The following is a 55869-nucleotide window of genomic DNA, read 5'->3' on the forward strand; positions in this document are numbered from 1 at the left end:
TGCTCTCACATCAGCCTGATATCAGCGCTGCACAATCCGCAGGTTGTTCTGTTCTTTAGGCAGGACACGCTTGGCAATCACGTAGTTCTTGTCCCAGAACGGCTTCTTCAGCGTATCGATGCTCACGGACTTGCCACGACGCGGTGCGTGGATGAAACGGTCGTTGCCCAGGTAGATGGCAACGTGGTTAACCTGGCGGCTCTTCAGTTTGAAGAACAGCAGGTCACCCGGTTTCAAATCCTTGCGCTCAACCTTCAGCCCGTGGCCGGCGGCCATGGCGTTGGAAGTGCGCGGCAAATCCACGGCTTTTACGTCGTTAAACGCATATTTCACCAAACCACTGCAGTCGAACCCTTTACTTGGGCTGCTGCCGCCCCAACGATAAGGAGTACCGAGCACGTTGACGGCACGGCTGAGGACGTTGCTGCTTTGCTTGGTGTTGACGGCCATCAGCCCTGGCGCTGCATTACCGTGGGCCTTGCTCAGTTGAGTCGGGCGCTTCACGGTCAGCTTTACCGATTTGGCGGAGCTGGTGGTGGCGTGAACTTTAGGGGTGAAACCGTTAACGTTGGGAAGTCGTTGCTCACGATTGGTGGCGTGGGCGGCCAGTGGCATTAATAGGCAAATGGTTAGCCATGTCTTGAAAAATGGTCGCATTAGGCGTGGCTCTTTTTGGTTTGCGCGCAACTTTATAACAGCTTTTTGTGTCGTGCTAAGGCCGTTTGTCGACTGAACCCTGGGGTCAAATTCAGGAAAACCGTGACGAATTGCCGCGATTGTCCTACACAAGTCAGGCGGTATAAGGCTTTGAGGGAAGCGAAGATACCATTTGCCGCATGTCGGGCGCCCGTAAAAAAGTCACAAAGAAACCAGAAATATTTATCTATCGAGGCTAAAGAGGTACTCCATGAACACCTATCGACAGGATGTTTCGCAACAAGACACCCACAGCAAGGTGATCGGCTACCTGCTTTGGATTTTCGGTTTTACCGGTGCTCACCGCTTTTATTACGGCAAGCCGGTGACCGGGACGATCTGGTTTTTCACCTTCGGTTTGTTCGGGATTGGCTGGTTGATCGACTTGTTCCTGATTCCGGCAATGGACCGCGAAGCGGACCTGCGATTTACCGCCGGGCCGATCGAGTACAACGTGGCCTGGATTCTGTTGGCGTTCCTGGGTGTGTTCGGTTTGCACCGCATGTATCAGGGCAAATGGATCAGCGGGATCATTTACCTGCTGACCGGGGGCTTGTTCCTGATCGGGGTGCTGTATGACTTCTGGACGCTGAATACGCAGATTTCGATCCGCAATGCCGAGCGCAACGGCGGCCGTTAAGATTTGTGAAGATCCAAATGTGGGAGCGGGCTTGCTCGCGAATGCGATGTGTCAGTCGACATCTCTATTGACTGACCCACCGCTTTCGCGAGCAAGCCCGCTCCCACATTTACTGTGCCCACTCTGGATTGGATTCAAGCCTGGTAGCTGATCCGCCCATCCACCAAGGTGTACCGCACCGTCGCCGGCAGGCTGTGGCCGATGAATGGGCAGTTTTCACCCTTGGACAGCCAGTGTTCCCCGGCAATCGTGGAGCTGGCCGGATCAAACAGCACCAGGTCCGCCGCCGAGCCCACCGCCAGCTTGCCCGCCGGCAGGCGCAGCGCCTCGGCAGGGCCCGCACTGAGACGCGCCAGCAGGGTCGGCAGGTCCAGCAAACCATCTTCCACCAACGTCATTGCCAGCGGCAGCAACAGCTCGACGCTGCTGATGCCTGGCTCCGTCGCGCCGAACGGCGCCAGCTTGGCATCCCGCTCGTGGGGCTGGTGATGGCTGGAGATCGCCGAAACCACCCCGGACTTCACCGCCGCCCGCAAACCGTCACGGTCAGCGCGCGTACGCAGTGGCGGCTGCACGTGATACAGGCTGGAGAAGTCGATCAGCGCCTCATCCGTCAGAATCAGCTGATACAGCGCCACATCCGCCGTCACCGGCAATCCGCGGGCTTGTGCCTGAGCGATCAGGGCCACGCCGCGAGCGCTGGTCAGCTGGCTGAAGTGCGCGCGTACGCCGCTTTGTTCCACCAGCAGCAGGTCGCGGGCCAGGGCCACGGTCTCGGCGGTTTCCGGGATGCCCGGCAGGCCGAGGAAGCTCGCGGTGGCGCCTTCGTGGGCCAGGCCGCCTTCGGCCAGGTCACGGTCCTGGGAGTGGAAAATCACGGTCAGGTCGAAAGTCGCCGCATATTCCAGCGCACGGCACAGGGTGCGGGTGCTGCGAAAGCTCTCCAGGCCGTTGCCGAAGGCCACGCAGCCAGCATCGCGCAGGGCGATCAGCTCGGCCAGTTGTTCGCCGTCCAGGCCTTTGCTCAGGGCACCGATGGGGAACACTTTGCAGTTGCCGGCTTCGCGGGCGCGGTCGAGGATCAGTTCGGTCACCGCCGAGGTGTCCAGCACCGGTTTGGTGTGGGGCGGGCAGCACAGGCTGGTCACGCCACCGGCAGCGGCAGCGCGGGTTTCGCTGGTGATGTTGCCCTTGCGGCTGTAGCCCGGCTCACGCAGGGCGACGTTCAGGTCAACCAGGCCGGGCGCGGCGATCAGGCCTTTGGCGTCGATAGTTTCGCTGGCGCTGAAGCCTGCGGGTGCGGCGCCGATGGCAATGATCTTGCCGGCTTCCAGGTGCAGATCGGTGACTTGATCCAGGCCGCTGGCCGGATCGATGACTCGGGCGCCGAGAATGCTGAGCTTCACTGGGCGTTCTCCTGCTCGAATTGACGTTGCGCGGTTTGCCCGCTCATGGCCATGGACAACACCGCCATGCGGATGGCGATGCCGTACGTGACCTGGTTGAGAATCACCGACTGCGCGCCATCGGCCACCGCCGACTCAATCTCCACGCCACGGTTGATTGGCCCCGGGTGCATCACGATGGCGTCCGGCTTGGCGCCGGCCAGGCGTGCGGTGGTCAGGCCGAACAGGCGATAGAACTCGCCTTCGCTCGGCAGCAGGCCGCCCGCCATACGCTCGCGCTGCAGGCGCAGCATGATCACCACGTCCACATCCTTCAGGCCTTCGGCCATGTCGGTGTAGACCTTGACGCCGTACTGCTCGATGCCGATCGGCAGCAGGGTCTTGGGGGCGATCACGCGGATGTCCGGGCAACCCAGGGTTTTCAGGGCCAGCATGTTCGAGCGCGCAACCCGCGAGTGCAGGATGTCGCCGACAATGGCCACCGAGAGGTTTTCAAAGCTGCCCTTGTGCCGCCGGATGGTCAGCATGTCGAGCATGCCCTGGGTCGGGTGGGCGTGACGGCCGTCGCCGCCGTTGATGATCGCCACATTCGGGCACACGTGCTCGGCGATGAAGTGCGCAGCACCGGAATCGCCGTGGCGCACCACGAACATGTCGGCGGCCATGGCTTCCAGGTTGCGCAGGGTGTCGAGCAGGGTTTCGCCCTTGCTCGCCGACGAGGTGGACACGTTCAGCGTGATCACGTCAGCCGACAGGCGTTGGGCCGCCAGTTCAAAGGTGGTGCGGGTGCGGGTCGAGTTCTCGAAGAACACGTTGCAGATGGTCTTGCCGCGCAGCAACGGGACTTTCTTCACCGCCCGGCCGCCGACTTCGAGAAACGAGTCGGCCGTGTCGAGGATTTCGGTGAGCAGTTCGCGGGGCAAGCCGTCGAGGGACAGGAAGTGTTGCAGCTGGCCCTGAGCATTGAGCTGCAGCGGGCGCTTGGCATCTAGAGGCGTCATCGCGGGGACTCTTTACAAGGCGGTTTAAAGGGCAAGGTCTTGCAGTTCGAGTTCGAGCGGCGTGGGACCGGACAATTTTACCCGCTGGTGGGCTTCCAGGGACAGGGTGGCGCCGACCACGTCCGGGCTGATCGGCAATTCGCCGGCGTCCAGGTCCAGCAAACAGACCAGGGTCACGCTGGCCGGGCGGCCGTAGTCGAACAGTTCGTTCATCGCGGCGCGGATGGTGCGACCGCTCATCAGCACGTCATCGATCAGCACCAGGTGCTGGCCTTCGATCTCGAAGGGCAGGGCCGAGGGGCGCACTTGCGGGTGCAGGCCGTTCTGGCTGAAGTCGTCACGGTAGAAAGACACGTCCAGGGTGCCCAGGGGCGAGTCGCTGCCCAGTTCTTCCAGCAGCGCCTGGGCCACCCACACGCCACCGGTGCGGATGCCGATAAAGCGCGGCTCGCTGATGGCACGGTGTTCCAGGTGCGCCTTGAGGCGGATCGCCATCTGGCTGATCAGGTCGGCGGGATTGGGCAGGCTCATGGGTGCTCCTTCTAGGCCTCGCGCAGGCAAGGTCCGGGCTCAAACGTAAGAAGACGCGGCAAGCCGCGTCAGTCAGGATTCAAATAAAGCGGTGTTTTCATCCAGCCAGCCCTGCAACAGCAGGGCCGCGGCGATGGCATCCACCGGGTTGTCGCGGTAACTGCCTTTCTGCCCGCCACGGTCACGGCGCTCGCCCTTGGCTTCGAACGTGGTCAGGCGTTCGTCGTGGGTATAGAAGGGCAGGTTGTAGCGGCCGTTCAGGCGGCGGGCGAACTTTTCGGCCCGCAGGCACATCTCGCTCGGGGTGCCGTCCATGTTCAGCGGCAGGCCGACCACCACGGCGTCGGGCTTCCACTCCTTGATCAGGGCTTCGACCTGGTTCCAGTCCGGCACGCCGTTCTGGGCCTTCAGGGTGCACAGCTCGCGGGCCTGGCCGGTAATCACCTGGCCGACGGCGACGCCGATCTGTTTGGTGCCGTAGTCGAAACCGAGGATCAGACGCAAGGCCATCAGGCGTGCCCCGCCTGGCTGGTCAGCAGGCTGAGGTTGATCCGCAGCTTGGCGGCGGCCGCTTCCAGGCGCAGTTCGCTGGGGGTGTTGAACAGGATGTCGGCATCGAACGGGCAGGTCAGCCAGGCATTGCTCGCCAGCTCCGCCTCCAGTTGCCCGGCTTCCCAGCCGGCGTAGCCGAGGGTGATCACACTTTGATCAGGCCCCACGCCGTCGGCAATCGCGAACAGGACGTCCTGGGACGTGGACAGGGACAACCCTTCAAGGTCCACGGTCGCCTGGAATTTCGGCCCGGTGGGGTGCAGCACAAAACCCCGGTCCGTCTGCACCGGCCCGCCGATGTAGATCGGTACGTGCTGGCAGCTGGCGGGTGGGTCGATGTCCGGGCGCAGTTGCTCGAGGATATCGGCCAGGTTGAGGTCTTGCGGGCGGTTGACCACCAACCCCATCGCACCATTGGCGGTGTGCTCGACGATGTAGGTCAAGGTTTGCGCAAAGTTCGGGTCGGCCATATGGGGCATGGCGATCAGGAATTGGTGCTTGAGGTAGGTCGGGCTGACATTTTTCATGTCCGCTAGTGTGGCGTTGGAGGGGCGAACTGACAAGCTGAGGATGCGCAGGAATTGGTTTGGCGTGTTGATTCTCTGTAGGAGCGAGCTTGCTTGCGAAAAACCTGAGAGCGCCGGGTTAAGCCAGAAAGCCCGCGTTATCGTTAACGATCTTCGCGAGCAAGCTCGCTCCTACAGAAAGCAGGGTTGGTTAGTTGCTCGACAGCCGATCACCCTTGGCAAAGCGCCAGGTGCGAATGATTTCCAGGCGGTCGATGTCGTTCAGGTCCCCGGTAAACGGCGCAAAAGGCGCCGCCAGCCGCACGATGCGTTGCGCTGCCTGGTCCAGCAGCGGTTGGCCGGAGGACTCCAGCACCTGCACCTCGTACAAGGTGCCGTCGCGGTTGATCGACACCAGCAGTCGCAAATTGCCGTAGATCTGCTGGCGACGGGCTTCGTCCGGGTAGTTCAGGTTGCCGATGCGCTCGACCTTCTTGCGCCACTCATCCTTATACCAGGCGCCTTTGTCGCGCATGGTGGAGGCGGCGTTGAGGCGGTAGATCCGCGGGCGCTTGGCGTACAGCTGTTGTTCGTGGGCCAGTTCGGCTTCCAGGCTGGAGATCTCACTGGAGAGTTGCGAGCTGTCAAAAGTCGGGGCCGGCGGGGCCGGCGTGGGTTCGGTCTTGGCCTTTTCGCGCTGGGTCGGGGCTTTTTGCGGCTTGGGCGCCACGGTGGTGACCGCCGCCTTGGGTGCGGCCTGTTTCACCTCCGGCTTGGGCGCCGGCGGTGGCGTGACCTTATTGACCTTGTTGTCCTGGAATGGCGCGACTTCAGTGGTCTTGGGCACGGCCTTCTTGTCGAGGGTGCCGCTGCCTTGCTGATTGTCCTGGGCGAGAAAGTCGGCCTTTTCGGGTTTCTTTTCGCTTTTGAACGTGGCGAGGGTGATTTCCAGGGTCTTGGTGATCTGCTTGGGTTCGGCAAAGGTGAAGCCCAGGCCGAGGATCAACGCCAGGTGAATCAACGCCGCCAGAAACAGGGTAAATCCGAGCCGATCAGCCGGGCGCACGCCGCTGTGGGAGAGTTCGGGGGGTAGATCGGACGGGAGCGTCATGACAAGAAAACCAACATCGCGCGTTTCACAGGTGGCGCATGATAACGCAATGTTGGTTTGTGTCCGGCTGTTCTATGTCACTTGGCTTGTAGCTTGGCGGCAATCGCAGCCATCAGCATTTCGCCGATGTTCGTGCCAAATGCGTTGTCGATCTCGCGAATACAGGTCGGGCTGGTGACGTTGATTTCGGTGAGGTTCTCGCCGATTACGTCCAGTCCTACGAACAGCAGGCCTTTTTCGCGCAGGGTCGGGCCGACTTGGGCTGCAATCCAGCGATCCTTGTCCGTCAGCGGGCGGGCTTCACCCCGGCCACCGGCGGCCAGGTTGCCGCGGGTCTCGCCGGCGGCCGGAATGCGCGCCAGGCAGTAAGGCACCGGCTCGCCGTCGATCATCAGGATGCGCTTGTCGCCGTCCTTGATCGCCGGAATGTAGGCCTGGCCCATGATCTGCTGGGTGCCCAGCGCAGTCAGGGTCTCCAGGATCACCGACAGGTTCGGGTCGCCGGCGCGGTGGCGGAAGATCGAGGTACCGCCCATGCCGTCCAGCGGCTTGAGGATCACATCGCCGTGCTTGGCGGCGAATTCGCGCAGCACATCGGCGCGGCGGCTGACCACGGTCGGCGGCGTGCACTGCGGGAACAGCGTGGCGAACAGCTTTTCATTGCAGTCGCGCAGGCTCTGGGGCTTGTTGACGATCAGCACGCCCGCGCGCTCGGCCTGCTCCAGCAGGTAGGTGGAGTAGACGAACTCCATGTCGAACGGCGGATCCTTGCGCATCAGGATCACGTCGAGGTCGCTCAGGGGGCTGTCGATTTCGTCTTGCAGCTCGAACCACTTCTCGGGGTTGGCAAACACCTGCAGGGGACGCATCCGCGCCCGCGCTTCACCGTCGCCCTGGTAAAGGTCCGGCTGCTCCATATAGAACAGGCTCCAGCCGCGGGCCTGGGCGGCCAGCAGCATGGCCAGCGAGCTGTCCTTTTTATAGGAAATGCTGGCGATAGGGTCCATGACAATGCCGACGCGAACGCTCATGGGGGATTTCCTCTAGCAAATAAGGGCGCATAAAAGTGGCGTCAGAGTGGCGCTGCGGCTGTTGTGGGTCAAGGAAAAACCACCACGCGGGTCGGCCGATAGATTGCGTTCTGAGACTGTGCTAAAAAGGCTGCCATGGCACATCAGCCCTTGAATTCCGAGGCTTTTGGCGCTCGTCCTGTGCAACATCAGGCAGTACACACCGAAAACCTATTCGCTGTGGCGATGGTAGAGCAGATATGGAACAGCATTCCAACGCCTTGAAAGTGATGGTGATCGACGATTCGAAAACGATTCGCCGCACGGCCGAAACACTGTTGAAGAACGTAGGGTGCGACGTCATCACGGCCATCGACGGTTTCGATGCCCTGGCCAAGATTGTTGACCATCATCCACACATTATCTTTGTCGACATCATGATGCCGCGCCTGGATGGCTATCAGACCTGCGCGCTGGTGAAGAACAACCCGGCGTTCAAGTCGATCCCGGTAATCATGCTGTCCTCCAAGGATGGTCTGTTCGACAAGGCCAAGGGGCGCATCGTCGGCTCTGATCAGTTTTTGACCAAGCCTTTCAGCAAGGAAGAACTGCTGAGCGCGATCAAGGCCTATGTACCGGGCTTCGCCGCAGTAGAACAAGCACACTGACGGGGGCCCCACGAGGGCTTGCGTCTACTAGATAAGTGGGGAAAACCATGGCACGTGTTCTGATCGTCGACGATTCGCCGACTGAAATGTACAAACTGACCGAAATGCTCGAAAAGCACGGTCACACCGTCCTCAAGGCCCAGAACGGCGGCGATGGCGTTGCGCTGGCCCGTCAGGAAAAGCCGGATGCGGTGCTGATGGATATCGTGATGCCGGGCCTCAATGGCTTCCAGGCCACCCGTCAGTTGACCAAAGATGCCGAGACCAGCCACATCCCGGTGATCATCATCACCACCAAGGATCAGGAAACCGACAAGATCTGGGGCGAGCGCCAGGGCGCCAAGGATTACCTGACCAAGCCGGTAGACGAAGAAACCCTGATCGCCACCCTGAACAAGGTGCTGGCCGGCTGACGGCACGTTCCCATGACCGAGTCGCAAACCGCCTTCGAGCTGCTGCTGGACATCGACCGCCGCTGCCGCTTGCTGGCTGCCGACCTGCCGTCCCAGGAAACCCGGCTGCTCAGCTGGAGTGGGATCGGGTTTCGCCTGGGCGAACACTGGTACGTGGCGCCCATGGGCGAGGTGGCGGAAGTGCTGCACGAACCGCGCTGTACCTTGATGCCCGGGGTCAAGCCGTGGATCAAGGGCGTGGCCAACCTGCGGGGGCGCTTGCTGCCGGTGATGGACCTGGGCGGTTTCCTTGGCCTTGAGCTGTCGGTGGCGCGCAAACAACGGCGGGTGCTGGTGGTGGAGTATCAGGACGTGTTTGTCGGCCTGTTGGTGGACGAGGTGGTGGGCATGCAGCATTTCGCACAAGACGCGTTGTCGACGAGCACCGCAGGCGGCGCGCCGTTTATCCAGGGCCAGTTCGACGGCGACCAGCTGTGGCAGGTCTTCAGCCCCTTCGCCCTGGCCCAGGCTCCAGGTTTCATGGATGTCGCCGCATGAGTACCGTCACCCCGGTCAAACCCCAGGAAGCCTCCCGCAGCCGCTCGCAGATCATCGTGCTGTTTATCGCGCTGATCGTGTTCATCATGCTGCTGTTCGCCAACTTCGCGTACCTCAACACCCAGTCCACCTACGACAAACAGTACATCGGCCACGCCGGCGAGCTGCGGGTGCTGTCCCAGCGCATCGCCAAGAACGCCACCGAGGCTGCCGCCGGCAAGGCGGCGGCGTTCAAGCTGCTGGGGGATGCGCGCAACGATTTTGCCCAGCGCTGGGGTTACCTGAAAAAAGGCGACCCGGCCACCGGCCTGCCCGCTGCACCCACCGCCGTGCGTGCCGAAATGCGCGCCGTGCAGACCGACTGGGAAGCGCTGCTGAAAAACGCCGATGCGATTCTGGCCAGCGAGCAAACGGTGCTGTCGCTGCATCAAGTGGCCGCGACCCTGGCGGAAACCGTTCCGCAGTTGCAGATGGAGTCGGAAAAGGTTGTCGATATTCTGCTGCAACGCGGCGCACCGGCCAGCCAGGTAGCGTTGGCCCAGCGCCAGTCATTGCTGGCCGAACGCATCCTGGGGGCGGTGAACACCGTGCTGGCGGGGGACGAGACTGCCGTGCAGGCCGCCGATGCCTTCGGCCGCGATGCCAACCGTTTCGGCGTGGTGCTCAGCGGCATGCTCAACGGCAATCCCGGGCTGCGCATCACCCAGGTTGAAGACCACGACGCCCGCGCCCGGTTGGCGGAGATTTCCGAGCTGTTCGAATTCGTCTCCGGTTCCGTGGACGAAATCCTCGAAACCTCGCCGCAGCTGTTCCAGGTGCGCGCCTCGGCGAGCAATATCTTCAACCTGTCGCAAACCCTGCTGGACGAAGCCTCGCACCTGGCCACCGGCTTTGAAAACCTCGCGGACGGGCGCACTTTCGACACCATCGGCGGCTACGTGCTGGGCTTGCTGGCGCTGGCCTCGATCATCCTGATCGGCCTGGTGATGGTCCGCGAGACCAACCGCCAGTTGCGGGAAACCGCCGAGAAGAACGAGCGCAACCAGAACGCGATCATGCGCCTGCTGGATGAGATTGAAGACTTGGCCGACGGCGACCTGACCGTCACCGCCTCGGTCACCGAAGACTTCACCGGCACCATTGCCGACTCCATCAACTATTCCGTGGACCAACTGCGCGACCTGGTGGCCACCATCAACCTCACTGCCGGCCAGGTGGCTGGTGCGGTGCAGGACACCCAGGCCACCGCCATGCACCTGGCCCAAGCGTCGGAGCATCAGGCACAGCAGATTGCCGAAGCGTCCACGGCGATCAACCAGATGGCCCAGTCCATCGACCAGGTGTCGGCCAACGCCGCCGAATCTTCGGCAGTGGCCGAGCGTTCGGTAGAGATTGCCAACAAGGGCAACGAGGTGGTGCACAACACCATCCACGGCATGGACAACATTCGCGAACAGATCCAGGACACCGCCAAGCGCATCAAGCGCCTGGGGGAATCGTCCCAGGAAATTGGCGACATCGTCAGCCTGATCGATGACATCGCCGAGCAGACCAACATCCTCGCGCTCAACGCCGCGATCCAGGCGAGCATGGCCGGTGATGCCGGGCGTGGTTTTGCGGTGGTGGCCGATGAGGTACAGCGCCTTGCCGAGCGTTCTTCGGCGGCGACGCGGCAGATCGAAACCCTGGTGCGAGCGATCCAGACGGATACCAACGAAGCCGTGATTTCCATGGAGCAGACCACCACTGAAGTGGTGCGCGGTGCGCGGCTGGCCCAGGACGCCGGGGTAGCGCTGGAAGAGATCGAAGGCGTGTCGAAAACCCTGGCGGCGCTGATCCAGAGTATCTCCAACGCGGCGCAGCAGCAGACGTCGTCGGCGGGGCAGATTTCCCTGACGATGAACGTGATCCAGCAGATCACCACTCAGACTTCGTCGGGCTCTACGGCCACTGCCGAGAGCATCGGCAACCTGGCAAAAATGGCCAGTCAGTTGCGGCGGTCGGTGTCGGGGTTCACCTTGCCGGCGGCGAAGCGGGTGGATGAGTGAAATGCGCCCTCGAAAACACCGAAAAGCAAATGTGGGAGCGGGCTTGCTCGCGAATGCGGTGTGTCAGTCGCCGACGCTTTGTCTGACCCACCGCATTCGCGAGCAAGCCCGCTCCCACAGTTGATCTCCTTTGTTTTGAGATCGGTGTACGCATGACCCAGCACTACCAGCAACTCATGAATTCAGACGGGAGCGGTTATGGTTGATCGGCACGACTACGTGGCCCTCGAATGGGTCAAGGGCGAAATTGCCGAAACCCTGAAACAGGCCCGCTCGGCGCTGGACGCCTATGTTGAAGAAAGCAGCAGCGAGGCCATCGGCCAGTGCCTGGAATGCATCCATCAGGTGCATGGCAGCCTGTTGATGGTCGAGTTCTACGGCGCGGCCCTGTTCGCTGAAGAAATGGAACAACTGGCCCTCGCCCTGCAAGGCGCGCGCGTCAGCCAGCGCGACGAAGGCATTCGCCTGCTGCAACAGGGCCTTGGCCAACTGCCGCTGTACCTCGACCGCGTACACAGCGCCCGACGCGACCTGCCCCTGGTGGTGCTGCCGCTGCTCAACGACCTGCGCAGCGTGCGCGGCGAAAGCCTGCTCTCGGAAACCAGCCTGTTCAGCCCGCAACTGCTGGTGATCCCGCCGCTGCCCGAAGACGCCCTGGCCCAGCGCACGCCAGAGGATTTCCCCGAACTGCTGCGCCAGTGGCGGCAGATGCTGCAACAGGCGCTGGTCGGTTTGCTGCGCGAAGACCACGGCCCCAGCAACCTGGAAGACATGGCGCGGGTCTTCGCCCGCCTCGAAGCCCTGTGCCATGGTGCGCCGCTGCTACCGTTGTGGCAGGTGACCTCGGCGCTGGTGGAAGGCATGCTCATTGGCGTGGTTGCCAACAGCCCGGCGTTGCGCAGTTTGCTCAAGGCCTGCGACAAGCAACTCAAGCGCCTGCTGATCCAGGGCATCAACGGCATCAACACCCCGGCCCCGGATGAGCTGCTCAAGAGCCTGTTGTTCTACGTCGCCAAAGTCACCCGACCGACTCCACGGATGCAAAGTTTGAAAGAACGATATGGCCTCGATGAAGCTTTGCCCGACAGCGCCGTGGTGGACGCCGAACGCGCCCGCCTGGCCGGCCCGGACCGCGACGCGATGGGCTCGGTGCTCGGCGCATTGTGCGAGGAGCTGGTGCGGGTCAAGGAACGACTGGACCTGTTCGTACGCAGCGACCGTCAGCACGCCTCGGACCTTGAGGCGTTGCTGGCGCCGCTGCGGCAGATCGCCGATACCCTCGCCGTATTGGGCTTCGGCCAGCCGCGCAAAGTGATCATCGACCAACTGGCGGTGGTACTCGGCCTGGCCCAGGGGCAGCGCGAACCCAACGATGCGGTATTGATGGACGTTGCCGGTGCGTTGCTCTACGTCGAGGCCACGCTGGCCGGGATGGTCGGCACTGTCGAGCCGGAGCGCCGCGAAGAAAGCCGCCTGCCTACCACCGACCTGACGCAGATCCACCACCTCGTCATCCGCGAATCCTGCCAGTGCCTGACACAGGCCAAAGAGCTGGTGATCGACTGCATCGAGGCCCATTGGGACCGCCAGCGCCTGGAGTCGCTGCCCGAGTTGCTGACCCAGGTGCGCGGCGCGCTGGCGATGATTCCGCTGCCCCGTGCGGCGAGCCTGATGCGTGGCTGCAATGACTACGTCAACGAGCAACTGATGGTCGGCGATGCCGCGCCTTCCGAGGCGCAGCTTGAGCATTTTGCCGATGTGCTCACCAGCCTCGAGTACTACCTGGAACGCATGCTTCAGGACCACGACGCCCCGGGCGAACGGGTGCTGGAAGTCGCCGCTGAAGGCCTGGCCGCGCTGGGCTATTTGCCGGCCGAAAAACCCTGGCGCCAGGCACTGCTTGAGCAGGGTGACACGCCCACGGAGCAAACCCCGTTCCTCGCCGATGCGTTGGCCAGCCCCACCTCGCGCCTCAACCCGCCGGCACTCCAGCGTCCCGGCAGCCTGCTGCCGCCGCCCGCCGGTGAAGAGGCCATCGATGATGAACTGCGGGAAGTCTTCCTCGAAGAAATCGCCGAAGTTCTCGATGTGCTGCATCGCTATGTGCCTGCCGGCACCGCCAGCCTGGAAGACAAGGCCACCCTGAGCGAAATGCGCCGCGCCTTCCACACCTTGAAAGGCAGTGGCCGCATGGTGCGCGCCCTGGTGTTGGCGGAGCTGGCCTGGGCCGTGGAAAACCTGCTCAACCGCGTGCTGGAACGCAGCGTCGCGCCGGGCCCGGATGTGCAAGCAGTGCTGGATGACGTGTTGGAATTGCTGCCGGAGCTGATCACCGATTTTGCCGACGATGCCCAGCGCCAGCGCGATGACGTAGACGAACTGGCGGCGCGGGCGCACGCCTTGGCCAGCCGTGTCGAACCGTCGGCCACAGACCCGGCCGCCCTGGACCCGCAGTTGCTGGAAATCTTCCGCAACGAAGCCCAGAGCCACCTCGACAGCCTCAACCACTTCCTGCAACAGGCCACCGAGCACCTGCCGCTGCAAGTCAGTGATGAACTGCAACGCGCACTGCACACCCTCAAAGGCAGCGCCTATATGGCCGGTGTGTTGCCCATCGCCGAACTGGCGCGCCCGCTGGATCACCTGACCCGCGAATACAAGGCCCACCGCCTGCCGCTAGACCTGGATGAAATCGAATTGCTGCTGGAGGCCGAGGCGTTGTTCCAGCGCGGCGTGCGCCAGCTGGACAGTGACCCTCACGCGGCCATCAATGGTGCAGCAGGGCTGATCGAGCGCACGCAAAACCTGCTGAACAGCCAGCTTGAAGCCTTGCTGAATGCGCCCAACACCGGCCTGCGGATCAAGCGCGACCCGCAGTTGATCGCCAACTTCCTGGCCCAGGGCATGGACATCCTGCTGGACGCCGAAAGCCTGCTGCGCCGCTGGCAACAGCACCCCGGCGAACGCCAGGAACTGAGCGCGCTGCTGGACGAACTGACCACCCTCGGCGAAGGCGCGCACCTCGCCGACCTGCACTCGATGGATGAATTGTGCGAAGCCTTGCTCGACCTCTACGGCGCAGTGGAAGAAAGCAGCCTGGCGGTCAGCGAGCGCTTCTTCCACGAGGCCGAACAGGCCCACGAAGCCCTGATCAACATGCTCGACCAACTGGCCGCCGGCCAGGAAATCAGCGCGGCGCCGGCCCGGGTACGCGCCCTGCGCGAGCTGCTGGATGAAGGCCTCGACCCGTCCGCCACCGGTTTGATCAAGACCGATGGCAGCCGCGCGCTGAGCATCTCCGAGCTGGGCGCCGCTACGGCGAAGCTCGATCAGGGTTTTGCGGTGGATGACGAGATCGTCGAGATCTTCCTTGAGGAAGCGGTGGACATCCTCGACAGCGCCGGCCAGTCCTTGAAGCGTTGGCTGCTGGACCCGGATAACGCAGCGCCGCTGTCATCGTTGCAGCGGGATTTGCACACCCTCAAGGGTGGCGCGCGCATGGCTGAAATCGGCGCGGTGGGCGACCTGGCCCTTGAGCTGGAAAACCTTTACGAAGGTTTGGTGGACCGGCGCTACAGCTATTCCAGCGAGCTGGCCAATGTGTTGATGGCCAGTCATGAGCGGCTGGCGCTGTTGCTTGAGCAACTGCAACACCAGCAACCGTTGAGCGACTCCTCCGACCTGATCAGCCACTTGCGTGAGTTGCGCCAAGGCACCGGACAAGCGGCGCCCGCAGCGGCCGCCGAAGTCGAGACGCCGGGCAGTGATCCCGAGCTGCTGGATATCTTTCTCGAAGAGGCCGCCGACATCCTCGACAGCTCCGGCGCCGCGCTGTTGCGCTGGCAGGCCGAGCCGAAAAATCGCCAGGAAGTCGAGACACTGCTGCGCGACCTGCACACCCTCAAGGGCGGCGCTCGCATGGTCGAGATCGGCCCGATTGGCGACCTGGCCCATGAGCTGGAGTTTCTCTATGAGGGCTTGTCGGCAGGTTTGCTGGCGCCCTCGGCGGAGCTGTTCGCCTTGCTGCAAGGCTGCCACGACCGCCTGGCGCAGATGATCGATGCGGTGGCGGCGGGAATGCCGGTGGGCTCGGTGGACCTGCTGATCGAGCGCATCAAGGGCCTGGTGCGTCCGGCTGAAGTGACGGACGCACCGCTGGCGTTGACGGCAACCAAAACCGAGGCGGTGCCGGCCAGCGATCCGGCCGCCGACATGGTGAAGATCTCTGCCGACTTGCTGGATGACCTGGTCAACCTGGCGGGTGAAACTTCGATTTTCCGTGGGCGTATCGAGCAGCAGGTCAACGATGCGAGCGTTGCCCTCAACGAGGTGGAAACCACCATCGAGCGTATGCGCGATCAACTGCGCCGCCTCGACACCGAGACCCAGGGCCGCATCCTCAGCCGCCAGCAGGCCGAGGCCGAACGCCTGGGCTACGAAGAATTCGACCCGCTGGAAATGGACCGCCATTCCCAGTTGCAACAACTGTCCCGGGCCTTGTTCGAATCGGCTTCCGACCTGCTCGACCTCAAGGAAACCCTCGACCGCCGCAACCAGGATGCCCACAACCTGCTGCAGCAACAGGCGCGCATCAACACCGAGTTGCAGGAAGGCCTGATGCGCACGCGCATGGTGCCCTTCGAACGCATGCTGCCACGGCTTAAACGCATCGTGCGGCAGGTGGCGGGCGAGCTGGGCAAGGACGTGGAATTTATCGTCGGCAATGCCGAAGGCGAGATGGACCGCAACGTGCTGGAGCGCATGGTCGCGCCGCTGGAACACATGCTGCGCAACGCCGTCGACCACGGCCTGGAATCCCGCGATGCACGATTGCTGGCCGGTAAACCCGAGAAAGGCCGCATCACCCTGGACCTGACCCACGAAGGCGGCGACATCGTTTTCGACATGCGCGACGACGGCGCCGGCGTGCCGCTTGAAGCCGTGCGGCGCAAGGCGATCAAGCGTGGCTTGCTCGACCCCAACCTGGAAATCAGCGACCGCGACGTGTTGCAGTTCATCCTGCAACCGGGGTTTTCCACTGCCGAAAAAATCACCCAGATTTCCGGGCGTGGCGTGGGCATGGACGTGGTGCATGAAGAAGTGCGCCAGCTGGGCGGCTCGATGGTCATCGACTCGACGCCGGGAGAGGGCGTGCACTTTCGCATTCGCCTGCCGTTCACTGTGTCGGTCAACCGGGCGATGATGGTGCAGTGTGCCGACGATCAATACGCGATCCCGCTGAACACCATCGAAGGCCTGGTGCGGGTCATGCCCCATGAGCTGGAAGGGCACTATCAGCAGGACCCGCCGCGCTACGAATACGCCGGCCAACGCTACGAACTGTTCTACCTCGGCGACCTGCTGCACACCGTCGGCCGGCCGAACCTGCTGGGCCAGTACCAGCCGCTGCCGGTGCTGCTGGTGCAATGCAACGAACGGCGCGTGGCGGTGCAAGTGGACGCCATGGCCGGCACCCGGGAGATCGTGGTCAAGGGCCTGGGGCCGCAGTTTGCCGGGGTGAAGGGCGTGTCTGGCGCAACCATCCTTGGCGATGGCCGCGTGGTGCTGATCATCGACCTGATGGCGCATATCCGCGCCCGGCCACCGGCGTTGCCGGCCCAGGCGGCGGACGCTCCGTTGATCCTCAACGACCCGCTGAAAAAGCGCCCGCTGCTGGTGCTGGTGGTGGACGACTCGGTCACCGTGCGCAAAGTCACCAGCCGCCTGCTGGAGCGCAACGGCATGAACGTGCTCACCGCCAAGGACGGCATCGACGCCATGGCCGTGCTGGAAGAGCACACCCCGGACCTGATGCTGCTCGACATCGAAATGCCGCGCATGGACGGCTTCGAAGTGGCCATCCAGGTGCGTGACGACCCGCGGCTGATGCGCATGCCCATCATCATGATCACCTCCCGCACCGGGCAAAAACACCGTGATCGTGCGATGGCGATTGGCGTCAACGACTACCTCGGCAAGCCTTATCAAGAGTCGGTGCTGCTGGAAAGCATCGCTTACTGGAGCAAGTCCCGTGCTTGATCACCGCGCAACTCAACTCACCGGCTTGCTGCTGCCATTGGCCGACCGTCACCTGTTGTTGCCCAACGTCGCCGTGGCCGAGCTGATCGACTTCCAGCGCGGCGAACCGGCCAGTGATGCGCCGCCGTGGTATTTGCGGCAGGTCACCTGGCGGGATCGGCAGTTGCCGTTGATCAGCTTTGAGGCCGCGTGTGGCGAGTCGGGCGTGGTGGGAGAGCGGGCGCGGATTGTGGTGTTGAACACCCTCGGAGGACGGCCGACGTTGAAGTTTATTGCGTTGGTGATCCAGGGGATTCCGCGCTCGTACAAGCTCGATAGCCAGTTGAGTTATGTGGACGTGCCGTTGTGCCCGCTGGAGTTGGCGGCGGTGCAGGTGGGGGAGCATGTGGCCAGGGTGCCGGACTTGATGGGATTGGAGGCGTTGTTGGTCGAGGCCGGATTGGCCTGAGTGTAACCGTCAGTCAATTGATGATCGTTCCCACGCTCCGCGTGGGAATGCAGCCTCGGACGCTCTGCGTCCAGCTGGCGATGCAAGGCTTAAGTCTCGCGCTGTGGTGACGCGGAGCGTCACGGGATGCATTCCCACGCAGAGCGTGGGAACGATCGCATCGGCGTGCGCTTTACAGTCGGATTTTTCCTGCAACCTCTCGCGCTGTGCATGAACTTGTTGTGCCCTGCGATCGCGCCTAGTCTTCGTGCGTCATCGCAAAAAACGGTGACACGGACGTGCAAGTCCGGTTACATGTCGGCGCACCAACGCCCATAGCCATTCAACGGGCGTTTTTTATGCCTGCTGTATTTCTTATGGCGGCTGTGCGTGGGAGATCCCTTGGGGTCTGCCGGGGTCCGATATGCCCGGTCTTGCACACCTGCGCACAGCTACCACCTTATTCGCGTGCAAGCGGACGGTGTCAGCTTCCCTAATACATATCGGAGCTGCACATCATGTTCAAACCTACCCCCAATCCGCCCCACAACACCGAAATCGAACACCGCAAACTCCAGGCCGCCGCCGAGCGTGCGATGGATCATTACTTTCCGCCTTCGGCTTCATCTTCACTCTTTACCGTCACCCCCTCTCAATCCACCGAAGCCCTGCTGGCCAACGCTTCTGAAACCTTTGCCTCACTCAACGCCCTGACTTCCAACCTGGCCTTTGAATTGGAAGGTTCCCAGCGCGGCGTGGTGCTGGCCATTCAGCAGATGAGTGAGCTGGGGCAGTTACTGGTTGATCAGGCACTGGAGCAGGTTGCTCCTTCTTGCGCAGCCTAAAAACTTGATCGTTCCCAAAAAGGGACCTATCGTTCCCTTTTTGGGACTCTTCGGTCGCTGCCATGCAAACCTTGCCCCTTAGCACTGCGCTATTCACCGTGACTCAGCAGAAAGTCTTGGGTTTGCTCTTTGGCAAGCCCGACCAAAGCTTCTTCACCAATGAAATCGCCCGCTGGGCAAAGGTGGGCAAGGGCAGCCTGACCCGCGAGCTGGAGCGTTTGCAGTTGGCAGGCATCCTGACCTTGACGCGCCAGGGCAACCAAACCCACTACCAGGCCAATCCGCAGTGCCCCATCTACTCGGAGCTGGTGGCCATCGTGCGCAAGACCCTGAGCCTGGACGAGCCATTGCGCAACGCACTGGCTCCATTTGCCGCGCAACTGAAGTGGGCATTTATCTACGGTTCCATCGCCAAGGGCGAGGCGCACTCATCCAGTGACATAGATCTGATGCTGATCGGCGAAAACCTCAACTACAGTGAAGTCATGGAGCAGCTCATGCCGCTGGAAGAGCAACTGGGCCGCACCATCAACCCGACGCTCTATACCCCCGAAGACTGGATCGGCAAATGGAATGCCGGTAACAGTTTTGTGCAAAGGGTGGCGGAGCAGGACAAGATCAACCTGATTGGGGAAAACCCCGTGGAGTCCAAGGATGGACAGCAAGGCCAACCTGGAGAACCTGCAACGTAGTGGTGGCTTGAAGGCAGAGCCGCCGGATCGCAAGGAATGTGATGGGTTGATGCGCTCTGCCCGTGATCGATTGAAGGACGCCAAAACCCCGCAATTATCTTTCGCCAGCCGTTTTGATTTGGCTTACAACGCGGCCCACGCAATCGCCCTCACAGCCTTGCGCTTGCACGGCTATCGCTCGGACAAGCGCTATCTGGTGTTCCAATGCCTGCTTCATACCACCGCAGCCAACAAGGTTCAGGTAAGACTGTTTGCGCTATGCCACGAGCGCCGCAACCTGGCGGAATATGAAGGGTATATGGATGAGGATGAGGGGTTGTTGGAGCAACTGATTGCGCATACTCAAGCGCTATTGAAGGAGGTCGAACAGTGGGTGACTAACCAGAAATAGCGGCTTGGGTGATGAAGCGAGATCAGTCCCAAAAAGGGACTGATCGTTCCCATTTTGGGACTTCTGCGCACGTTCTCCCGAACAGCGCTGAGCAAATGTGGGAGCGGGCTTGCTCGCGAATGCGGTGTGTCAGTACCCGATTTATCAACTGACCCACCGCATTCGCGAGCAAGCCCGCTCCCACATTTGAACTGTGTTGAGCCCGAGCCTCAGCGTTTGCTAATGAACCATTACTCCAATCGTAACGGTTCACCGCCCAGCTTGATTGATGCCCCCCCAATACCCTCCTAAGGTACAGCCCACGACAGCAAATCCCGTGGAGCGACCATGACAACAACAACTTCCCCCGACTCGCGCTGGACGCGGCGGCGCGATGAGAAGCAGCGCCGCCTCGCATTGGTGCGATCCTTCGCCGATGGCGCCGTGCTCCCCAGCGAGCGCATTGTCGAAGCCCTGGAAGCCCTGATCCTCCCCGGCGACCGCGTGGTTCTGGAAGGCAACAACCAGAAGCAGGCCGATTTCCTCTCGCGCTCCCTGGCCAAGGCCGACCCCGCCAAGCTCCACGACCTGCACATGATCATGCCCAGCGTCGGCCGCTCCGAGCACCTGGACCTGTTTGAAAAGGGCATCGCCCGCAAGCTGGATTTCTCCTTTGCCGGCACCCAGTCCCTGCGCATCAGCCAGTTGCTGGAAGACGGCCTGCTGGAAATTGGCGCGATCCATACTTACATCGAACTCTACGCGCGGCTGGTGGTGGACCTGATCCCCAACGTGGTCCTGTCGGCCGGCTTCATGGCCGACCGCGCCGGCAATATCTACACCGGCCCGAGCACCGAAGACACACCCGCGCTGATCGAGCCGGCCGCCTTCAGCGATGGCATCGTCATCGTCCAGGTCAACCAACTGGTGGATGACGTCACCGACCTGCCGCGCGTCGACATCCCCGCGAGCTGGGTCGATTTCGTGGTGGTCGCTGACAAGCCCTTCTACATCGAACCGCTGTTCACCCGCGACCCACGCCACATCAAGCCCGTGCATGTGTTGATGGCGATGATGGCGATCCGCGGCATCTATGAAAAACACAACGTTCAATCGCTGAACCACGGCATCGGTTTCAACACCGCCGCCATCGAATTGATCCTGCCGACCTACGGTGAATCCCTGGGCCTGAAGGGCAAGATCTGTCGCAACTGGACCCTCAACCCGCACCCAACCCTGATCCCGGCCATCGAAAGCGGCTGGGTCGAAAGCGTGCATTGCTTCGGCACCGAACTGGGCATGGAGAACTACATCGCCGCCCGGCCGGATGTGTTCTTCACGGGTCGCGACGGCTCGCTGCGCTCCAACCGAATGTTCTGCCAACTGGCCGGGCAGTACGCGGTGGACCTGTTTATCGGCGCCACCTTGCAGGTCGATGGCGACGGGCATTCCTCCACCGTCACCCGTGGCCGCCTCGCCGGCTTTGGCGGTGCGCCGAACATGGGCCATGACCCACGCGGTCGCCGCCACGGCACACCCGCCTGGCTCGACATGCGCCACGACGACGCCCCGGAAGCCTTGCTCGAACGCGGCAAAAAGCTCGTGGTGCAGATGGTCGAAACCTTCCAGGAAGGCGGCAAACCCACCTTTGTCGAAACCCTCGACGCGGTGGAAGTCGCCCGCAAAAGCGGCATGCCCCTGGCGCCGATCATGATCTACGGCGATGACGTCACGCACCTGCTCACCGAAGAAGGCATCGCCTACCTGTACAAGGCCCGTTCCCTGGAAGAGCGCCAGGCGATGATCGCCGCCGTGGCCGGGGTGACCGCCATCGGCATGCGCCACAACCCCAAGGACACCGCACGCATGCGTCGCGAAGGCTTGATTGCGCTGCCCGATGACCTCGGCATCCGCCGCACCGATGCCACCCGCGAGCTGCTGGCCGCCAAGAGCGTGGCCGATCTGGTGGAGTGGTCCGGTGGCTTGTACAACCCGCCCGCCAAGTTCAGGAGCTGGTAAATGCACGCACTCAAACTGCACGACCTGACGCTGGCCGAACGCCTGGCCGACATGGCCGTCGACGCGTTGATCGATGAGGCGGACCTGTCGCCGAAACCCGCCCTGGTAGACCGTCGCGGCAACGGCGCCCATACCGATTTGCACCTCGGCTTGATGCACGCCTCGGCGCTGTCGCTGTGGCCGGCGTTCAAGGAAATGGCCGAGGCCGCGGTCGAATTTGGCGAAGTCGGTTTGCCCCTGCGTGAAGCCCTCGGGCGCATCGGTCGCGAAGGTGAACAGGCGATGCTCGTCACCACCAGCGGCGTAAATACCCATCGCGGCGCGATCTGGGCGCTCGGCCTGTTAGTCGCCGCCGCCGCACTGCAACCGGAATCCTGCACTGCCAGCGCGGTGACGTTGCGCGCCGCCCGCCTGGCCTTGCTCAACGACCGTTACGCACCGCAACCGCTGAGCCACGGCGCCCAGGTCGCACAACGCTACGGCACACGCGGTGCTCGCGAAGAGGCGCAACTGGGCTTCCCGTCGGTGCTGCAACGCGGCCTGCCCCAACTGAAGAAAAGCCGCCTGCAGCAACACGGCGAACAGAACGCGCGCCTCGACGCCTTGCTGGCGATCATGACCGACCTGGCCGACACCTGCGTGCTCTACCGCGCCGGTCCTGAAGGCTTGCAGGCCATGCAGCAGGGCGCCCAAGCCGTACTGGACGCCGGCGGCAGCGCAAGCCTCGCCGGCCGCCGCCAACTGCATGAGCTGGACCAGCAACTGCTGGCGCTGAATGCCTCCCCCGGTGGCGCCGCCGACCTGTTGGCCGCCTGCCTGTTTATCGACCGCCTCGACGGAGCGCTGTGATGGAAACCTTATCCTTTGAATTCCCCGCCGGGCAGCCCGCAAAGGGCCGCGCGCTGGTAGGTTGCGTCGGCTCCGGCGACCTCGAAGTGCTGCTGGAACCGGGCACCGCCGGCACCCTGACGATTCAGGTGCAAACCTCGGTCAATGGTGCGCAGCTACGTTGGCAGCACCTGTTTGAACGGATCTTCCAGGAGCAGACGCCCCCTGCATTGAACATCGATATCCACGACTTTGGCGCCACACCCGGCGTGGTGCGCTTGCGCCTGGAGCAGGGCTTCGAGGAGATCGGTCATGACTGACTTGCTCAACAAACACAGCTTCGTCGAACTCGGCGCCCGGCAGCGGGCCAAGGCCTTGCTCGATGCGGGCAGCTATCGCGAATTGATCGATCCGTTCCAGCGCGTCATGTCGCCATGGCTGAGTCGCCAGGGCGTGGTGCCGCAGGCAGATGACGGCGTGGTGATCGCCAAGGGCAGCATCGCCGGCTTGCCGGTGGTCATCGCGGCCATCGAAGGCAATTTCCAGGGCGGCAGTCTCGGTGAAGTCGGCGGCGCGAAGATGGCCGGTGCACTGGAGTTGGCTGCTGAAGACAATCGCAACGGTATCCCTACTCGCCCGATCCTGCTGCTGGAAACCGGCGGCGTGCGCTTGCAGGAAGCCAACCTGGGCTTGGCCGCCATCGCCGATATCCACGCAGCGATTGTCGACCTGCGCCAGTACCAGCCGGTGATCGGCGTGGTGGCGGGCAGCGTCGGTTGTTTTGGCGGCATGTCCATCGCGGCAGGCTTGTGCAGTTATCTGCTGGTGACCCGTGAGGCGCGCCTTGGCCTGAACGGCCCGCAGGTGATCGAGCAGGAAGCCGGCCTTGAAGAATACGACTCCCGTGACCGGCCCTTCATCTGGAGCCTGACCGGCGGTGAGCAGCGTTTCAACAGTGGCTTGGCCGACCGGTATGTGGCCGACGACGTGGCGCAGATTCAGCAGCAGATCACTGAACTGCTGCAACAAGGCTTGCCGGAAAACCAGCGCAGCCGTCAGGTTGATCACTATCTGGAACGCCTGGCCGCACTGAACGCCGAACCGCAAATCGACCCGGCGACGGTTCGCGATCTGTATCAGGGAGAACGCTCATGAGAGGTTTGCAGTGGTTCAACGCATTGAGCGGCGACGCAGCGCCAGTGAGCGGTTTGCCGAACTCGCTGAAAGTTGCCGACGGTGTGCTCGGTGATCAGCCAGTGCGCTTTATCGCGGTGGTCACTGACCCACAAAACCGCTTCCCTCGCGCTCGCAACGGTGAAGTCGGTTTGCTGGAAGGCTGGGGTTTGGCCAAGGCGGTTGATGAGGCGATCGATACCGGCGACAAGCGTCCGCTGATTGCCATCGTGGATGTGCCGAGCCAGGCCTACGGTCGTCGCGAAGAAGCCTTGGGCATTCACCAAGCATTGGCCGCCGCTGCCGACAGCTACGCCCGTGCCCGCCTGGCCGGTCACCCGGTGATCGCGCTGCTGGTGGGCAAGGCGATGTCCGGCGCCTTCCTCGCCCATGGTTACCAGGCCAACCGCCTGATTGCCCTGCGTGACCCCGGCGTGATGGTGCATGCCATGGGCAAGGCTTCGGCGGCGCGGGTAACCCTGCGCAGTGTTGAAGAGCTGGAAACCCTGGCTGCCAGCGTGCCGCCGATGGCCTATGACATCGACAGCTATGCCAGCCTCGGCTTGCTCTGGGAGACCTTGTCGGTCAGCCAGATCGAGCAGCCCACCAGCGAAGATGTGGCGCGGGTCAGCGATTGCCTGGTGCAGGCGATCAAGGATGTGCAGGCCGGCGGTCGGGACCTGAGCGGTCGCCTGGGCGCCACTAACCGCGCCGCCTCCAGCCACGTGCGCCAACTGCTGCGGGAGCAATGGTGAACGCTCACGACTTGCTCTGGGGCATGACCCCGGCGCATGCGCCCGCTGATGCGCCGGCCTGGGTGCTGGAAGCATTGGCCGCTGGGCATCCGGTGGTGGTGCGGCGTGCCGTCGCGTCGCCGGGCCAGGTAGCGGTGGGGGTACGCGGGCGCTTGCGCGAGCAGCGCTTCGCCGCCGTGATGCCGATGGCGGCGGTGCAGCGGCGCGTGGTGCCGGAAGACCTGCGCGGTGTGATCTCGCCAAGGGATTTGCCGGCGTTGCAGGCCCTCGCTCAGTTGCGACCGGTGCTGGCGGGAGAGAGTTGGGGCGTCACCGGCAGTGCGGGTTTCGAGTTGGCCAGCGGCGTCGAAGCGTTGCATGCCAAGAGCGATCTGGATTTGATTCTGCGCACGCCCGAGCGCCTTGATCGCAGCGATGCAGAGGACCTGCTGGCGATACTGGATACGGCGGTGTGCGCCGTGGACCTGCAACTGCAAACGCCGTTTGGCGCGGTCGCGTTGCGTGAATGGGCCGGTGGTTCGCGTCGCGTGCTGCTGAAGAACGCCAGCGGCGCGCAGTTGGTGCTCGATCCTTGGCAGGCCGTGGCATGAGTAGCCTCCTGGCATTCCCGGGGCAGGGCGCCCAGCGTCCCGGCATGCTCCAGCAATTGCCGCGTGCGGTGCTGGACGAAGCCAGTGCTGCCCTCAATGAGGATGTGCTTACTCTGGATTCTGCCGAAGCGCTGGCCTCGACCCGTGCCGTGCAGCTCTGCCTGTTGATTGCCGGTGTGGCCAGTGCGCGTTTGCTGGAACACACCCCCGATTACGTCGCCGGCCTGTCCATTGGTGCCTATCCGGCCGCCGTGATCGCCGGCTCGCTGGACTTTGCCGACGCGTTGAAACTCGTCAGCCTGCGCGGCGAATTGATGCAACACGCGTATCCCCACGGCTACGGCATGACCGCCCTTATCGGCCCGGACCTGTCCACCGTCGAAGCCTTGCTTGCTCAGGTCCACAGCCCGCAAACCCCGGTTTACCTGGCCAATATCAATGCCGACAACCAGACGGTCATCGCCGGCAGCGATGAGGCCATGAAGGCGGTCGCCAATCTGGTGCGCGGCAACGGCGTCGCCAAACGCCTGGCCGTCAGCGTGCCGTCCCATTGCGTGCTGCTGGAAAAGCCCGCCGAAGCACTGGCTCAAGCCTTCGCCCAAGTGACACTGAAACCGCCGAGCATCACCTACCTGAGCAGCACCCGCGCCCGGCCGATCCACAACAGCGAACACCTGCGCGACGACCTCGCCTTCAACATGTGCCGCATCGTCGACTGGCGCGGCACCGTGCAAAGCGCCTTCGAGCGCGGTGTGCGCCTGCATATCGAACTGCCTCCCGGTGCCGTGCTTACGGGCCTCGCGCGCCGGGTGTTCGAGCAAGGCACCGTCATCGCCTTCGAAGGCGCCCGCCTGGACACCTTGCAGGCCTTGCTGCGAGAGGAGGGAAACCATCACCGATAGAGCTCCACCAAGGCTGATGCTGGTCGGTCAAGAGATAGAGCGGGTCACCAATGACCTGTGGCGAGGGAGCGTGCTCCCGTTGGAGTGCGCAGCGCTCCGAGGATTTCAGGGCCGCTACGCAGCCCAACGGGAGCAAGCTCCCTCGCCACAGGTACGGTATTCATCTTTATCGGATCGGCATTGCCGCCCAAGGCTTTCGAAGCACAAAAACAACAATTTCGATGAAGCACTTTGAGGACAACCATCATGATTATTTACGGTGTGGCGTTGCTGGCGATCTGCATGTTGGCCGGCGTGATTCTGGGCGACATGCTCGGCGTGTTGCTGGGAGTCAAATCCAACGTGGGCGGGGTGGGGATCGCGATGATCCTGCTGATCTGCGCACGGTTGTGGATGCACAAACACGGCGGCATGACCAAGGAATGCGAGATGGGTGTCGGCTTCTGGGGTGCCATGTACATCCCGGTGGTGGTGGCGATGGCGGCGCAACAGAACGTGGTCACCGCGCTGCACGGCGGCCCTGTGGCGGTGCTGGCGGCGATTGGTTCGGTGGTGGTGTGCGGTTGCACGATTGCCTTGATCAGCCGCACGCACAAGGGCGAACCGCTGCCCGATGAAGAGCCGCTGATTGCGGCTGCACCTGTCGCGGGAGGTCGCTGATATGTGGGAACTCATCGAGAAAGGCCTGGCAAATAACGGCTTGGTCACCGCCTTTGCATTTGTCGGCGTGGTGATGTGGATTTCGGTGGTGCTGTCCAAGCGCCTGACCTTCGGACGCATCCACGGCTCAGCCATCGCGATTGTGATCGGGCTGGTGCTGGCCTGGGTGGGCGGCACCTTGACCGGCGGGCAGAAAGGCCTGGCGGACGTGGCGCTGTTTTCCGGGATCGGCTTGATGGGCGGCGCCATGCTGCGGGACTTTGCCATCGTGGCCACGGCGTTTGAAGTACAGGCCACCGAGGCGCGCAAGGCCGGCTTGATTGGTGCGATTGCCTTGCTGCTGGGCACGGTGCTGCCGTTTATTGTGGGCGCGAGTATCGCCTGGGCGTTTGGTTATCGCGATGCGATCAGCATGACCACCATCGGCGCGGGCGCGGTGACTTACATCGTCGGGCCGGTGACCGGGGCGGCGTTGGGTGCAAGCTCGGATGTGGTGGCGCTGTCCATCGCGACTGGGTTGATCAAGGCGATCCTGGTGATGGTGGGCACGCCCATGGCGGCACGCTGGATGGGCCTGGATAACCCGCGCTCGGCGATGGTGTTCGGTGGTTTGGCCGGCACGGTGAGCGGTGTGACGGCAGGCCTGGCGGCGACGGACCGGCGGCTGGTGCCGTATGGCGCGTTGACTGCCACCTTTCACACCGGGCTTGGGTGTTTGCTGGGGCCGTCGGTGCTGTACTTCATCGTGCGCGGGATTGTCGGCTGACCCGAGAGGTGTCGACCGCTTTTGTGGCGAGGGAGCTTGCTCCCGCTGGAGCGCGAAGCGGTCCCAATGCATTCATCCTGAAACAACACGGGCGCTGATTTTACGACTGCTGCGCAGCCGAGCGGGAGCAAGCTCCCTCGCCACAGGGGATCATTGTCAGGTTTGGCGGTTCGCATACATCCGGCACTCCGCCAACAGCGCGAGCAGGTTCGGGTCGCGTTCCTTGGCTTTCAGAAACACCACGCCAATGTGCTGCTGCAAACGGTAGCGCGGTTGCAGGGGAATCAGCTTCACCCGGTTCTCATACACCGCCGCAATCCGCCCCGGCAGCAGCGCATAACCCACGCCCGAGCTGACCATGCTCAGCAGGGTGAAGATGTCGTTGACCTGCATCGCCACCTTCGGCTCGAACCCTGCCTGCTTGAATACGCGGTTGCCGTCCTGGTGGGTGGCGAAGCCTTGGGTGAGGGTGATGAAGGTGGCGTCGCGCACGTCCGCCAGGTCGATTTCCTGTTCACGGTCGAAGGGTGAATCGGCCGGGGTGGCGAGGAAGATGTCGTCGGAAAACAGCGCGATCTGCTCGCAGTCCGGATCGTTGGCGTGCTCGTCGAGGGAGATCAGGATCGCATCGACTTCCATGTTCTTCAGCTTGTACAGCAGGTCGAAATTGGAGCCGAGGATCAGGTCGATATTCAGCTCGCTACGGCGAATCTTCAGCCCCATGATCAACTGCGGCACGGTCTTCACCGTCAGCGAATACAGCGAGCCCAGCTTGAAGCGCTCGGCGGAAAAGCCGGCGGCCTCGCGGGTCACCCGCACGCTGTCGACCACATCCTGCACCAGCTTCTGCGCACGCTCTTCCAGCACATAGGCGCTTTCCAGCGGCGTGAGGTTACGCCCTTCGTGCTTGAACAGCGGGCAGCGCAGGGCGTTTTCCAGGGAGTGGATCGCCCGGTGCACGCTGACGTTGCTGGTCTGCAGTTCAGCCGCCGCCCGCGCCAGGTTGCCGGTGCGCATGAACGCCAGGAAGATTTCCAGCTTCTTGAGGGTGAACTCTTCGTCGATCAGCATGGGCGTGACTCTTGTTCGAATGCCGTCGATTGTGCCCCTAAAACCAGTTCACTCCCAGCCATGCGCTGCACAGGCCCAACACCACGCCGAGGATGATCAGCCAGATTGCGTTGAGCCTTGTGTAATACACCACGGCAGCGCTGGCCAGGGTCAGCACCAGGCTGGTGGCATTGTTTTCCAGGCTGTTCATCAGGATGTAGCTGGCGGCCAGGATCAGCCCGATGGAGATCGGCAGCAGGCTGCCTTTGACCCGCTGCACCCACGGGGTTTTGCTGTGTTTTTCCAGCCAGCCGGCGCCGAGGTATGTGAGTACCGAGCAGGGCACCAGCTTGGCGGTCAGGGCCACCAGGGCGCCGGGCAACCCGGCGGCTTGCTGGCCGATAAATACCAGGAACATGCCATTGGGCCCCGGCAAGGCCTGGGACAAGGCGAAGAAGGCGACGAACTGGGCGTCGGTGATCCAGTTCATGTCGGTGACGGTGTAGCGGTGGATATCGCTCAGGGCCACGGTGTTGCCGCCAATCGCCATCAGCGACCACAGCGCGCATTGGATCATCAGGTGAAACAGCACGCTCTGCATCAGCCGGCCACCTTCTGCTTGCCCATGAAACTCAAGGCCAGGGAGCTAGGAATGCAGATCAGCAGGACCATCCACAACGGCAGCACCAGCACCGCCATCAATACGAAGGTCAGGACGAACGCGCTGTAGTTGGCCAGGGTCCGCGGCATGGCCTTGAGCAGGCGCAAGGTGGTGCCGAGCATCAGCCCGGTGGCGATCGGCATCACCGCGCCGAAGATCTGCTGCACCACGTCATGGCTCCACCATTTGGCATAGGCGAAGCCGGCCAGCACGGTGATCAGCGAGGGGAACAGATACAAGCCGACCACGGTCACAACCGCACCCGGCAAACCGTGCAGGCGCCGACCGTAGATGATGCCGACGTTGGCGATATTCGGCCCGGGGAAAAATTGGCCGGTGGTCAGCAACTCGTTGAAGCCTTGTTCGCTGACCCACTGCCTGCGGTCGACCATCATCTGCCGCGCCCAGGGCATCACGCCGCCAAAGCCGAACAGGCCGACCATGGCGAAGTTGTAAAACAATTGCCACAGACTCGGGTGGGGCTGGGCAGGTTCGAGGTCGGCCATGGGCGTTACCGATGAGGGGCTTTTATGTAGGAGCTGGCTTGCCTGCGATAGCGGTGGGTCAGACATGCATCTGCTGCTGATACACCGCTATCGCCGGCAAGCCAGCTCCCACAGGATGAAGCGAATCATCCATCGGCATGTGTATTTGGGCAAATGAAGAAAGGTTGTTACCTGATATTGGGTGGGTGACGTCAGAATGGTCGAGGTGATAACCGTTATTCGAGGTGAGTGACACATGTATCACGGGGAACGATTCAACGCCTGGAGCCACTTGCTCGGGGCGGTTGCGGCTTTTGTGGGTGCGGTATGGATGTTGGTGGTGGCCAGTATGGACGGCAACCCCTGGAAGATTGTCAGCGTAGCGATCTACGGTTTCACATTACTGGTGTTGTACAGCGCGTCCACCGTTTACCACAGCGTGCGCGGGCGCAAGAAAGCGATCATGCAGAAGGTCGATCACTTTTCGATCTACCTGCTGATTGCCGGCAGCTACACGCCGTTTTGCCTGGTGACGCTGCGCGGGCCGTGGGGCTGGACGCTGTTCGGGATTGTGTGGGGGCTGGCGGTGATCGGCATCCTGCAGGAGATCAAGCCACGCTCCGAGGCGCGGATCCTGTCGATCGTGATCTATGCGGTGATGGGCTGGATTGTGCTGGTGGCGGTCAAGCCGCTGATTGCTGCGCTGGGGCCTACCGGGTTTGCCTGGCTGGCGTCGGGCGGGGTGCTGTACACCGTGGGCATTATTTTCTTTGCCCTGGAGGACCGCTTGCGGCACTCCCACGGGATCTGGCATTTGTTCGTGATTGGCGGCAGCCTGCTGCATTTCGTGGCGATCATGGGGTACGTGTTATAGCCGGTCCAATTGCTCCTGGGCCCGGCTGCCGAAGATCTCCAACAGGCTCGCCAGCATATGCGGCGGCGGTTCGTCGGCGCGGGTCAGGGCGTACAAGGTGATTGGCAGCGGTGGCGCCAGCGGGCGAATGCAGGTGGTGGCCGGTGATGCGCCGAGGGCGGTGAACGGATCAATCACCGCCAGCCCGGCGCCGGATTCGACCATGGCCCTGGCCAGGGAATAGGTCTGCACTGCGATGCTGACCCGTGGCGGTGGATCGACCGCTTCCAGGTAGCTGTCCAGCTTCGCCGACAACGGGTCGGCGCTGGACAGGCCAATCAACGGCGCGCCCGCCAGGGCCATCAGCGGCAACGGTTTGCCCAGCTCGTTTTCCTTCCAGTAACCCTGCGGCGCCAGCGCCACCAGCACGCCGTGGGCCAACGGCTGGGCGTTCAGCCCTGGGTGATCGGGCGGTTGCAGGGTCAGCGCCACGTCGACCTCACGCATCAACAGGTTTTGCACCAGCTCGCGGCTGTGGGCGCTGGACAGCTCGCAGGCGATGTCCGGGTAGCGTTGGGTCCATTCGCGGATGGCCGGCGGCAGCAACGACAAGGCCAGCGCGGGTGTGGCGCCGATACGCAGGCTCTGGCCCGGCTCGCGGCGCAGGTTCTGCGCCAGGCGCCGCACGCCTTGCAGGCTTTCGGTCACCTTGTCGACTTCGCGCTCCAGCGCCAGCGCTTCCGGGGTTGGCTGCAGCTTGCCGCGTATACGCAGGAACAGCGGGAACCCCAACTGCAACTCGGCGTGCTGCAGCACCTTGCTCACCGCCGGCTGCGAGACATGCAGCAACTGGGCGGCGGCGCTGATGGAACCGGTCTGGCGGATGGCCTGGAAGATTTCGATATGACGCAAGCGCATGGGCAGTCCATAACCTTTGTTTATGGGTGACCCATCTTTATTCATTGTCCCGCCGCTGTCACCTGCCTCTAACCTTCAAGCCTGACATCGCACGGTTAAGGGACGCACATGGCTCAGCAGGTTTGCATCATCGGTGGCGGGGTTATCGGCCTGGCGAGTGCCTACGCGCTGGTGCGTGCCGGCATGCAGGTGACGGTGGTCGAAGCCCGGGAAACCCTGGGCAGCGAGACCAGCTTCGCCAACGGCGGGCAACTGTCCTACCGCTATGTCGCGCCGTTGGCCGACAAGGGTGTGCCGTTGCAAGCCATCGGCTGGATGCTGCGCGGTGACTCGCCGCTGAAGCTGCGCCCGCGCATGGACCCGGCGCAGTGGCGCTGGATGGCCTCGTTTCTGGGCGCCTGCCGTGGCTCGGTGAACCAGCGCAATGCGGCCCACTTGCTGCGCCTGGCGTCCTTGAGCCAGGGCACCCTGCAACGCTGGCGTGAAGAAGACCAACTGGGCGGTTTCCACTGGCGGCGCAACGGCAAGCTGGTGACCTTTCGCAGCCTCGACAGCTATGAACGCGCCTTGAATAAAGTGACCGACCCGCTGCAACAGCAAGTGCTCTCGGCGGCGGACTGCGCACGGCTGGAACCGACCCTGGACAGCGCCAGTTTTGCCGGCGGCATCTATACGCCCAATGAAGAGGTCGGCGACTGCCATGGGTTCTGCCAGCAACTGGCGGCGCGCCTTGAAGCGTCGGGGCGTTGCACGTTCCTGTTGGGGCGCAAGGTGACGGCGATTCGTCACAGCGCAGGCGCCGTGCAGGCTATCGAAATGGGCAGTGAAGTCTTGCCGGTGCAGCACCTGGTGCTGGCCGCCGGGCACCGCAGCCCCGAGCTGGCCTTGCCGGGTATGTCACTGCCGCTGTATCCCCTCAAGGGTTACAGCCTGAGCGTGCCGATTGGCGCGCAGCATCAGGCGCCGAACATCAGCATCACCGATTACGACCGCAAGATCGTCTACGCGCGCATCGGTGAGCAACTGCGGGTGGCGGCGATGGTGGATATTGTCGGCTTCGACACCCGCCTGGAACCCAAGCGCCTGGCGCTGATTAAACGTCAGGCACTTGAGACGTTCCCGCTGGCCGGTGACTACCAGCACGCGGTCGAATGGGCCGGTATGCGCCCGGCCACGCCTACCGGCGTGCCGTTGATTGGTGCCAGCGCCTACAGCAACCTGTGGCTTAACCTCGGCCACGGCGCCCTCGGGTTTACCCTGGCTTGCGGCAGCGGCCAGGTACTGGCCGAGTTGATTGGCCGGCACACCACTTCCATTGATATGCAGGGCTTCGCGCCCCGAGCCGCTTGAGGATATTTCGATGACCATCACCCGAATCAACAGCAACAGCCGCTTGTCTGGCGCCGTGGTTTTTCAGAATTTGGTGTTCCTGTCCGGCCAGGTGCCAGGCGAAGGCCGCGATGTGAAGACCCAGACCGAACAGGTGCTGGCCAGGATTGATGCGCTGCTGGCCGAGGCCGGCAGCGACAAGGATCATCTGCTGAATGCGACCATCTACCTGAACAATATCCAGGAGGGTTTTGCGCCGATGAATGAAGTCTGGTCCGCCTGGCTATCGCCGGGGCAGGCACCGACGCGTACCACGTTGCAGGCGCAGTTGGCACGACCGGACGTGCTGGTCGAAATCAGCGTCATTGCCGTGCGCCGTCCATAACTAAAACAAAAACGGAGAATAACAATGCAAAAACTGTGGCGAGGGGGCTCGTCCCCCGTCGGGCTGCGCAGCAGCCCCATACTCTTCCTGGCCCTGATATTGAGTGCACAGACCCAGGCAACCGAAGCCCCCTTGGACGGTACGCTGAGCAAGATCGCCAACGCCAGGAGCATCACCCTCGGCTACCGCGATGCCTCGGTGCCGTTTTCCTATGTGGGGGATCACAGCGGCAAGCCCATGGGCTATTCGGTGGAGCTGGCGAACAAGATCGTCGAGCGTATCCAGCAGAAAACCGGTGTGCCGAAGCTCAACGTGAAGTACAACCTGGTGACTTCCCAGACCCGCATAGCCCTGGTGCAAAACGGCACCGTGGACCTGGAATGCGGTTCCACCGGCGTGACCGCCGAGCGGCAGAAGCAGGTGGCGTTTTCCTACGGGTTTATCTACGTGAAGGGCCAGTTGCTGACCGCCAACGACAGCGGCATCAAAAGCTTCGCCGACCTGCAAGGCAAGAACGTGGTAACCACCGCCGGTACCACCAACGAGCGGTTCCTCAAGAGCTACAACGTCGATCACAAACTGAACATGTCGGTGATCAGCGCCAAGGACCACGGCGAAGCCTTCCAGATGCTGCAATCCGGCCGGGCGGCGGCGTTCTACATGGATGACGCGTTGCTCTACGGCGAGCGCGCCAAGGCGAGGGACCCGCACAAGTGGGTGGTGGTCGGGGAAGAACAGTCGCGGGAAATCTACAGCTGCATGGTGCGCAAGGACGACCCGCAGTTTCTCGCGGTGGTCAACGAGACCCTGGCCGGGCTGTACAGCTCGGGGGAGATCAACGGCATTTACCAGCGCTGGTTTGAGCAGCCGATTCCGCCCAAGGGCCTGAACCTGGAATTCCCGATGACCAGTGAGTTGAAGGCGATTATTGCGACGCCTGTGAGTGACCCGGTGGAGTAAACAGGTCTGAGGTTGGTAACCCGATCAAAATGTGGGAGCGGGCTTGCTCGCGAAAGCGGAGTGCCAGTCAATACATGTGTGACTGATCCACCGCATTCGCGAGCAAGCCCGCTCCCACATTCGATTGGGTTTGCAAAACGGGTTTAGAAGTCGCCCCAGAGTTGTTGAGCCACCGCCAGCGCCACGACTGGCGCAGTTTCGGTACGCAGCACCCGTGGGCCCAACCGTGCGGCATGAAACCCCGCACCTTGTGCCGTTTCGACTTCGCCATCAGTCAATCCACCCTCCGGCCCGATCAGGAAGGCCAGGCTCCCAGGCTTCGCGTGGCTCACCAGGGGCTCGGCCACCGGGTGCAGCACCAGCTTCAAATCCGCTTCGGCCTGTTTCAACCAATCCGCCAGCAACAGCGGTGGGTGAATCACCGGCACTCGCGAGCGACCGCACTGCTCGCACGCGCTGATCGCCACCTGGCGCCAGTGCTGCAGGCGTTTGTCGGCGCGTTCGTCCTTGAGGCGCACTTCGCAGCGGTCGCTGAAGATCGGGGTGATTTCATTCACCCCAAGCTCGGTGGCTTTCTGGATCGCCCAGTCCATCCGCTCGCCACGGGACAGGCCCTGGCCGAGGTGAATCTGCAATGGCGACTCGACCTGCCCGGCGAAGGTTTCGGTGACTTGCACCACCACGCGTTTTTTGCCGACTTCCAGCAAGCTGGCGCGAAACTCCTGGCCGGAACCGTCGAACAACTGCACGGGGTCGCCTTCGCTCATGCGCAATACGCGGCTGATGTAGTGCGCCTGGGCTTCCGGCAACTCGTGGTCGCCAAGGCTCAGGGGGGCGTCGACAAAAAAGCGGGACAGTCTCATTTCTGTTCTCTGGAAATAGTGTGCAGGGCGGACGCGGAGCGTCCATGGCTGCATTCCCACGCGGAGCGTGGGAACGATCAACTCAATCAGCCCGGATCACGAAACCCCGGGTGGAAATCCTTGGGCACCGCCACGCTGACCTTGCTGTTGGTGGCAATGTCGATCCCTTCGCTGGCCACTTCAGCCAGGAAGTCGATCTGCTCCGGGGTGATCACATACGGCGGCAGGAAGTACACCACGCTGCCCAACGGCCGCAGCAACGCGCCTCGCTCCAGCGCATGTTCGAACACCTTCAGGCCACGGCGTTCCTGCCACGGGTAGGCGGTCTTGGTGGCCTTGTCCTGCACCATCTCGATGGCCAGCACCATGCCGGTCTGGCGCACTTCCGAGACGTGCGGATGGTCCACCAGGTGCGCGGTGGCGGTGGCCATGCGCTGGGCCAGGGCCTTGTTGTTTTCGATGACGTTGTCTTCTTCGAAGATATCCAGGGTCGCCAGGGCCGCCGCACAGGCCAGCGGGTTACCGGTGTAGCTGTGGGAGTGCAGGAAGGCGCGCAGGGTCGGGTAGTCGTCGTAGAAGGCGTCGTACACATCGTCGGTGGTGACCACCGCGGCGAGCGGCAGGTAGCCGCCGGTCAGGGCCTTGGACAGGCACAGGAAGTCCGGGCGGATGCCGGCCTGTTCACAGGCGAACATCGTACCGGTGCGGCCAAAGCCCACGGCGATTTCGTCGTGGATCAGGTGCACGCCATAACGGTCGCAGGCTTCGCGCAGCAGCTTGAGGTACACCGGGTGGTACATGCGCATGCCGCCGGCGCCCTGGATCAGCGGCTCGACGATCACGGCGGCCACGGTGTCGTGGTTTTCGGCCAGGGTCTGCTCCATGGCCAGGAACATGTTCCGGGAATGTTCTTCCCAGCTCATGCCGTCGGGGCGCAGGTAGCAGTCGGGGCTCGGCACCTTGATGGTGTCCAGCAGCAGGGCTTTATAGGTCTCGGTGAACAGCGGCACATCGCCAACCGACATCGCGGCGATGGTTTCGCCGTGGTAGCTGTTGGTCAGGGTGACAAAGCGCTTCTTGTTCGGCAGGCCGCGGTTGAGCCAATAGTGAAAGCTCATCTTCAGCGCGACTTCGATGCACGACGAGCCGTTGTCGGCATAGAAGCAGCGGGTCAGGCCTTCGGGGGTCATCTTCACCAGGCGCTCGGACAGCTCGATTACCGGCTGGTGACTGAAACCGGCGAGGATCACGTGTTCCAGCTGGTCGACCTGGTCCTTGATGCGCTGGTTGATGCGCGGGTTGGCGTGGCCAAACACGTTGACCCACCAGGAACTGACGGCGTCGAGGTAGCGTTTGCCTTCGAAGTCTTCCAGCCAGATGCCTTCACCGCGCTTGATCGGGATCAGCGGCAGTTGCTGGTGGTCTTTCATCTGGGTGCAGGGATGCCACAGCACCGCAAGGTCGCGTTGCATCCACTGGTTATTCAAACCCATGTTCATTCTCCTCGAAGCGGCTCGCGACGTGCGCGGGCGAAACAATCGCGCAAGCCTATGCAATGCAGGCCTGTGTCACAACCCATTGCGAGTCTGAAGCGTAAATTGGTGGTAAACGCAGGACAGTCCGTCACGTTTCTTCTGGATAGTCCTTAATCTCTTGTTAACTTACTCTGCATACGCTCTTGATCGTATTTCTCGATATTTCAAAGCGAAATTTTCCGCTTTAATTCGATAGGTAAATCGATAGTCTTGCCACAGCTCTTACGGGATTTGGGACATGCAACTACGTAATTCACCGGCCCGCTATGGCTGGGTCAGCATCGTTTTGCACTGGGGCGTGGCCCTGGTGGTGTTCGGTCTGTTCGCATTGGGCCTGTGGATGGTCGGTCTCGACTACTACAGTGCCTGGCGCAAAGACGCCCCGGACCTGCACAAGAGCATCGGCATTACGCTGTTCGCCATCATGCTCGTGCGGATCGTCTGGCGCCTGGTCAGCCCGCCGCCGCCACCGCTTGCCAGCTATAGCCGCATGACGCGTCTGGGGGCTGCGTTTGGCCACGCGTTCCTGTATCTCGGGCTGTTTGCCGTGATGATTGCCGGTTACCTGATTTCCACCGCAGACGGTGTCGGGATCCCGGTGTTTGGCCTGTTTGAGATTCCTGCACTGGTTTCCGGGCTACCGGACCAGGCAGACACCGCAGGCGTGGTGCATTTGTACCTGGCCTGGGTATTGGTGGTGTTCGCCGGCCTGCATGGTGTGGCTGCGTTGAAACACCATTTCATTGATCGTGATGTGACCCTGGTTCGTATGCTGGGGCGCAAAGCCTGATGTTCAACCTCGACTCACAAGGAATAGAAAGCATGTTGAAAAAGACTCTCGCCGCTCTGGCCATCGGTTCTGCCCTGCTGACTGCCGGTCAGGCGATGGCAGCTGACTACGTTGTCGACAAGGAAGGCCAGCACGCCTTCGTTGACTTCAAGATCAGCCACTTGGGCTACAGCTTCATCACCGGTACCTTCAAGGACCTGGACGGCAAGTTCAGCTTCGATGCTGCCAAGCCTGAAGACAGCAAGATTGAGTTCAACGTCCGCACCGCCAGCGTGTTCACCAACCACGCCGAACGTGACAAGCACATCGCCAGCAAAGACTTCCTGGACGTTGGCAAGTTTGCCGATGCCAAGTTCGTCTCCACCAGCGTCAAGACCACTGGCAAGAATGCTGCTGGCCAAGTCACTGCTGACGTGACCGGCGACCTGACCTTTCACGGCGTGACCAAGCCGATCGTCGTCAAGGCGACCTTCCTGGGTGAAGGCAAGGATCCATGGGGCGGCTACCGTGCCGGCTTTGAAGGTACTACCTCCTTCAATCGCCAGGACTTCGGCAAGCAGATGGACCTGGGCCCAGCGTCCAACAACGTTGAGCTGTACGTGACGTTTGAAGGTGTGAAAGCGAAGTAATTTTCGCCGGCCACACAAAAATGCCCCGGATCTCGCGATCCGGGGCATTTTTTATGGCGCTTTGAAAACTCAGCGGTTGCGGGTCAGCAACGCCGGTTTTTCACCACGTGGACGGCCCGGCAGTTGATCCAACTGCTCAGGTGTCAGCGTGCGATCGCTTTTCGACTCTTTGTGGATGATCTTCGGTGCCGGGCCGCCGCGCGGGTTTTGCACCGCTGGCTCCGACAGGCGAGGTTGATCATCACGGGCCGGGCGACGGTTGCGCGACTCTTCGCGACGGGCCTGGCCGTCACGCGGTGCACCGTTGCGCGGGCCGCTGCGCTTGGCAGGCGGGGTGCCGGTGGTGGCGCCGTTGCTGCTGCGCGGACCGTTCTGGCGACCTTGTGGCTGGCCGCCGGTACGCGGAGTACCGGCGCCTGCGCCCTGGGCCGGAGCGCCCGGACGACGACCACGGCCCTGGGCCGGCTTGGCCTGGGGCACGTAGTCAACGCGGTTACCGAAGTTGTCCACATCGTCGTCCAGGAACTCGTCCGGAGCACGGTCGGCAGCAGCACGTGGCGGCTGGCTCGGCTGGCGCTGTTCGCGGGCCGGGGTGCCTTCACGGGGCTTTTGCTCACGGGCCGGGCGTTCGCCACGGCCATTGGTCGCAGCCTTGTCCTTGCCGCCCTTGTCCTTGCCCTTGTCTTTACGACCGCCACCACCGCCGCCGCCGTTCGGGCCATCGCCCTTCGGACCGCGTGGGTTGTTGCGCGGGTTGCGCACGTCCGGACGTTCGCGCACTTCAGGCTTCTCGGCCTCAACGGCGCTGGAGTCGAAGCCCATCAGGTCGCCGTCGGCGATTTTCTGCTTGGTCATGCGCTCGATGCTTTTCAGCAGCTTTTCTTCGTCCGGTGCGACCAGGGAAATGGCCTCGCCCGAACGACCGGCCCGGCCAGTACGGCCGATACGGTGCACGTAGTCTTCGTCGACGTTTGGCAGCTCGAAGTTGACCACGTGGGGCAGTTGGTCGATGTCCAGGCCGCGAGCGGCGATGTCGGTGGCGACCAGGATGCGCACTTCACCGGCCTTGAAGTCGGCCAGGGCTTTGGTGCGGGCGTTCTGGCTCTTGTTGCCGTGGATCGCGACGGCGGTGAGGCCGTGCTTGTCCAGGTACTCGGCCAGGCGGTTGGCGCCGTGCTTGGTGCGGGTGAACACCAGCACCTGTTCCCACGCGCCGGCGGTGATCAGGTGGGCCAGCAGCGAACGCTTGTGGGCGGCCGGCAGGCGGAATACGCGCTGCTCGATACGCTCGACCGTGGTGTTCGGCGGCGTGACTTCAATGCGCTCGGGGTTGTGCAACAACTTGCCCGCCAACGCGGTGATGTCGTTGGAGAACGTGGCCGAAAACAGCAGGTTCTGGCGTTTGGCCGGCAGGCGCGCGAGGACCTTTTTCACGTCATGGACAAAGCCCATGTCGAGCATGCGGTCGGCTTCGTCCAGCACGAGGATTTCCACGTGGGACAAATCGACGCTGCCTTGGCCGCACAGGTCGAGCAAGCGACCCGGGCATGCAACCAGTACGTCGACACCGCGGGACATGGCCTGAACCTGTGGGTTCATGCCGACGCCGCCGAAGATGCAGGCGCTGACGAACTTCAAGTCGCGGGCATACAGCTTGAAGCTGTCATGCACTTGGGCGGCGAGTTCGCGGGTAGGGGTCAGGACCAGTACGCGCGGTTGGCGCGGGCCATGACGCTGGGATTTGTCCGGGTGACCGTTGGGGAACAACCGCTCCAGGATCGGAAGGGCGAAGCCGCCGGTTTTACCAGTACCTGTCTGAGCCGCAACCATCAGGTCGCGGCCTTGCAACACGGCGGGAATGGCCCGCTGTTGCACCGGAGTAGGCTCGGTATAGCCCGCTGCCTCGATGGCGCGGACTAAAGCCTCGGAGAGACCGAGGGAAGCAAAGGACATGAGTAATCCTGTTTTAGTTAGGGCTTGGCCCAGAGGGATAGTCTTGCCTGGCGTGAATGGCGTTTAGATGAACGCAATCCCGTCCGGTCCTGCTGGGGCTGGCGGGCACTCAGACGGCTCGCGCGGGCTTGAAAGCTGCGCTGTAGCGGGGTCGGGTGCCTTTTGCAAGACCGAAGCGTCCGGGCGTAAGCCTGGCGGAAAGGCCGGAGTATAACAGAGCAATCACTCTGCGCTGCTTTCCTGCTGCTCAACGGTGCGTACGGGCAGGGCTGATGCGCTGGTTTGCGGGCTGCTGCCTGCATATTTGGCACTCAAGGCCGCGTAGGCAGGCTCTTGCTTGAAGCGTTTGAGTTCGGCGGCGAAGCGTTGCACCAGCAAATCCATGCCGGCACCGCGGCGCACGGCCAGGAACTGTGGCTGGCTGCTGACCACCTGGGGTGCCTGGGTGACCTGGTCCTCAAGTCCAAGGGCCTTGAGTACATGCTGGCCAACCCGACGGTCCGTGATCACCAGGTCGATCCGGCCAAGGGCCAGTTTGCCGAAGTTGGCCTCATGGCTGGCGGCCGGCTCCTGCTTGAACAGGGTGGACTCGCTGAATTCGGCGCCATAGAGGTAGCCTGGCGAGGTGCCGATGGTCAGGCCGCGCAGGTCGTCGAAGGTCTGGAACGGGTGTGGGCGCTGATTGGCGTAGAACAGCACGAACTCCACCTCGGACAGCGGCTCGCTGGGGTACAGCAGCACCGCGTCGCGTTCATGGCTATGGAAAATATCCAGTGCGCCGTCGGCCTGGCCCTGGTCGAGCATCGCCAGGCAGCGCTTCCAAGGCAGGAATTGCCAATCCACATCGATGCCCAGGCGCTGGAACACGATCACCGTGGTCTCGTAGTCGAGCCCGCGCATGGTGCCGTTGTCGTCGTAGACGTAAGGCGCCCAGGGCTCGGTGACAATGCGCAGTTTCTCGCCATGGGCACCGAGGCTCAGGCAAGCGAAAAGAACAGCAGTCAATAACCGGAAAGTGACAGGCATACCCTGAGATTACGACTGTATCGGGCTAAAGAGAAGCTCTGGCACAGTGATCTGCGGGCGCCCGCCAGGTTTACTTGCCCGGAGATTTGATCAGGTGTTCGTAGATCGCCTCGCGCCGCTCGCCGAGAATCAGCCGCACCACGGGATTGCCAAACCAGTGCTCCAGCAGATGGGCATCCACCGGTCGGCCCTGGCGCTCTTCCTGGTTTTGTCGGGCCTTGTCCCACCAAACCGGGCCACACGCCTGGTCGAACTCGTTTTCATGTTCGTAACAGCCGTAGAGGATTTCCCGGATGAACTGCTGCTGGTGCTTGGGCAATGCCAGGGTGATCAGCTTGTACATCAAGCGTTGCAGACGAGGCGGGCGGGGCAGGTGGGCGGAAACCTGGCGCGTGTCATCCAGGGCCGTGGCGCCGGTGGGGTTTGCCCCATGCTTGGCGATCCACGCCTTGACCTTGGCCCGGAACAGCTGCTTGCGGCTCCAGTAATGGTGGATCAAGTCCGGGCATTCGCGCACGTTGAGGGTGCGATAGGCGGCAATGGACAGGCAGAATTCTTCCAGGGTGTAGGCGCCCTGGGCATGGGGAAACAGTTCGTCCATCAACTCGATCGAGCGGTCGAGGATGTGCGCGTCCTGCTGCGTCAGGCCCATGACCCCTGAATTGAGGGTCATCATGTCATCGTCGGCCACGCCCATGTCCAGCAGGCGCTGGTACAGGGCGCTGTACAGAATGCTTTCGTGGTTGTCGCCGTACTTGGTGTAGAAGGCGTTGCACAGCAGGGTGCCCGGCTGCACGCGTTCAAACAGCGCCAGGGGCGAATGATGGAAAAACGTATCGGTGTCGATCAGCAGCGCCACTTCGGATTCTTGCAACACTTGCCGCAGCACCACGTGCTTGGTGCGAAAGTGGTAGCCGTGAGGCTCGCTCCAGCGTTTGCGCGTGGCTTCGTCCAGCGGGCGTACCCGTACTGGCAGCAGGCGGTAGGGCTCGGGGTTGTCGGTGAAGACCTGGATGTCGATTCCTGTGTCCGGCTCGTCCCGCAGGAACGACAGGGCGCTGGCGATGCTGAATACCGCTTCCTGATGGTAAGTCTCTGCGCCGAACACCAGGTAGACCAGTTGCGGGCGGGACGTCGGGGCGGATGTATTCATGGACTGCAGAATTCCGTGGGCGTTTAGAACGGCAAAGGCCCTCATTATGAGGGCCTTTGCATTTCGGAACAGACCTTAGCGTGGCAGCTTCAGGTTGTTCCAGACAGCGAGGCTTGGCTCAGCCTGGTTCAGGGTATAGAAGTGCAACCCTGGCGCGCCACCTTGCAACAATTGTTCACACATTTCGCTGATGACCTGTTCGCCGAACGCCTGGATGCTCTTGACGTCGTCGCCGTAGGCTTCCAGTTGTTTACGAATCCAGCGTGGGATTTCCGCGCCGCAGGCGTCAGAGAAGCGCGCCAGTTTGCTGTAGTTGGTGATCGGCATGATGCCCGGCACGATCGGGATGTTCACGCCCATCGCTTGTACACGCTCAACGAAGTAGAAGTAGCTCTCTGCGTTGAAGAAGTACTGGGTGATCGCGCTGTTGGCGCCGGCGTTGGCCTTGCGCACGAAATTCTGCAGATCGTCTTCGAAATTGCGCGCCTGGGGGTGCATCTCCGGATAAGCGGCCACTTCGATGTGGAAGTGATCGCCGGTTTCTTCGCGAATGAAGCTCACCAGGTCATTGGCGTAGCGCAGCTCGCCGCTGGCCATGCCCATGCCGGAGGGCAGGTCACCGCGCAGGGCGACGATGCGCTTGATGCCGGCTTGCTTGTACTGGGTCAGCAGGCTGCGCAGGTCGGCCTTGCTGTCGCCCACGCAGGACAAATGCGGAGCTGCAGGTACTTTGACTTGGCTTTCCAGCTGCAGCACGGTGTTGATCGTGCGATCGCGGGTGGAGCCACCGGCACCGTAGGTGCAGGAGAAGAAATCGGGGTGGTAGCTGGCCAACTGCTTGGCAGTTGCCATCAGTTTTTCATGCCCAGCATCGGTCTTGGTCGGGAAGAACTCGAAGCTGTAGCGACGGTCTTGGGACATGGTCATACCTATGGAAACTCATAAAGCCAGAAGGTGCACACCGTCAATGTGGGAGCGGGCTTGCTCGCGAAGGCGGTATGTCAGTAGTAGATAAGTCGACTGACACACCGCCTTCGCGAGCAAGCCCGCTCCCACAAAAGCCTGCCCCCACATGGGGAGCAGGCAGCAGGCAAATCAGTAGCGGTAAGCGTGCGGCTTGAACGGGCCTTCGACCGTCACGCCGATGTAGTCGGCCTGGGTCTTGGTCAGTTGAGTCACTACGCCGCCGAAGCCGCGGACCATTTCCAGGGCCACTTCTTCGTCGAGTTTCTTCGGCAGTACTTCCACGGTCAGGCGCTCGGCTTTCTGGGCGGGCGACAGGTCGGCGTATTTCTGGCCGAACAGGAAGATCTGCGCCAGTACCTGGTTGGCGAACGAGCCATCCATGATGCGGCTTGGGTGGCCAGTGGCGTTGCCCAGGTTGACCAGACGGCCTTCGGCCAGCAGGATCAGGTAGTCATCGTTCTGCGGGTCGAAATCGCCAGCACCGGTACGGTGAACCTTGTGTACCTGTGGCTTCACTTCTTCCCATGCCCAGTTCTTGCGCATGAAAGCGGTGTCGATTTCGTTGTCGAAGTGACCGATGTTGCACACCACGGCGCGCTTTTTCAGGGCCTTGAGCATGTTCGAGTCGCACACGTTCACGTTGCCGGTGGTGGTCACGATCAGGTCGATCTTGCCCAGCAAGGCCTTGTCGATGCTGGCTTCGGTGCCGTCGTTCTGGCCGTTGATGAACGGCGAAACCACTTCGAAACCGTCCATGCAGGCTTGCATGGCGCAGATCGGGTCGACCTCGGAGACTTTAACGATCATGCCTTCCTGACGCAGGGACTGGGACGAACCCTTGCCCACGTCACCGTAGCCGATCACCAGCGCTTGCTTGCCGGACAACAGGTGGTCGGTGCCGCGCTTGATCGCATCGTTCAGGCTGTGACGGCAGCCGTACTTGTTGTCGTTCTTGCTCTTGGTCACCGAGTCGTTGACGTTGATGGCCGGGATTTTCAGCTCGCCCTTGGCCAGCATGTCCAGCAGGCGGTGAACGCCGGTGGTGGTTTCTTCGGTCACGCCGTGGACGCGGTCGAGGATCTGCGGGTATTTCTTGTGCAGCAGCTCGGTCAGGTCGCCGCCGTCGTCGAGGATCATGTTGGCGTCCCATGGCTTGCCATCCTTGAGGATGGTTTGCTCCAGGCACCACTCGTACTCTTCTTCGGTTTCGCCTTTCCAGGCGAACACGGCGATACCGGCAGCAGCGATAGCGGCAGCGGCCTGGTCTTGAGTCGAGAAAATGTTGCAGGACGACCAGCGTACTTCGGCACCCAGGGCAACCAGGGTTTCGATCAGCACGGCAGTCTGAATGGTCATGTGGATGCAGCCGAGAATCTTCGCGCCCTTGAGCGGCTGCTCAGCGGCGTACTTGCGACGCAGGCCCATCAGGGCTGGCATTTCGGATTCGGCGATAAAGGTTTCGCGACGGCCCCAGGCAGCGAGGGACATGTCGGCGACTTTGTAGTCGGTAAAACCTGCAGGCGTGATTACAGCGCTCATGAAGAGCCTCCATTCGTAGTGTGCGAATGGGCGCCGTTGTGCGTTTAGTATCCAGCTGGCTAACCAGGCCGGACAACGCCCCATCCGAGCCTGACAGGTCGAGCCTGCTGCAGCGCCCCTCGGACAGGTGGCGGGAGAACGGTATCAATCGAAGATGACCGTTTTGAAGCGGAGGCGATTATAGCCGCCTGCGCCTGACTTCTAAAGCCTTTCTGTCGGCGGCATGAAGATCGCTCATGGGGTTGATAGGCAATGGCTCATAGAGCTTGGGCCCGGCCTCTGCCATGATGTTGCCCATCATTTCGCAACACGCTTTGGAGTGAACATGAACTTCCACACCCGCAAATGGGTAAAACCCGAAGACCTCAACCCCAACGGCACCCTGTTCGGTGGCAGCCTGCTGCGCTGGATCGACGAAGAAGCGGCCATCTACGCGATTGTCCAGTTGGGCAACCAGCGGGTGGTGACCAAGTACATCTCCGAAATCAACTTCGTCAGCGCCTCGCGCCAGGGCGACATCATCGAACTGGGCATCACCGCCACCGAGTTCGGTCGCACCTCCATCACCCTGACCTGTGAAGTGCGCAACAAGATCACCCGCAAGAGCATTCTGACGGTGGAAAAAATGGTCTTCGTGAACCTGGGTGAAGACGGGTTGCCAGCGCCACACGGCCGTACCGAGATCAAGTACGTGAAGGATCAGTTCCAGTCGGAAGGCCTCGGCGAGTAATCCTGCGCAGGGCCAGTGAACGCTCTTGATCAACCATAGGTCGTACCTGAACATCGCCCCCCCGTTCAGGTATCACCATGGCCACGCAAGAAGACGGCAAGACCCCCAATCTGTCGCAGGAAGAGCAGCACGACGTCGACAAGAACCAGCCGCCTCGCGCGGCGGTTCTGCATGAAATCATCCGCACTCAAGGCGATCAGGAACTGGAGCGCAACGTCGCCGCGTTGTGGTGGTCGGCGCTGGCCGCCGGCCTGACCATGGGCCTGTCACTGATGGGCATGGGCTTGCTCAACTCGCGCCTGCCGGATGGCGAAGAGTTCAAGGTGATCGCCAGTTTTGGTTACTGCGCCGGCTTTCTTGCCGTGATCCTCGCCCGTCAGCAGTTATTCACCGAAAACACCCTGACCGCGGTGTTGCCGGTGATGAGCAAACCCACGCTGAAGAATTTCGCACGCCTGCTGCGTTTATGGGCCGTGGTGCTGGTGGGCAACCTGTGCGGCACCTTGCTGGTGGCGTACGTGATGCTGCACTTGCCGATCTTTGACACCAAGACCGACCTGGCCTTCCTGGAAATCGGGCGCAAGGTCATGGAAAACGACGCCTACCAGATGTTCGCCAAGGGCATCGTCTCGGGCTGGATGATCGCCACCATGGTCTGGATGATCCCATCCATGGAAAGCGCCAAAATCTGGATCATCATCCTGATCACCTACCTGATGGCACTGGGAGACTTCACTCACATCGTGGTGGGCTCGGCGGAAGTGTCGTACCTGGTATTCGCCGGCGAGCTGCCGTGGAAAGACTTCTGGCTGGTGTTCGCCGGGCCGACGCTGGCGGGCAATATCATCGGCGGCAGCTTTATCTTTGCGCTGATCAGCCATGCGCAGATTCGCAGCGAAAGCAGCCTGCCGGGCAAAGCCGCTGCGGACCCGAGGCATCCGCAGCAGATCAACAAGGGTCAGTGAGTCTCCGGCGCCGCAGCAGGCGCCGGCTCATCCTTGGTCACATGCTTGACCAGCTTGCCGATGCTCAAGCCCTGCAACAGGATCGAAGACAGCACCACGATGTAGGTGATGCTCAGCAGCAAGTCACGCTCCGGGCCCAGTGGCAGGGCCAGGGCCAGTGCCACGGAAACCCCGCCGCGCAAGCCGCCCCATGTGAGGATGCGGATGGTGCCGCGGGGCACCGTGCGCCAGCGGCGCAGCAGCAGGATCGCCGGGGCCACCGTCAGCAGGCGTGACAACAGGATTGCCACCGCCAGCAAACTGGCGGCCAACACGTGCAGCCAGTTGAACGGCAACAGCAGCAGTTCCATGCCGATCAGCGCAAACAGCAGGGCGTTGAGCATGTCATCGAGCAGTTCCCAGAAGCCGTCCAGGTAGCGCCGGGTCATGTCGTTCATCGCCAGCTTGCGGCCGAGGTTGCCGATGATCAGGCCCGCCACCACCATCGCAATGGGTGCCGAGACGTGCAGTTCAGTGGCCATCGCCGAGCCGCCGATCACCAGGGCCAGGGTCAGCATCACTTCGATCTGATACTGCTCGATGCTCTTGATCATCAGATACACGATGTAGCCGATCAGCCCGCCAAACACCACGCCGCCAATCGCCTCATGGGCAAACAGCATGGCCGTGGCGCCGACCGTAGGCGTCTCGCCCAGTTGCGCGATGCCCAGCAACACGGTGAACACCACCACCGCGGTGCCGTCGTTGAACAGCGATTCGCCGACGATGGTGGTTTTCAGCGGTTTCGACGCATTGGCGGTCCGCAGCACACCGAGCACGGCAATCGGGTCGGTGGGGGAAATCAGCGCGCCGAACAGCAGGCAGTACAGGAAACTCACGTGCCAGCCGAACAGGGCAAAGATGTAGAAGGCCAGGCTGCCGATCACCACCGTTGCAATCAGTACGCCGAAGGTGGCGAGCAGGCCGATGGGCCAGCGGTAACTGCGCAGGTCGCTCAGGTTGACGTGCAAGGCGCCGGCGAACAGCAGGAACGAGAGCATCCAGTTCATCAGCAGGTCGCCGAAGTCGATCTGGCCGATCAACTGCTGGATGCGCTCCTCAAGGCCGGGGTAGCCGATGAAGCTCAAGCCTTGCAGCAGCAGGGAAAACATCAGCGCCGTGACCATCACACCGATGGTGGGCGGCAGGCCAATGAAGCGGTAGTTCACATAAGTGAGCAGGGTGGTGAGGCAAATAAACGCAGCGACAAGTTCAAGCATCCGGGGTCCTTGGATGGAGGAGTGAGTAGAGATCATATGTGGGAGCTGTCGAGCCCCAGCGAGGCTGCGATGGCATCACCTGGGTGAGGCTGCAAGACCGCAGCGCCTGTATCGCAGCCTCGCTAAAGCTCGACAGCTCCCACACAGAACACATTTATCAGTTGGCTACGTTGACCGCAGCAGGGCGACGACGTTGCAGGTCGATGAACAAAAGTGCCGCCGTCACCATCCCGCCGATCCAGGCACCGAGCGGCAGGCGAGGATCTCCTTCGGTAATCGTGACGCTCTGATCAGGCATACGCAGGCCGACGCCCGGATCGGCGAAGATCGGGCAGCGGCAAAAATTTATTGGTCCAAGTCTTTGCGCAACTGAGTGCGGCGTGGTCAGCTTTAGTATAAACAGATGCTGAAATATGACGAATCAATTCCGCTTTTTATGACTGGGGAGTCACCGTGATTGCAACAGCTCTGGTACTGGTAGCGGCGTTGTTGCATGCGACGTGGAACACCTTGATCAAATTCAGCGGCGAGCGCCTGTTGGTCATCGCGTGCATGGACACGGTGGCGTTGCTGTTTGTGGTGCTGGCGGTGGGGTTTGTATCGTTTCCGCCACTGGAAATCTGGCCGTGGATCATCGCCTCGGCGTTGTTTGAATTGCTCTACCGCTACCTGCTGATCCAGGCCTATCGCGTGGGTGACCTGGGCCTGGTGTACCCATTGATGCGCGGCTTGTCGCCTTTGGTGGTGCTGGCGCTGACGCTGGTGTTTGCCGGTGAGGTGCTCAGTACCCAGCAGATTCTCGGCATTCTGCTGATTCCGTTCGGCATGCTGTGCCTGTTATGGCAGGGCGGCGGTGGCGACCGGTTGCCCTGGTCGATGCTGCCGGTGGTGGCGTTGATCGGCCTGTGTATCGGTTGCTACACCTTCCTCGATGGCCAGGCATTGCGCCGTTGGTCACACCCGCTGGACTACCTGGTGTGGCTGACGCTAATAAGCGCATGGCCGTTTCCGTTGCTGGCGATGGTGCGCAAACGGGCGGCGTTCGGGCTGTTCTGGCGCACGCAGTGGCGGCTGGGGCTGAGTGTCGGGTTGTGCGTGTTGTTGAGCTACGCTCTGGTGCTTTGGGCCATGCAGTTGGGCTCGATTGCCGAAGCCGCCGCGCTGCGCGAAGTCAGTGTGATCCTGGTGGTGCTGTTCGGCATGCGTTACCTGAAAGAACCTTTCGGCCGCCCACGGCTCATAGCCTGTGGGTTGGTGCTGATCGGCATGTTCGTGATGAAACTCTAACCGTCGGATAAAACTAAAAAAGGAATGGGTTATGACAGTCGCTTTCTGGTGTGTGTTGATCGCAATTTTTCTGCCGTACCTGTGCACGGGCGTGGCCAAGTTCAGCGGCGGCAAGTTCGGGCCGCGGCAGAACCATGATCCGCGGGCGTTCCTCGACACCCTCGAGGGGTTTGCCAAGCGCGCCCACAGTGCGCAACTCAACAGCTTTGAAGTGACCCCGGCGTTTGCGGCGGCGGTGATCATTGCCCATTTGGCCGGCGCAGCATCGCTGGTGACGATCAACGTATTGGCGGTGCTGTTTATTACCAGCCGGTTGCTCTACATCATCTGCTACCTGGCGGACTGGGCGATGCTGCGGTCGGTGGTGTGGGCGGTGGGGATGGCGTTGATTGCGAGCTTCTTCTTCGTCTCGATCTGAAGCCTGACACTGTTCAAATGTGGGAGCGGGCTTGCTCGCGAATGCGGTGTGTCAGTCACCGGATGTATCGACTGATCCACCGCATTCGCGAGCAAGCCCGCTCCCACACAAGCCCGCTCTCACATAGACCTTGGTGTTCTTCAGGTGCCTGTCGGCGCGTCCGGCACTTTTGGCAACGCTGCGCCTTTGGGCCACAGCATCCAGATCTGGCCCTGCTGCTTCATGTTGCCCGCCAACTCACCAGCGGCATCACCGGTTCCCCAGAACAGGTCGGCCCGCACTTCGCCGGTGATTGCACCGCCGGTGTCCTGCGCGGCCACCGGGCGGGCAATCGGCGCACCATCCGGTCGGGTAGTCGACAGCCACAACAGGCTGCCCAGCGGAATCACCTTGCGATCTACCGCAACGCTATACCCCGCAGTCAGCGGCACGTTCAGCGAGCCACGCGGGCCTTCGTTGCTGTCGGGGCGGGCACTGAAGAACACGTAACTGGGGTTGCTTGCCAGCAATTCAGGAATACGCTGCGGATGCGCCTTGGCCCAGGCCGCGATGGCGCCCATGGTCACGTCTTCTTTTTTCAGCTCGCCCTGCTCCACCAGCCAGCGGCCGATGGGGCGGTACGGGTAACCGTTCTGGTCACCGTAACCCACCCGCAATTGGCGGCCGTCGGCCAGTTGGATACGACCCGAACCCTGGATCTGCAGGAATTGCAGGTCCATCGGGTTGGTCAGCCAGGCGATGGGCTTGGCGGTGGAGCCTTGGTGGTTGATGGTGCTGGCGTCGTCATAGGGTTTGAGTACCCGGCCTTCCAGGCGACCGCGCAGGCGCTTGCCCTTGAGCTCCGGGTAGATGCTTTCCAGGTTGACGATGATCAGGTCATCCGGCACGCCGAACACCGGTACATGGGCGGTGGCGGTTTCGGTGAGGCTGCCGGGGTAAACCGGTTCGTAGTAGCCTGTGATCAGGCCGTTGGGGCTGTTGTCTGCCGAGCGCAGGCCGTAGACGTCGAGGTTGGCCTTGAGGAAGTCACGAATCGCCACTGCGGTCGACGGCACGGTGGCCGATGCCGCGCACGTCGCGCCCCATACCGGGTCAGTCTTGAGGCGTTGACAGGCACTGCGCCAGGATTCGAAGCCGGCTTGCAGGTCGCTGTCCGACACGGCCGGCAGGTTTTCCCAGGTGGCGCCGACGTAGGTAGCAATGGCGTGGGGCTTGGCTTTTTCGTCCTTGCCGGTGTCGCAACCGGCCAGCAGCGCGATCATTGGCAGGGCCCACACGAGGCGGCGCCAAGGCTTAAAACGGGTATTCATACACAAAATTCCTGAAGCGATTGCTCGTATCGGCTGGCGTTCGAGCAACCCTTATTATTAATAGGGGTATTGGTCTTTGCGGGCGGGGCGAGGATACTGGCCGCCGTTTCCCGTGACCTTGAGCCATCATGACTTTTAAAAGACTGACCGTTGTATTGCTGGCCTGCCTGACACTGTCCGCCTGCGGCGGGGTTGATCCGAATTCGCCCCTTGGCCAGCGCAAGGCCATTTTCAAGCAGATGCTCAAGACCGGCGAAGACCTGGGCGGCATGTTGCGTGGGCGCATTCCATTCGACGGCGGCAAATTTGCCGAAGGCGCGGTCAAGCTTGATGCGTTGTCCCACGAACCGTGGAAACATTTCCCGAGCGTGCGTGAAGAAGACCACACCAGCGCCAAGGACGACGTGTGGCAGCAGCAGGCACGTTTCCAGGAAATGGCTCGAAACCTTGAAACGGCCACCGGTGAATTGGTGATCGCCAGCCAGGTCCAGCCCTACAAGGCCAGCAACCTCGGGCCGGCGGTGCAGAAAGTCGAAGATGCCTGCACCGCGTGCCATAAACAGTTCCGCGATCACTGAGGCCGTCTTACTTGTCCAGTTCGTCCAGGGCTTCCTGCAAGTCCTTGCGTGACTGGGCCAGCTTGTCCTTGCGCTTGTTGATCTTGTCGGAATCACCCTTCTTCATGGCCTTGTCGAGGTCAGCCTGACGGCGGCTGACTTCGTGCTTGGCGTCGAGCACCTTGTTTTCCCGCTCCTTTTTCAAGGAGGCATCGGTGCAGTTGGCGGTGACTTCACTCAAGGCTTTTTCCAGGCCGGCTTGTTGCTCACTGTTGCCGTGGGCCTTGGCTTGTTCGATCTGGGTGCTGATGGACTCGCGCTTGGCGGCGCAGCCTGTGAGTGGCGCAGCTTCCTCGGCTGCCAGCAATGGCGCGGACATAAGGGTCGCGACGGTCAACAGGGCAAAAGGTGCAAGAAATTTCATAAAGGCTCCAAGGCAAACAAGGTCGCAATCAGGTGGGCAGGATGAATTCTGCCGGCACCGGTTAATGCCGTCGGGCAGAGGTCAAAAACCATCTATCCCGGCAGCCCGTAATGTTTCACTCAAGGCCAGCACCTGCGGGTCGCGAAAAAAGGCGCTCAGTTGCGCCGCGCGACCCGGGCCTATGCCGTCTTCGGCCAGCCAGGCTTGAGTGTCTCTGGCGGCCAGGGTTTGCCAGCCGCCTTGTAGATTGTTGCGGGCCGTGGGCGGTACTCCCAGGGCCATCAGCCATTGCGCGAACGGTCGCTGCCGGGCGCTGCGCAAGCTGTCGAGTAAACGCGCACTGCTGCGTTCGCCGAAGCCATCAATGTTAGCAAGCTCTGCCTCATCCAGGGTTAACCAATCGAGCAGGCCGTCGATCAGGCCGGCCTGGATCAAGGTGTTCCAGGTTTCGCGGCCGATGTGTGGCAGGGCCAGGCCCTGGGCGCCGCTCAGCCAGGTCAGGCGCGCGAGCAGCTGTTCTTCGCAACCCGGGGCCAGTTGCCAGCAACTCAAGGGGTGGAAGTCCCTGGCCTGCGGGACCTGCAACTCGGCCCGTGGCTGGCTGCGCAGGATGACGCGGTCAAGGCGGGGGATGACGTGCCCGGCGAGGCTGATGGAGACCTGGTCGCCAGTACGGATATCCAGTTCCCGCCAGCGTTTCAGGGAACCGACACTGACCCGGCTGATCTTCCGGTCATCGAGCAGTACCGGTTCCAACTCCAGGATGGAGGTGATGCGCCCGGTGCGGCCAATCTTGAAGTGCACCTTGCGCACATGGGCCAATGCCTTGGCCACCGGGTACTTCCAGGCAACCGCCCAGTAGGGCGCGCTGACCCGCCAGCGCTCGGCCGGGGCCCGCTGGCCTTGATGCAATACCACGCCGTCGCTGGCGAAGGGCAGCGGGTGGCTGTACCAATAGCTGCGCCAGTGCGCCGCTTCGGTAATGTCCTTGATCGGGTGGCTGTAGCGCCCGCTGTCGGTGAAGCCCCATTGCGCCAGTTGGCTCAGCCGCTCGGAAAAGTCATCAGGGCCCTGGGGCCAGGCCCAGACAAACAGACCGATATTGGCGGCCTCGGCGTCGCTCAACTGCCGGCGATTCATCAGCCCGGCCACTTTGCCGCGGGCGCCGAGGCCACCTTTGGCAGCTTGCACATGGTCATTCAGTCGCCAATAGAGTTCGCCCTGCAACAGCAGGTCAACGGGCTCGGGCAGTTGCTGCACGATCCCCGGAATCCGGCGGGCGGAGGCTGACCAATCCTGGCCCAGCCGGCCATCGCCGCGACTGATGACCCGGCTCAACCGGCCCTTGCGGTAAACCAGCGTGACGGCGACGCCATCGACCTTGGGCTGGATCCACACGTCCTGGCGAGTCCCCAGCCAGGTTTGCACGGCGTTATCGTCCAGCAGTTTTTCCAGGCCGGTGTGGGGCGTCGGGTGGGCGGTCGTGCCCCGCGAGCTGCCCAGCGGGTCGTCCGTGACTGGGGCGGAGGGAGTGAAACACCTGCGCCATTGGGCAAGGCGCTGGCTGGCCTGGTCATACAGCTCATCGCTGATCAATGACTGGCCGAGCCGGTGGTAGCTGTCATCCCACAAGCGGATTTGTTGCGCCAGGGTGCTGATCTGGGCCCGGGCGTGATCGGCCTCCCAGTCGGGGCACGCCTGCGACCACGCAGTGAGCGGCGAGAAGCTGAGTAAAAGGAAAAACAGCCAGCGCATAAGTGACGTCATCATGAGCATCCTTGCTCTGAAAAGGGCGCCCAGCCTAAGCCATCCCTGCGGGCATAAAAAAGCCCCGCAATCGCGAGGCTTTTTACCCGATGTTTCTGCTCGCTTGAACAGAACGCCGGGGCTTTGTGTACACCGTAGGACGATTACAGGCCGGCGGCAGTACGCAAGTCGTTGGCACGGTCGGTCTTTTCCCAGGTGAACGTAGTGAACGTGTCGTTGCCGACAGTCTTCTGCTCAGGGGTACGACCGAAGTGGCCGTAGGCCGCAGTTTCCTGGTACATCGGGTGCAGCAGGTCGAGCATGGTGGTGATTGCGTAAGGACGCAGGTCGAAGATCTCACGCACCAGCTTGACGATCTTGTCGTCGCTGATCTTGCCGGTACCGAAGGTGTTCAGCGAGATCGACGTAGGCTGGGCCACACCGATTGCGTAGGACACTTGAATCTCGCAACGCTCGGCCAGGCCGGCGGCCACGATGTTCTTGGCCACGTAACGACCGGCGTAGGCCGCCGAACGGTCAACCTTGGATGGATCCTTGCCGGAGAACGCGCCACCGCCGTGACGGGCCATGCCGCCGTAGCTGTCGACGATGATCTTGCGACCGGTCAGGCCGCAGTCGCCCACCGGGCCACCGATGATGAACTGGCCGGTCGGGTTGATGTGGAACTGGGTGTCCTTGGTCAGCAGTTCGGCAGGCAGCACGTGCTTGACGATCAGCTCCATGACGCCTTCGCGCAGGTCGGCGTAGGAAACGTCCGGGTTGTGCTGGGTCGACAGTACCACCGCGTCGATGGCGACGACTTTGCCGCCTTCATAACGGCAGGTCACCTGGGACTTGGCGTCCGGGCGCAGCCATGGCAATGCACCGGATTTACGGGCTTCGGCCTGGCGCTTCACCAACTGGTGGGAGAAGGTGATCGGTGCCGGCATCAGCACGTCGGTTTCGTTGCTGGCATAGCCGAACATCAGGCCCTGGTCGCCGGCGCCCTGATCTTCAGGCTTGGCACGGTCGACACCCTGGTTGATGTCAGGGGACTGCTTGCCGATGATGTTCATCACGCCGCAGGTCGCACCGTCGAAGCCGACGTCGGAGCTGTTGTAGCCGATGTCGATGATCACATCACGCACGATCTGCTCCAGGTCTACCCAGGCAGAGGTGGTGACTTCGCCGGCGATGATCGCCACGCCCGTTTTCACCAGAGTCTCGCACGCCACTCGGGCGAACTTGTCTTCAGCGATGATGGCGTCCAGCACCGCGTCAGAGATCTGGTCGGCGATTTTGTCCGGATGCCCTTCAGACACGGACTCGGAGGTGAAAAGGGAGTATTCGCTCATCTCGATGTTTTCCTGATATTTACCGATGGTGAGTGTCGCCAGCCGGCCGCTGAAAATGGCGGACCTGAATCTGGAAACCATTACGTAAACCTACATAGAGGCTTTCCCCGGGAACGAGTCCCGCAGCGGTGGCCCAACGGGCCAGATCGTCCTGTTCAAAACCCAGCCAGAGATCACCGCAGGCTTCCCTGGCCCAACTCTGGTTGTGGCTGCATAAATCCGTGACCAACAGGCTGCCGCCTGGTTGCAGCAAATTTGCCATCTGCCTGAGGGCGTCTGCCGGGGCGGCGAAATGGTGCAGGACCATGTTCAGCACCACGCAATCGGCCCGCAGGCTGGTGTCATTCAGGGCGTCCGCCAACTGCAGGTGGACATTGCCCAGCGCTTCGCGCTCACACAATTGGCGGGCCAGCTCCAGCATCGCCGGGCTGTTGTCCAGCGCCGTGACCTGATGAAAGCGCCGCGCCAGCTCCGGCAGGAAGCCGCCATCACCCGGGCCCACTTCGACCGCCGTAGCCTCATCACTGAAGCTCAGCTTGTCCAAAAGTGCCAGCACGCTTTCGCGGTATTGCGCCAAGCCGGCGATCAGATCCTGCTGGGCGCGAAACTTCTCGGCTACCCGTGAGAAAAAGTCCTGGCTGGCGGCAGCACGTTGCCCGTGCACCTGGCTGATGCGCGACTGCACGTCAGCCGGCAGCGCCAGGCTGTCTATTTCTTCGAGCAGCGCGGCGTGCAGCTTGCCGCCCAGTTGCTCGGTGTGGGGCAGGGCGCGACGGTAAAAAATCGCATTGCCCTCGCGGCGGGTCGCCACCAGGTCGGCCTGGGCCAGTACCTTCAAGTGGTGGCTCATGCCGGATTGGCCGATGGCGAAGATCTGCGCCAGCTCCAGCACCCCGAACGAATCGTTGGTCAGCGCGCGCAACACATTCAGGCGCAACGGATCGCCACCGGCCTTGCACAGGGCCGCCAGCTCGTCGCTGTCGTCGGGTCGAATGGAAGGTGCGCTCAGGTTCATAAGGCCAGCAGTCTAGTGACGGTGGGAAAACCCCGCAAGGGCAATATCAAAAAGTTTTGATATTGGTCGATAATCGGTGGTTATAAGCAGCCGCTATAACCCATGGACGAAGCGGTAAACGGTTTCTCCAGTCAATCCGCAGGAAAAACACCCCCAAGTGACTATCTGTCATTGCCCCGAGGGCCGTGGCTGAGGGAAAATGCCGATCCTTTTTTCCGTTTCTTTTATTCAACCTCCAGGAGATCAGCGATGCCCAGCCGTCGTGAGCGTGCCAACGCCATTCGTGCCCTCAGCATGGATGCCGTGCAAAAAGCCAACAGCGGCCATCCCGGTGCCCCGATGGGCATGGCGGATATCGCCGAGGTACTTTGGCGTGACTACCTGAAACACAACCCGAGCAACCCATCGTTCGCCGACCGTGACCGGTTCATCCTGTCCAACGGCCACGGCTCGATGCTGATCTACTCGTTGCTGCACCTGACCGGCTACGACGTCACCATCGACGACCTGAAAAACTTCCGCC

General features: G+C 62.2%; 57 protein-coding genes and 1 riboswitch (1 of these 58 only partly in view). Of the genes, 31 read left to right on the forward strand and 26 right to left on the reverse strand.

From position 1 onward, the window contains the following. Positions 1–21: 21 nt before the first annotated feature. Positions 22–657, reverse strand: a complete 636-nt coding sequence (locus HX824_RS18740) for a C40 family peptidase (RefSeq protein WP_023659314.1) — start codon at positions 655–657, stop codon at positions 22–24. A 250-nt stretch (positions 658–907) separates the two neighbouring features. Between HX824_RS18740 and HX824_RS18745 the strand changes: the two genes are divergently transcribed. Continuing rightward, entirely contained in the window at positions 908–1336 is a 429-nt protein-coding gene (locus HX824_RS18745) for a TM2 domain-containing protein (RefSeq protein ID WP_003213752.1), read from the forward strand. Between the two features lie 134 nt (positions 1337–1470). On the opposite strand, the gene HX824_RS18750 is transcribed toward HX824_RS18745, so the two are convergent. From HX824_RS18750 to gshB, 7 genes are all read right to left on the reverse strand, one after another. After that, positions 1471–2742 carry a dihydroorotase gene (locus tag HX824_RS18750; protein ID WP_003213750.1) on the reverse strand — a complete coding sequence of 424 codons (1272 nt, stop codon included), beginning with the start codon at positions 2740–2742 and terminating at the stop codon, positions 1471–1473. After that, positions 2739–3743 (reverse strand): aspartate carbamoyltransferase catalytic subunit, encoded by a 1005-nt coding sequence (locus HX824_RS18755; protein ID WP_003213748.1) that lies wholly within the window; start codon positions 3741–3743, stop codon positions 2739–2741. The genes HX824_RS18750 and HX824_RS18755 overlap by 4 nt, the downstream gene beginning before the upstream one ends. 24 nt (positions 3744–3767) lie before the next feature. Continuing rightward, complete coding sequence (pyrR, locus tag HX824_RS18760) at positions 3768–4274, reverse strand: bifunctional pyr operon transcriptional regulator/uracil phosphoribosyltransferase PyrR (protein ID WP_003213746.1); 507 nt, start codon at positions 4272–4274, stop codon at positions 3768–3770. A 72-nt stretch (positions 4275–4346) separates the two neighbouring features. Further along, a complete protein-coding gene (gene ruvX / locus HX824_RS18765) occupies positions 4347–4784 on the reverse strand; it encodes a Holliday junction resolvase RuvX (protein ID WP_003213744.1) in 438 nt (145 codons plus the stop codon). After that, positions 4784–5353 carry a YqgE/AlgH family protein gene (locus tag HX824_RS18770; RefSeq protein WP_003213742.1) on the reverse strand — a complete coding sequence of 190 codons (570 nt, stop codon included), beginning with the start codon at positions 5351–5353 and terminating at the stop codon, positions 4784–4786. The genes ruvX and HX824_RS18770 overlap by 1 nt, the downstream gene beginning before the upstream one ends. A 190-nt stretch (positions 5354–5543) precedes the next feature. Continuing rightward, entirely contained in the window at positions 5544–6443 is a 900-nt protein-coding gene (locus HX824_RS18775) for an energy transducer TonB (protein ID WP_003213740.1), read from the reverse strand. A gap of 77 nt (positions 6444–6520) precedes the next feature. Next, positions 6521–7474 (reverse strand): glutathione synthase, encoded by a 954-nt coding sequence (gene gshB / locus HX824_RS18780; RefSeq protein WP_003213738.1) that lies wholly within the window; start codon positions 7472–7474, stop codon positions 6521–6523. A gap of 239 nt (positions 7475–7713) precedes the next feature. On the opposite strand from gshB, the gene pilG reads away from it, so the two are divergent. The 18 genes from pilG (at position 7714) to madM (ending at position 27185) form a co-directional block, all read left to right on the forward strand. Continuing rightward, on the forward strand, positions 7714–8121 hold the full coding sequence (gene pilG, locus HX824_RS18785) for a twitching motility response regulator PilG (protein WP_003213736.1): 408 nt from the start codon (positions 7714–7716) through the stop codon (positions 8119–8121). Between the two features lie 47 nt (positions 8122–8168). Continuing rightward, the gene (gene pilH, locus HX824_RS18790) at positions 8169–8534 is read left to right on the forward strand and encodes a twitching motility response regulator PilH (RefSeq protein ID WP_003213734.1); all 366 of its coding nucleotides are present in this window, start codon (positions 8169–8171) and stop codon (positions 8532–8534) included. A gap of 12 nt (positions 8535–8546) precedes the next feature. Further along, the gene (locus tag HX824_RS18795; protein ID WP_003213731.1) at positions 8547–9071 is read left to right on the forward strand and encodes a chemotaxis protein CheW; all 525 of its coding nucleotides are present in this window, start codon (positions 8547–8549) and stop codon (positions 9069–9071) included. Then, positions 9068–11119: a methyl-accepting chemotaxis protein gene (locus HX824_RS18800; protein WP_008434142.1), complete on the forward strand. Its 2052-nt coding sequence runs from the start codon at positions 9068–9070 to the stop codon at positions 11117–11119. Before HX824_RS18795 ends, HX824_RS18800 begins: the two co-directional genes overlap by 4 nt. A gap of 198 nt (positions 11120–11317) precedes the next feature. Further along, positions 11318–17158: an Hpt domain-containing protein gene (locus tag HX824_RS18805; protein ID WP_177054920.1), complete on the forward strand. Its 5841-nt coding sequence runs from the start codon at positions 11318–11320 to the stop codon at positions 17156–17158. Beyond that, positions 17151–17606 (forward strand): chemotaxis protein CheW, encoded by a 456-nt coding sequence (locus HX824_RS18810; protein ID WP_003213725.1) that lies wholly within the window; start codon positions 17151–17153, stop codon positions 17604–17606. The genes HX824_RS18805 and HX824_RS18810 overlap by 8 nt, the downstream gene beginning before the upstream one ends. Positions 17607–18103: 497 nt before the next feature. Then, positions 18104–18430 (forward strand): DUF6124 family protein, encoded by a 327-nt coding sequence (locus HX824_RS18815; RefSeq protein ID WP_177028013.1) that lies wholly within the window; start codon positions 18104–18106, stop codon positions 18428–18430. Positions 18431–18492: 62 nt separating this feature from the next. Further along, positions 18493–19122, forward strand: coding sequence for a nucleotidyltransferase domain-containing protein (locus HX824_RS18820; RefSeq protein ID WP_177054921.1), 630 nt, complete (start codon positions 18493–18495; stop codon positions 19120–19122). Beyond that, positions 19085–19513 (forward strand): hypothetical protein, encoded by a 429-nt coding sequence (locus HX824_RS18825; protein WP_177020241.1) that lies wholly within the window; start codon positions 19085–19087, stop codon positions 19511–19513. Before HX824_RS18820 ends, HX824_RS18825 begins: the two co-directional genes overlap by 38 nt. Positions 19514–19840: 327 nt before the next feature. After that, a complete protein-coding gene (gene mdcA / locus HX824_RS18830) occupies positions 19841–21511 on the forward strand; it encodes a malonate decarboxylase subunit alpha (protein ID WP_177054922.1) in 1671 nt (556 codons plus the stop codon). Further along, positions 21512–22360, forward strand: a complete 849-nt coding sequence (locus tag HX824_RS18835; protein WP_177054923.1) for a triphosphoribosyl-dephospho-CoA synthase — start codon at positions 21512–21514, stop codon at positions 22358–22360. Next, positions 22360–22659 (forward strand): malonate decarboxylase subunit delta, encoded by a 300-nt coding sequence (locus HX824_RS18840; RefSeq protein WP_003216806.1) that lies wholly within the window; start codon positions 22360–22362, stop codon positions 22657–22659. Before HX824_RS18835 ends, HX824_RS18840 begins: the two co-directional genes overlap by 1 nt. Beyond that, on the forward strand, positions 22652–23494 hold the full coding sequence (locus HX824_RS18845) for a biotin-independent malonate decarboxylase subunit beta (RefSeq protein ID WP_177054924.1): 843 nt from the start codon (positions 22652–22654) through the stop codon (positions 23492–23494). Before HX824_RS18840 ends, HX824_RS18845 begins: the two co-directional genes overlap by 8 nt. Beyond that, positions 23491–24267, forward strand: coding sequence for a biotin-independent malonate decarboxylase subunit gamma (gene mdcE / locus HX824_RS18850; RefSeq protein WP_177054925.1), 777 nt, complete (start codon positions 23491–23493; stop codon positions 24265–24267). Before HX824_RS18845 ends, mdcE begins: the two co-directional genes overlap by 4 nt. After that, positions 24261–24857, forward strand: a complete 597-nt coding sequence (locus HX824_RS18855; protein WP_008434124.1) for a malonate decarboxylase holo-ACP synthase — start codon at positions 24261–24263, stop codon at positions 24855–24857. The genes mdcE and HX824_RS18855 overlap by 7 nt, the downstream gene beginning before the upstream one ends. After that, positions 24854–25759: a malonate decarboxylase subunit epsilon gene (mdcH, locus tag HX824_RS18860; protein WP_177054926.1), complete on the forward strand. Its 906-nt coding sequence runs from the start codon at positions 24854–24856 to the stop codon at positions 25757–25759. Before HX824_RS18855 ends, mdcH begins: the two co-directional genes overlap by 4 nt. A gap of 246 nt (positions 25760–26005) precedes the next feature. Then, positions 26006–26419 carry a malonate transporter subunit MadL gene (gene madL / locus HX824_RS18865; protein ID WP_003216818.1) on the forward strand — a complete coding sequence of 138 codons (414 nt, stop codon included), beginning with the start codon at positions 26006–26008 and terminating at the stop codon, positions 26417–26419. A 1-nt stretch (position 26420) separates the two neighbouring features. Next, positions 26421–27185, forward strand: coding sequence for a malonate transporter subunit MadM (gene madM / locus HX824_RS18870; protein ID WP_003216820.1), 765 nt, complete (start codon positions 26421–26423; stop codon positions 27183–27185). 156 nt (positions 27186–27341) lie between these two features. Here the strand turns inward: madM and HX824_RS18875 are convergent, their stop codons facing one another. From HX824_RS18875 to HX824_RS18885, 3 genes are read right to left on the reverse strand one after another with little or no spacing between them, the layout of a single operon-like run. Continuing rightward, the gene (locus HX824_RS18875; protein WP_003216822.1) at positions 27342–28256 is read right to left on the reverse strand and encodes a LysR substrate-binding domain-containing protein; all 915 of its coding nucleotides are present in this window, start codon (positions 28254–28256) and stop codon (positions 27342–27344) included. Positions 28257–28293: 37 nt separating this feature from the next. After that, positions 28294–28836 carry a chromate transporter gene (locus HX824_RS18880; protein WP_134327458.1) on the reverse strand — a complete coding sequence of 181 codons (543 nt, stop codon included), beginning with the start codon at positions 28834–28836 and terminating at the stop codon, positions 28294–28296. Beyond that, positions 28836–29402, reverse strand: coding sequence for a chromate transporter (locus tag HX824_RS18885; RefSeq protein WP_134327457.1), 567 nt, complete (start codon positions 29400–29402; stop codon positions 28836–28838). The genes HX824_RS18880 and HX824_RS18885 overlap by 1 nt, the downstream gene beginning before the upstream one ends. A gap of 235 nt (positions 29403–29637) precedes the next feature. On the opposite strand from HX824_RS18885, the gene HX824_RS18890 reads away from it, so the two are divergent. Beyond that, positions 29638–30255, forward strand: coding sequence for a hemolysin III family protein (locus tag HX824_RS18890; RefSeq protein ID WP_003216828.1), 618 nt, complete (start codon positions 29638–29640; stop codon positions 30253–30255). Here the strand turns inward: HX824_RS18890 and HX824_RS18895 are convergent. Then, the gene (locus HX824_RS18895; RefSeq protein ID WP_177020237.1) at positions 30250–31152 is read right to left on the reverse strand and encodes a LysR family transcriptional regulator; all 903 of its coding nucleotides are present in this window, start codon (positions 31150–31152) and stop codon (positions 30250–30252) included. The two genes, HX824_RS18890 and HX824_RS18895, sit on opposite strands and share 6 nt — an antisense overlap. A gap of 108 nt (positions 31153–31260) precedes the next feature. On the opposite strand from HX824_RS18895, the gene HX824_RS18900 reads away from it, so the two are divergent. From HX824_RS18900 to HX824_RS18910, 3 genes are read left to right on the forward strand one after another with little or no spacing between them, the layout of a single operon-like run. Beyond that, positions 31261–32502, forward strand: a complete 1242-nt coding sequence (locus HX824_RS18900; RefSeq protein WP_177022321.1) for a D-amino acid dehydrogenase — start codon at positions 31261–31263, stop codon at positions 32500–32502. Between the two features lie 10 nt (positions 32503–32512). Continuing rightward, positions 32513–32866 (forward strand): RidA family protein, encoded by a 354-nt coding sequence (locus HX824_RS18905; protein ID WP_177054927.1) that lies wholly within the window; start codon positions 32513–32515, stop codon positions 32864–32866. Between the two features lie 24 nt (positions 32867–32890). Then, complete coding sequence (locus HX824_RS18910; protein WP_008434107.1) at positions 32891–33826, forward strand: transporter substrate-binding domain-containing protein; 936 nt, start codon at positions 32891–32893, stop codon at positions 33824–33826. Between the two features lie 143 nt (positions 33827–33969). Here HX824_RS18910 and HX824_RS18915 read toward each other — a convergent pair whose 3' ends face one another. Next, positions 33970–34689, reverse strand: coding sequence for a 16S rRNA (uracil(1498)-N(3))-methyltransferase (locus HX824_RS18915; protein WP_087693231.1), 720 nt, complete (start codon positions 34687–34689; stop codon positions 33970–33972). Between the two features lie 86 nt (positions 34690–34775). Next, the gene (locus tag HX824_RS18920; protein ID WP_003216840.1) at positions 34776–36182 is read right to left on the reverse strand and encodes an adenosylmethionine--8-amino-7-oxononanoate transaminase; all 1407 of its coding nucleotides are present in this window, start codon (positions 36180–36182) and stop codon (positions 34776–34778) included. Positions 36183–36462: 280 nt separating this feature from the next. On the opposite strand from HX824_RS18920, the gene HX824_RS18925 reads away from it, so the two are divergent. Both HX824_RS18925 and HX824_RS18930 read left to right on the forward strand, forming a co-directional pair. Next, positions 36463–37014, forward strand: a complete 552-nt coding sequence (locus HX824_RS18925) for a cytochrome b (protein WP_003216842.1) — start codon at positions 36463–36465, stop codon at positions 37012–37014. 32 nt (positions 37015–37046) lie between these two features. Next, positions 37047–37643, forward strand: coding sequence for a YceI family protein (locus HX824_RS18930; protein WP_003216844.1), 597 nt, complete (start codon positions 37047–37049; stop codon positions 37641–37643). Between the two features lie 69 nt (positions 37644–37712). On the opposite strand, the gene HX824_RS18935 is transcribed toward HX824_RS18930, so the two are convergent. The 5 genes from HX824_RS18935 to ahcY all read right to left on the reverse strand — a co-directional run bounded on the left by HX824_RS18935 (position 37713) and on the right by ahcY (position 44280). Next, positions 37713–39596, reverse strand: a complete 1884-nt coding sequence (locus HX824_RS18935) for a DEAD/DEAH box helicase (protein WP_003216846.1) — start codon at positions 39594–39596, stop codon at positions 37713–37715. A 222-nt stretch (positions 39597–39818) separates the two neighbouring features. Beyond that, a complete protein-coding gene (locus HX824_RS18940; protein ID WP_023659310.1) occupies positions 39819–40622 on the reverse strand; it encodes an ABC transporter substrate-binding protein in 804 nt (267 codons plus the stop codon). Between the two features lie 70 nt (positions 40623–40692). Continuing rightward, positions 40693–41775, reverse strand: coding sequence for a hypothetical protein (locus HX824_RS18945; protein WP_177054928.1), 1083 nt, complete (start codon positions 41773–41775; stop codon positions 40693–40695). Between the two features lie 75 nt (positions 41776–41850). After that, complete coding sequence (gene metF, locus HX824_RS18950) at positions 41851–42696, reverse strand: methylenetetrahydrofolate reductase [NAD(P)H] (protein ID WP_008434100.1); 846 nt, start codon at positions 42694–42696, stop codon at positions 41851–41853. 174 nt (positions 42697–42870) lie between these two features. Further along, positions 42871–44280, reverse strand: coding sequence for an adenosylhomocysteinase (ahcY, locus tag HX824_RS18955; RefSeq protein WP_003216850.1), 1410 nt, complete (start codon positions 44278–44280; stop codon positions 42871–42873). Between the two features lie 21 nt (positions 44281–44301). Then, positions 44302–44407, reverse strand: a riboswitch (S-adenosyl-L-homocysteine riboswitch). A 198-nt stretch (positions 44408–44605) separates the two neighbouring features. Here ahcY and HX824_RS18960 point away from each other — a divergent pair. Together HX824_RS18960 and HX824_RS18965 are read left to right on the forward strand one after the other, a co-directional pair. Continuing rightward, the gene (locus HX824_RS18960; RefSeq protein ID WP_003216852.1) at positions 44606–45010 is read left to right on the forward strand and encodes an acyl-CoA thioesterase; all 405 of its coding nucleotides are present in this window, start codon (positions 44606–44608) and stop codon (positions 45008–45010) included. A 77-nt stretch (positions 45011–45087) separates the two neighbouring features. Continuing rightward, entirely contained in the window at positions 45088–45975 is an 888-nt protein-coding gene (locus tag HX824_RS18965; RefSeq protein WP_008434095.1) for a formate/nitrite transporter family protein, read from the forward strand. Here the strand turns inward: HX824_RS18965 and HX824_RS18970 are convergent. Beyond that, complete coding sequence (locus HX824_RS18970; RefSeq protein ID WP_008434094.1) at positions 45969–47234, reverse strand: sodium:proton antiporter; 1266 nt, start codon at positions 47232–47234, stop codon at positions 45969–45971. The genes HX824_RS18965 and HX824_RS18970 overlap by 7 nt on opposite strands. Positions 47235–47391: 157 nt before the next feature. Further along, complete coding sequence (locus tag HX824_RS18975) at positions 47392–47532, reverse strand: hypothetical protein (RefSeq protein ID WP_177054929.1); 141 nt, start codon at positions 47530–47532, stop codon at positions 47392–47394. Positions 47533–47687: 155 nt separating this feature from the next. On the opposite strand from HX824_RS18975, the gene HX824_RS18980 reads away from it, so the two are divergent. Together HX824_RS18980 and HX824_RS18985 are read left to right on the forward strand one after the other, a co-directional pair. Beyond that, positions 47688–48521 (forward strand): EamA family transporter, encoded by an 834-nt coding sequence (locus HX824_RS18980; RefSeq protein ID WP_063026578.1) that lies wholly within the window; start codon positions 47688–47690, stop codon positions 48519–48521. 31 nt (positions 48522–48552) lie between these two features. Continuing rightward, on the forward strand, positions 48553–48939 hold the full coding sequence (locus tag HX824_RS18985) for an MAPEG family protein (RefSeq protein WP_087693228.1): 387 nt from the start codon (positions 48553–48555) through the stop codon (positions 48937–48939). Positions 48940–49079: 140 nt separating this feature from the next. Here HX824_RS18985 and HX824_RS18990 read toward each other — a convergent pair whose 3' ends face one another. Continuing rightward, entirely contained in the window at positions 49080–50249 is a 1170-nt protein-coding gene (locus HX824_RS18990) for a murein transglycosylase A (protein WP_102604137.1), read from the reverse strand. 128 nt (positions 50250–50377) lie between these two features. On the opposite strand from HX824_RS18990, the gene HX824_RS18995 reads away from it, so the two are divergent. Further along, positions 50378–50827, forward strand: a complete 450-nt coding sequence (locus HX824_RS18995) for a cytochrome c (RefSeq protein WP_008434083.1) — start codon at positions 50378–50380, stop codon at positions 50825–50827. A 7-nt stretch (positions 50828–50834) separates the two neighbouring features. On the opposite strand, the gene HX824_RS19000 is transcribed toward HX824_RS18995, so the two are convergent. From HX824_RS19000 to HX824_RS19015, 4 genes are all read right to left on the reverse strand, one after another. Continuing rightward, positions 50835–51230 (reverse strand): DUF1090 domain-containing protein, encoded by a 396-nt coding sequence (locus HX824_RS19000; RefSeq protein WP_008434082.1) that lies wholly within the window; start codon positions 51228–51230, stop codon positions 50835–50837. 81 nt (positions 51231–51311) lie between these two features. Next, positions 51312–52997, reverse strand: a complete 1686-nt coding sequence (gene ligB, locus HX824_RS19005) for an NAD-dependent DNA ligase LigB (RefSeq protein ID WP_256347032.1) — start codon at positions 52995–52997, stop codon at positions 51312–51314. 143 nt (positions 52998–53140) lie between these two features. Next, a complete protein-coding gene (gene metK / locus HX824_RS19010) occupies positions 53141–54331 on the reverse strand; it encodes a methionine adenosyltransferase (protein ID WP_003216863.1) in 1191 nt (396 codons plus the stop codon). 19 nt (positions 54332–54350) lie between these two features. Next, positions 54351–55346 (reverse strand): metalloregulator ArsR/SmtB family transcription factor, encoded by a 996-nt coding sequence (locus tag HX824_RS19015; protein WP_003216864.1) that lies wholly within the window; start codon positions 55344–55346, stop codon positions 54351–54353. A gap of 249 nt (positions 55347–55595) precedes the next feature. Here HX824_RS19015 and tkt point away from each other — a divergent pair, with 249 nt between their 5' ends. Beyond that, on the forward strand, positions 55596–55869 hold the beginning of the coding sequence (gene tkt, locus HX824_RS19020; protein ID WP_087693225.1) for a transketolase. Its footprint extends 1724 nt past the window's final position; the window shows 274 of its 1998 coding nt (coding positions 1–274); its start codon is at positions 55596–55598; its stop codon lies beyond the right edge, outside the window.

Source organism: Pseudomonas sp. D4002 (assembly GCF_013385665.1).
GTDB lineage: Bacteria > Pseudomonadota > Gammaproteobacteria > Pseudomonadales > Pseudomonadaceae > Aquipseudomonas.

Bases quoted from the DNA above. Each gene is read 5' to 3' on its own strand.
- HX824_RS18740 (WP_023659314.1), bottom strand. From the start codon at position 657: ATGCGACCATTTTTCAAGACATGGCTAACCATTTGCCTATTAATGCCA.
- HX824_RS18745 (WP_003213752.1), top strand. From the start codon at position 908: ATGAACACCTATCGACAGGATGTTTCGCAACAAGACACCCACAGCAAG.
- HX824_RS18755 (WP_003213748.1), bottom strand. From the start codon at position 3,743: ATGACGCCTCTAGATGCCAAGCGCCCGCTGCAGCTCAATGCTCAGGGC.
- pyrR (WP_003213746.1), bottom strand. From the start codon at position 4,274: ATGAGCCTGCCCAATCCCGCCGACCTGATCAGCCAGATGGCGATCCGC.
- ruvX (WP_003213744.1), bottom strand. From the start codon at position 4,784: ATGGCCTTGCGTCTGATCCTCGGTTTCGACTACGGCACCAAACAGATC.
- HX824_RS18770 (WP_003213742.1), bottom strand. From the start codon at position 5,353: ATGAAAAATGTCAGCCCGACCTACCTCAAGCACCAATTCCTGATCGCC.
- HX824_RS18775 (WP_003213740.1), bottom strand. From the start codon at position 6,443: ATGACGCTCCCGTCCGATCTACCCCCCGAACTCTCCCACAGCGGCGTG.
- gshB (WP_003213738.1), bottom strand. From the start codon at position 7,474: ATGAGCGTTCGCGTCGGCATTGTCATGGACCCTATCGCCAGCATTTCC.
- pilG (WP_003213736.1), top strand. From the start codon at position 7,714: ATGGAACAGCATTCCAACGCCTTGAAAGTGATGGTGATCGACGATTCG.
- pilH (WP_003213734.1), top strand. From the start codon at position 8,169: ATGGCACGTGTTCTGATCGTCGACGATTCGCCGACTGAAATGTACAAA.
- HX824_RS18795 (WP_003213731.1), top strand. From the start codon at position 8,547: ATGACCGAGTCGCAAACCGCCTTCGAGCTGCTGCTGGACATCGACCGC.
- HX824_RS18800 (WP_008434142.1), top strand. From the start codon at position 9,068: ATGAGTACCGTCACCCCGGTCAAACCCCAGGAAGCCTCCCGCAGCCGC.
- HX824_RS18805 (WP_177054920.1), top strand. From the start codon at position 11,318: ATGGTTGATCGGCACGACTACGTGGCCCTCGAATGGGTCAAGGGCGAA.
- HX824_RS18815 (WP_177028013.1), top strand. From the start codon at position 18,104: ATGTTCAAACCTACCCCCAATCCGCCCCACAACACCGAAATCGAACAC.
- HX824_RS18820 (WP_177054921.1), top strand. From the start codon at position 18,493: ATGCAAACCTTGCCCCTTAGCACTGCGCTATTCACCGTGACTCAGCAG.
- HX824_RS18825 (WP_177020241.1), top strand. From the start codon at position 19,085: ATGGACAGCAAGGCCAACCTGGAGAACCTGCAACGTAGTGGTGGCTTG.
- mdcA (WP_177054922.1), top strand. From the start codon at position 19,841: ATGACAACAACAACTTCCCCCGACTCGCGCTGGACGCGGCGGCGCGAT.
- HX824_RS18835 (WP_177054923.1), top strand. From the start codon at position 21,512: ATGCACGCACTCAAACTGCACGACCTGACGCTGGCCGAACGCCTGGCC.
- HX824_RS18840 (WP_003216806.1), top strand. From the start codon at position 22,360: ATGGAAACCTTATCCTTTGAATTCCCCGCCGGGCAGCCCGCAAAGGGC.
- HX824_RS18845 (WP_177054924.1), top strand. From the start codon at position 22,652: ATGACTGACTTGCTCAACAAACACAGCTTCGTCGAACTCGGCGCCCGG.
- mdcE (WP_177054925.1), top strand. From the start codon at position 23,491: ATGAGAGGTTTGCAGTGGTTCAACGCATTGAGCGGCGACGCAGCGCCA.
- HX824_RS18855 (WP_008434124.1), top strand. From the start codon at position 24,261: ATGGTGAACGCTCACGACTTGCTCTGGGGCATGACCCCGGCGCATGCG.
- mdcH (WP_177054926.1), top strand. From the start codon at position 24,854: ATGAGTAGCCTCCTGGCATTCCCGGGGCAGGGCGCCCAGCGTCCCGGC.
- madL (WP_003216818.1), top strand. From the start codon at position 26,006: ATGATTATTTACGGTGTGGCGTTGCTGGCGATCTGCATGTTGGCCGGC.
- madM (WP_003216820.1), top strand. From the start codon at position 26,421: ATGTGGGAACTCATCGAGAAAGGCCTGGCAAATAACGGCTTGGTCACC.
- HX824_RS18875 (WP_003216822.1), bottom strand. From the start codon at position 28,256: ATGCTGATCGACGAAGAGTTCACCCTCAAGAAGCTGGAAATCTTCCTG.
- HX824_RS18880 (WP_134327458.1), bottom strand. From the start codon at position 28,836: ATGCAGAGCGTGCTGTTTCACCTGATGATCCAATGCGCGCTGTGGTCG.
- HX824_RS18885 (WP_134327457.1), bottom strand. From the start codon at position 29,402: ATGGCCGACCTCGAACCTGCCCAGCCCCACCCGAGTCTGTGGCAATTG.
- HX824_RS18890 (WP_003216828.1), top strand. From the start codon at position 29,638: ATGTATCACGGGGAACGATTCAACGCCTGGAGCCACTTGCTCGGGGCG.
- HX824_RS18895 (WP_177020237.1), bottom strand. From the start codon at position 31,152: ATGCGCTTGCGTCATATCGAAATCTTCCAGGCCATCCGCCAGACCGGT.
- HX824_RS18900 (WP_177022321.1), top strand. From the start codon at position 31,261: ATGGCTCAGCAGGTTTGCATCATCGGTGGCGGGGTTATCGGCCTGGCG.
- HX824_RS18905 (WP_177054927.1), top strand. From the start codon at position 32,513: ATGACCATCACCCGAATCAACAGCAACAGCCGCTTGTCTGGCGCCGTG.
- HX824_RS18910 (WP_008434107.1), top strand. From the start codon at position 32,891: ATGCAAAAACTGTGGCGAGGGGGCTCGTCCCCCGTCGGGCTGCGCAGC.
- HX824_RS18915 (WP_087693231.1), bottom strand. From the start codon at position 34,689: ATGAGACTGTCCCGCTTTTTTGTCGACGCCCCCCTGAGCCTTGGCGAC.
- HX824_RS18920 (WP_003216840.1), bottom strand. From the start codon at position 36,182: ATGGGTTTGAATAACCAGTGGATGCAACGCGACCTTGCGGTGCTGTGG.
- HX824_RS18925 (WP_003216842.1), top strand. From the start codon at position 36,463: ATGCAACTACGTAATTCACCGGCCCGCTATGGCTGGGTCAGCATCGTT.
- HX824_RS18930 (WP_003216844.1), top strand. From the start codon at position 37,047: ATGTTGAAAAAGACTCTCGCCGCTCTGGCCATCGGTTCTGCCCTGCTG.
- HX824_RS18935 (WP_003216846.1), bottom strand. From the start codon at position 39,596: ATGTCCTTTGCTTCCCTCGGTCTCTCCGAGGCTTTAGTCCGCGCCATC.
- HX824_RS18940 (WP_023659310.1), bottom strand. From the start codon at position 40,622: ATGCCTGTCACTTTCCGGTTATTGACTGCTGTTCTTTTCGCTTGCCTG.
- HX824_RS18945 (WP_177054928.1), bottom strand. From the start codon at position 41,775: ATGAATACATCCGCCCCGACGTCCCGCCCGCAACTGGTCTACCTGGTG.
- metF (WP_008434100.1), bottom strand. From the start codon at position 42,696: ATGTCCCAAGACCGTCGCTACAGCTTCGAGTTCTTCCCGACCAAGACC.
- ahcY (WP_003216850.1), bottom strand. From the start codon at position 44,280: ATGAGCGCTGTAATCACGCCTGCAGGTTTTACCGACTACAAAGTCGCC.
- HX824_RS18960 (WP_003216852.1), top strand. From the start codon at position 44,606: ATGAACTTCCACACCCGCAAATGGGTAAAACCCGAAGACCTCAACCCC.
- HX824_RS18965 (WP_008434095.1), top strand. From the start codon at position 45,088: ATGGCCACGCAAGAAGACGGCAAGACCCCCAATCTGTCGCAGGAAGAG.
- HX824_RS18970 (WP_008434094.1), bottom strand. From the start codon at position 47,234: ATGCTTGAACTTGTCGCTGCGTTTATTTGCCTCACCACCCTGCTCACT.
- HX824_RS18975 (WP_177054929.1), bottom strand. From the start codon at position 47,532: ATGCCTGATCAGAGCGTCACGATTACCGAAGGAGATCCTCGCCTGCCG.
- HX824_RS18985 (WP_087693228.1), top strand. From the start codon at position 48,553: ATGACAGTCGCTTTCTGGTGTGTGTTGATCGCAATTTTTCTGCCGTAC.
- HX824_RS18990 (WP_102604137.1), bottom strand. From the start codon at position 50,249: ATGAATACCCGTTTTAAGCCTTGGCGCCGCCTCGTGTGGGCCCTGCCA.
- HX824_RS18995 (WP_008434083.1), top strand. From the start codon at position 50,378: ATGACTTTTAAAAGACTGACCGTTGTATTGCTGGCCTGCCTGACACTG.
- HX824_RS19000 (WP_008434082.1), bottom strand. From the start codon at position 51,230: ATGAAATTTCTTGCACCTTTTGCCCTGTTGACCGTCGCGACCCTTATG.
- ligB (WP_256347032.1), bottom strand. From the start codon at position 52,997: ATGACGTCACTTATGCGCTGGCTGTTTTTCCTTTTACTCAGCTTCTCG.
- metK (WP_003216863.1), bottom strand. From the start codon at position 54,331: ATGAGCGAATACTCCCTTTTCACCTCCGAGTCCGTGTCTGAAGGGCAT.
- HX824_RS19015 (WP_003216864.1), bottom strand. From the start codon at position 55,346: ATGAACCTGAGCGCACCTTCCATTCGACCCGACGACAGCGACGAGCTG.